The organism is Streptomyces sp. NPDC050997 (genome assembly GCF_040660135.1).
Lineage (GTDB): Bacteria > Actinomycetota > Actinomycetes > Streptomycetales > Streptomycetaceae > Streptomyces.
This window is the reverse complement of the sequence record NZ_JBFAGK010000028.1, coordinates 1-55,801: the sequence shown is the minus strand read 5'-3', so window position 1 is coordinate 55,801 and position 55,801 is coordinate 1. Positions and strand designations below refer to the sequence as shown.

52 protein-coding genes and 2 pseudogenes (1 of these 54 cut by a window edge) are annotated in these 55,801 nt (G+C 69.9%); 30 read left to right on the top strand and 24 right to left on the bottom strand.

The window, feature by feature from the left end; translation table 11 throughout:
• Both AB0H86_RS39315 and AB0H86_RS39310 read right to left on the bottom strand, forming a co-directional pair.
• On the bottom strand, positions 1-1,679 hold the 5' portion of the coding sequence (locus tag AB0H86_RS39315; protein WP_362450215.1) for a biotin carboxylase N-terminal domain-containing protein. It extends 391 nt beyond the left edge of the window; 1,679 of the gene's 2,070 nt are visible here — the first part of the coding sequence; it begins with the start codon at positions 1,677-1,679; the stop codon falls past the left edge of the window.
• A gap of 29 nt (positions 1,680-1,708) precedes the next feature.
• Positions 1,709-3,325 carry a carboxyl transferase domain-containing protein gene (locus tag AB0H86_RS39310; protein WP_362450100.1) on the bottom strand — a complete coding sequence of 539 codons (1,617 nt, stop codon included), beginning with the start codon at positions 3,323-3,325 and terminating at the stop codon, positions 1,709-1,711.
• Between the two features lie 85 nt (positions 3,326-3,410).
• Here AB0H86_RS39310 and AB0H86_RS39305 point away from each other — a divergent pair, with 85 nt between their 5' ends.
• From AB0H86_RS39305 to AB0H86_RS39295, 3 genes are all read left to right on the top strand, one after another.
• Positions 3,411-4,010, top strand: a complete 600-nt coding sequence (locus tag AB0H86_RS39305) for a TetR/AcrR family transcriptional regulator (protein WP_362450097.1) — start codon at positions 3,411-3,413, stop codon at positions 4,008-4,010.
• 206 nt (positions 4,011-4,216) lie between these two features.
• On the top strand, positions 4,217-5,374 hold the full coding sequence (locus tag AB0H86_RS39300; RefSeq protein ID WP_362450095.1) for an acyl-CoA dehydrogenase family protein: 1,158 nt from the start codon (positions 4,217-4,219) through the stop codon (positions 5,372-5,374).
• Between the two features lie 35 nt (positions 5,375-5,409).
• Positions 5,410-6,282 carry an acyl-CoA thioesterase II gene (locus tag AB0H86_RS39295; protein WP_362450093.1) on the top strand — a complete coding sequence of 291 codons (873 nt, stop codon included), beginning with the start codon at positions 5,410-5,412 and terminating at the stop codon, positions 6,280-6,282.
• 49 nt (positions 6,283-6,331) lie between these two features.
• Here AB0H86_RS39295 and AB0H86_RS39290 read toward each other — a convergent pair whose 3' ends face one another.
• On the bottom strand, positions 6,332-7,120 hold the full coding sequence (locus tag AB0H86_RS39290; RefSeq protein ID WP_362450091.1) for a phosphatase: 789 nt from the start codon (positions 7,118-7,120) through the stop codon (positions 6,332-6,334).
• 117 nt (positions 7,121-7,237) lie between these two features.
• Entirely contained in the window at positions 7,238-8,692 is a 1,455-nt protein-coding gene (locus AB0H86_RS39285; protein WP_362450089.1) for a helix-turn-helix domain-containing protein, read from the bottom strand.
• A gap of 120 nt (positions 8,693-8,812) precedes the next feature.
• Here AB0H86_RS39285 and AB0H86_RS39280 point away from each other — a divergent pair, with 120 nt between their 5' ends.
• The 3 genes from AB0H86_RS39280 (at position 8,813) to AB0H86_RS39270 (ending at position 13,014) form a co-directional block, all read left to right on the top strand.
• The gene (locus tag AB0H86_RS39280) at positions 8,813-10,273 is read left to right on the top strand and encodes a sodium:solute symporter (protein ID WP_362450087.1); all 1,461 of its coding nucleotides are present in this window, start codon (positions 8,813-8,815) and stop codon (positions 10,271-10,273) included.
• A gap of 87 nt (positions 10,274-10,360) precedes the next feature.
• The gene (gene speB / locus AB0H86_RS39275; protein WP_362450085.1) at positions 10,361-11,329 is read left to right on the top strand and encodes an agmatinase; all 969 of its coding nucleotides are present in this window, start codon (positions 10,361-10,363) and stop codon (positions 11,327-11,329) included.
• Positions 11,326-13,014: a thiamine pyrophosphate-binding protein gene (locus AB0H86_RS39270; RefSeq protein ID WP_362450083.1), complete on the top strand. Its 1,689-nt coding sequence runs from the start codon at positions 11,326-11,328 to the stop codon at positions 13,012-13,014. Before speB ends, AB0H86_RS39270 begins: the two co-directional genes overlap by 4 nt.
• A 191-nt stretch (positions 13,015-13,205) precedes the next feature.
• Here the strand turns inward: AB0H86_RS39270 and AB0H86_RS39265 are convergent, their stop codons facing one another.
• Positions 13,206-13,505, bottom strand: a complete 300-nt coding sequence (locus tag AB0H86_RS39265; RefSeq protein ID WP_362450081.1) for a hypothetical protein — start codon at positions 13,503-13,505, stop codon at positions 13,206-13,208.
• A gap of 109 nt (positions 13,506-13,614) precedes the next feature.
• Between AB0H86_RS39265 and AB0H86_RS39260 the strand changes: the two genes are divergently transcribed.
• Positions 13,615-14,214, top strand: coding sequence for an N-6 DNA methylase (locus AB0H86_RS39260; protein ID WP_362450079.1), 600 nt, complete (start codon positions 13,615-13,617; stop codon positions 14,212-14,214).
• A 1-nt stretch (position 14,215) separates the two neighbouring features.
• On the opposite strand, the pseudogene AB0H86_RS39255 reads toward AB0H86_RS39260, so the two are convergent.
• The 5 genes and pseudogenes from AB0H86_RS39255 to AB0H86_RS39235 form a co-directional block, all read right to left on the bottom strand.
• Positions 14,216-14,760 (bottom strand): annotated as a pseudogene (locus tag AB0H86_RS39255) (GNAT family N-acetyltransferase).
• Positions 14,745-15,362, bottom strand: coding sequence for a hypothetical protein (locus tag AB0H86_RS39250; RefSeq protein ID WP_362450077.1), 618 nt, complete (start codon positions 15,360-15,362; stop codon positions 14,745-14,747). The pseudogene AB0H86_RS39255 and the gene AB0H86_RS39250 overlap by 16 nt, the downstream one beginning before the upstream one ends.
• Before the next feature lie 29 nt (positions 15,363-15,391).
• A complete protein-coding gene (locus AB0H86_RS39245) occupies positions 15,392-16,009 on the bottom strand; it encodes a hypothetical protein (RefSeq protein WP_362450074.1) in 618 nt (205 codons plus the stop codon).
• 690 nt (positions 16,010-16,699) lie between these two features.
• Positions 16,700-16,921 carry a DUF397 domain-containing protein gene (locus AB0H86_RS39240; protein WP_362450072.1) on the bottom strand — a complete coding sequence of 74 codons (222 nt, stop codon included), beginning with the start codon at positions 16,919-16,921 and terminating at the stop codon, positions 16,700-16,702.
• Complete coding sequence (locus AB0H86_RS39235; protein ID WP_362450070.1) at positions 16,914-17,708, bottom strand: helix-turn-helix transcriptional regulator; 795 nt, start codon at positions 17,706-17,708, stop codon at positions 16,914-16,916. Before AB0H86_RS39235 ends, AB0H86_RS39240 begins: the two co-directional genes overlap by 8 nt.
• A gap of 194 nt (positions 17,709-17,902) precedes the next feature.
• Between AB0H86_RS39235 and AB0H86_RS39230 the strand changes: the two genes are divergently transcribed.
• The 4 genes from AB0H86_RS39230 to AB0H86_RS39215 all read left to right on the top strand — a co-directional run bounded on the left by AB0H86_RS39230 (position 17,903) and on the right by AB0H86_RS39215 (position 19,395).
• Entirely contained in the window at positions 17,903-18,241 is a 339-nt protein-coding gene (locus AB0H86_RS39230) for a hypothetical protein (protein ID WP_362450068.1), read from the top strand.
• Complete coding sequence (locus AB0H86_RS39225) at positions 18,238-18,597, top strand: hypothetical protein (protein WP_362450066.1); 360 nt, start codon at positions 18,238-18,240, stop codon at positions 18,595-18,597. The genes AB0H86_RS39230 and AB0H86_RS39225 overlap by 4 nt, the downstream gene beginning before the upstream one ends.
• Before the next feature lie 250 nt (positions 18,598-18,847).
• Positions 18,848-19,195, top strand: coding sequence for a YgjP-like metallopeptidase domain-containing protein (locus AB0H86_RS39220; protein ID WP_362450064.1), 348 nt, complete (start codon positions 18,848-18,850; stop codon positions 19,193-19,195).
• Positions 19,196-19,227: 32 nt separating this feature from the next.
• Complete coding sequence (locus tag AB0H86_RS39215; RefSeq protein WP_362450061.1) at positions 19,228-19,395, top strand: M48 family metallopeptidase; 168 nt, start codon at positions 19,228-19,230, stop codon at positions 19,393-19,395.
• A 50-nt stretch (positions 19,396-19,445) separates the two neighbouring features.
• On the opposite strand, the gene AB0H86_RS39210 is transcribed toward AB0H86_RS39215, so the two are convergent.
• Both AB0H86_RS39210 and AB0H86_RS39205 read right to left on the bottom strand, forming a co-directional pair.
• Positions 19,446-20,255, bottom strand: coding sequence for an endonuclease (locus tag AB0H86_RS39210; RefSeq protein WP_362450059.1), 810 nt, complete (start codon positions 20,253-20,255; stop codon positions 19,446-19,448).
• 189 nt (positions 20,256-20,444) lie between these two features.
• Complete coding sequence (locus tag AB0H86_RS39205) at positions 20,445-22,757, bottom strand: glycosyltransferase family 39 protein (protein WP_362450056.1); 2,313 nt, start codon at positions 22,755-22,757, stop codon at positions 20,445-20,447.
• A 155-nt stretch (positions 22,758-22,912) separates the two neighbouring features.
• On the opposite strand from AB0H86_RS39205, the gene AB0H86_RS39200 reads away from it, so the two are divergent.
• The 5 genes from AB0H86_RS39200 to AB0H86_RS39180 all read left to right on the top strand — a co-directional run bounded on the left by AB0H86_RS39200 (position 22,913) and on the right by AB0H86_RS39180 (position 30,814).
• Positions 22,913-23,764: a serine hydrolase gene (locus AB0H86_RS39200; RefSeq protein ID WP_362450053.1), complete on the top strand. Its 852-nt coding sequence runs from the start codon at positions 22,913-22,915 to the stop codon at positions 23,762-23,764.
• 48 nt (positions 23,765-23,812) lie between these two features.
• Positions 23,813-24,829, top strand: coding sequence for an esterase-like activity of phytase family protein (locus tag AB0H86_RS39195; protein WP_362450050.1), 1,017 nt, complete (start codon positions 23,813-23,815; stop codon positions 24,827-24,829).
• Positions 24,830-24,945: 116 nt separating this feature from the next.
• Positions 24,946-28,725, top strand: coding sequence for an ABC transporter ATP-binding protein (locus tag AB0H86_RS39190; RefSeq protein ID WP_362450047.1), 3,780 nt, complete (start codon positions 24,946-24,948; stop codon positions 28,723-28,725).
• 137 nt (positions 28,726-28,862) lie between these two features.
• Positions 28,863-29,252 (top strand): hypothetical protein, encoded by a 390-nt coding sequence (locus AB0H86_RS39185; RefSeq protein ID WP_362450044.1) that lies wholly within the window; start codon positions 28,863-28,865, stop codon positions 29,250-29,252.
• Between the two features lie 110 nt (positions 29,253-29,362).
• Positions 29,363-30,814 (top strand): S28 family serine protease, encoded by a 1,452-nt coding sequence (locus AB0H86_RS39180; protein ID WP_362450041.1) that lies wholly within the window; start codon positions 29,363-29,365, stop codon positions 30,812-30,814.
• A 98-nt stretch (positions 30,815-30,912) separates the two neighbouring features.
• Here the strand turns inward: AB0H86_RS39180 and AB0H86_RS39175 are convergent, their stop codons facing one another.
• The 4 genes from AB0H86_RS39175 to AB0H86_RS39160 all read right to left on the bottom strand — a co-directional run bounded on the left by AB0H86_RS39175 (position 30,913) and on the right by AB0H86_RS39160 (position 35,305).
• Entirely contained in the window at positions 30,913-31,332 is a 420-nt protein-coding gene (locus AB0H86_RS39175) for a hypothetical protein (protein ID WP_362450038.1), read from the bottom strand.
• A gap of 148 nt (positions 31,333-31,480) precedes the next feature.
• Entirely contained in the window at positions 31,481-32,491 is a 1,011-nt protein-coding gene (locus AB0H86_RS39170; protein ID WP_362450036.1) for a helix-turn-helix domain-containing protein, read from the bottom strand.
• 150 nt (positions 32,492-32,641) lie between these two features.
• On the bottom strand, positions 32,642-33,280 hold the full coding sequence (locus AB0H86_RS39165) for a hypothetical protein (protein ID WP_362450034.1): 639 nt from the start codon (positions 33,278-33,280) through the stop codon (positions 32,642-32,644).
• Positions 33,281-33,454: 174 nt separating this feature from the next.
• Positions 33,455-35,305: a glycoside hydrolase family 3 protein gene (locus AB0H86_RS39160; protein WP_362450031.1), complete on the bottom strand. Its 1,851-nt coding sequence runs from the start codon at positions 35,303-35,305 to the stop codon at positions 33,455-33,457.
• Positions 35,306-35,756: 451 nt separating this feature from the next.
• Between AB0H86_RS39160 and AB0H86_RS39155 the strand changes: the two genes are divergently transcribed.
• Positions 35,757-36,386 carry a GNAT family protein gene (locus AB0H86_RS39155; RefSeq protein ID WP_362450029.1) on the top strand — a complete coding sequence of 210 codons (630 nt, stop codon included), beginning with the start codon at positions 35,757-35,759 and terminating at the stop codon, positions 36,384-36,386.
• A 17-nt stretch (positions 36,387-36,403) separates the two neighbouring features.
• Here AB0H86_RS39155 and AB0H86_RS39150 read toward each other — a convergent pair whose 3' ends face one another.
• Entirely contained in the window at positions 36,404-37,204 is an 801-nt protein-coding gene (locus tag AB0H86_RS39150; protein ID WP_362450027.1) for a sugar phosphate isomerase/epimerase family protein, read from the bottom strand.
• A 250-nt stretch (positions 37,205-37,454) separates the two neighbouring features.
• Here AB0H86_RS39150 and AB0H86_RS39145 point away from each other — a divergent pair, with 250 nt between their 5' ends.
• Both AB0H86_RS39145 and AB0H86_RS39140 read left to right on the top strand, forming a co-directional pair.
• Positions 37,455-37,883, top strand: a complete 429-nt coding sequence (locus AB0H86_RS39145; protein ID WP_362450026.1) for a hypothetical protein — start codon at positions 37,455-37,457, stop codon at positions 37,881-37,883.
• The gene (locus AB0H86_RS39140) at positions 37,880-39,979 is read left to right on the top strand and encodes a penicillin-binding protein activator (protein WP_362450024.1); all 2,100 of its coding nucleotides are present in this window, start codon (positions 37,880-37,882) and stop codon (positions 39,977-39,979) included. The genes AB0H86_RS39145 and AB0H86_RS39140 overlap by 4 nt, the downstream gene beginning before the upstream one ends.
• A gap of 21 nt (positions 39,980-40,000) precedes the next feature.
• Here AB0H86_RS39140 and AB0H86_RS39135 read toward each other — a convergent pair whose 3' ends face one another.
• A complete protein-coding gene (locus AB0H86_RS39135) occupies positions 40,001-40,933 on the bottom strand; it encodes a bifunctional helix-turn-helix transcriptional regulator/GNAT family N-acetyltransferase (protein WP_362450022.1) in 933 nt (310 codons plus the stop codon).
• Between the two features lie 229 nt (positions 40,934-41,162).
• On the bottom strand, positions 41,163-42,209 hold the full coding sequence (locus AB0H86_RS39130; protein ID WP_362450020.1) for a LacI family DNA-binding transcriptional regulator: 1,047 nt from the start codon (positions 42,207-42,209) through the stop codon (positions 41,163-41,165).
• Positions 42,210-42,556: 347 nt separating this feature from the next.
• Here AB0H86_RS39130 and AB0H86_RS39125 point away from each other — a divergent pair, with 347 nt between their 5' ends.
• The 3 genes from AB0H86_RS39125 to AB0H86_RS39115 are packed head-to-tail and all read left to right on the top strand — an operon-like array spanning position 42,557 to position 45,689.
• Positions 42,557-43,708 carry a Gfo/Idh/MocA family oxidoreductase gene (locus tag AB0H86_RS39125; RefSeq protein ID WP_362450018.1) on the top strand — a complete coding sequence of 384 codons (1,152 nt, stop codon included), beginning with the start codon at positions 42,557-42,559 and terminating at the stop codon, positions 43,706-43,708.
• The gene (locus tag AB0H86_RS39120; protein WP_362450016.1) at positions 43,705-44,859 is read left to right on the top strand and encodes a dihydrodipicolinate synthase family protein; all 1,155 of its coding nucleotides are present in this window, start codon (positions 43,705-43,707) and stop codon (positions 44,857-44,859) included. Before AB0H86_RS39125 ends, AB0H86_RS39120 begins: the two co-directional genes overlap by 4 nt.
• The gene (locus AB0H86_RS39115; protein WP_362450013.1) at positions 44,856-45,689 is read left to right on the top strand and encodes a sugar phosphate isomerase/epimerase family protein; all 834 of its coding nucleotides are present in this window, start codon (positions 44,856-44,858) and stop codon (positions 45,687-45,689) included. The genes AB0H86_RS39120 and AB0H86_RS39115 overlap by 4 nt, the downstream gene beginning before the upstream one ends.
• Before the next feature lie 124 nt (positions 45,690-45,813).
• On the opposite strand, the gene AB0H86_RS39110 is transcribed toward AB0H86_RS39115, so the two are convergent.
• Positions 45,814-46,398, bottom strand: a complete 585-nt coding sequence (locus tag AB0H86_RS39110) for a GNAT family N-acetyltransferase (RefSeq protein WP_362450011.1) — start codon at positions 46,396-46,398, stop codon at positions 45,814-45,816.
• A 139-nt stretch (positions 46,399-46,537) separates the two neighbouring features.
• On the opposite strand from AB0H86_RS39110, the gene AB0H86_RS39105 reads away from it, so the two are divergent.
• Complete coding sequence (locus AB0H86_RS39105) at positions 46,538-47,176, top strand: phosphotransferase (protein WP_362450009.1); 639 nt, start codon at positions 46,538-46,540, stop codon at positions 47,174-47,176.
• Positions 47,177-47,546: 370 nt separating this feature from the next.
• On the opposite strand, the gene AB0H86_RS39100 is transcribed toward AB0H86_RS39105, so the two are convergent.
• Both AB0H86_RS39100 and AB0H86_RS39095 read right to left on the bottom strand, forming a co-directional pair.
• Entirely contained in the window at positions 47,547-47,771 is a 225-nt protein-coding gene (locus tag AB0H86_RS39100; protein WP_362450006.1) for a DUF397 domain-containing protein, read from the bottom strand.
• Entirely contained in the window at positions 47,758-48,582 is an 825-nt protein-coding gene (locus AB0H86_RS39095; protein WP_362450003.1) for a helix-turn-helix transcriptional regulator, read from the bottom strand. Before AB0H86_RS39095 ends, AB0H86_RS39100 begins: the two co-directional genes overlap by 14 nt.
• A 125-nt stretch (positions 48,583-48,707) precedes the next feature.
• On the opposite strand from AB0H86_RS39095, the gene AB0H86_RS39090 reads away from it, so the two are divergent.
• From AB0H86_RS39090 to AB0H86_RS39075, 4 genes are all read left to right on the top strand, one after another.
• Positions 48,708-48,869 carry a hypothetical protein gene (locus AB0H86_RS39090; protein WP_362450001.1) on the top strand — a complete coding sequence of 54 codons (162 nt, stop codon included), beginning with the start codon at positions 48,708-48,710 and terminating at the stop codon, positions 48,867-48,869.
• A gap of 94 nt (positions 48,870-48,963) precedes the next feature.
• On the top strand, positions 48,964-49,158 hold the full coding sequence (locus AB0H86_RS39085; protein ID WP_362449999.1) for a hypothetical protein: 195 nt from the start codon (positions 48,964-48,966) through the stop codon (positions 49,156-49,158).
• Between the two features lie 57 nt (positions 49,159-49,215).
• The gene (locus AB0H86_RS39080; RefSeq protein ID WP_362449996.1) at positions 49,216-49,497 is read left to right on the top strand and encodes an Arc family DNA-binding protein; all 282 of its coding nucleotides are present in this window, start codon (positions 49,216-49,218) and stop codon (positions 49,495-49,497) included.
• Positions 49,494-49,886 (top strand): hypothetical protein, encoded by a 393-nt coding sequence (locus AB0H86_RS39075; RefSeq protein WP_362449994.1) that lies wholly within the window; start codon positions 49,494-49,496, stop codon positions 49,884-49,886. The genes AB0H86_RS39080 and AB0H86_RS39075 overlap by 4 nt, the downstream gene beginning before the upstream one ends.
• A gap of 34 nt (positions 49,887-49,920) precedes the next feature.
• Here the strand turns inward: AB0H86_RS39075 and AB0H86_RS39070 are convergent, their stop codons facing one another.
• Positions 49,921-50,925: a YafY family protein gene (locus AB0H86_RS39070; protein ID WP_362449992.1), complete on the bottom strand. Its 1,005-nt coding sequence runs from the start codon at positions 50,923-50,925 to the stop codon at positions 49,921-49,923.
• Between the two features lie 106 nt (positions 50,926-51,031).
• Between AB0H86_RS39070 and AB0H86_RS39065 the strand changes: the two genes are divergently transcribed.
• The 3 genes from AB0H86_RS39065 (at position 51,032) to AB0H86_RS39055 (ending at position 53,777) form a co-directional block, all read left to right on the top strand.
• Complete coding sequence (locus tag AB0H86_RS39065; RefSeq protein ID WP_362449990.1) at positions 51,032-51,430, top strand: VOC family protein; 399 nt, start codon at positions 51,032-51,034, stop codon at positions 51,428-51,430.
• A 707-nt stretch (positions 51,431-52,137) separates the two neighbouring features.
• Entirely contained in the window at positions 52,138-52,557 is a 420-nt protein-coding gene (locus AB0H86_RS39060; RefSeq protein ID WP_362449987.1) for an ankyrin repeat domain-containing protein, read from the top strand.
• A 617-nt stretch (positions 52,558-53,174) separates the two neighbouring features.
• A complete protein-coding gene (locus tag AB0H86_RS39055) occupies positions 53,175-53,777 on the top strand; it encodes an SMI1/KNR4 family protein (protein ID WP_362449985.1) in 603 nt (200 codons plus the stop codon).
• Between the two features lie 75 nt (positions 53,778-53,852).
• On the opposite strand, the pseudogene AB0H86_RS39050 reads toward AB0H86_RS39055, so the two are convergent.
• A pseudogene (locus tag AB0H86_RS39050) lies at positions 53,853-55,801 on the bottom strand (Tat pathway signal protein); the annotation flags it as partial.

Sequence of the window (55,801 nt, the reverse complement as noted above, 5' to 3'; positions counted from 1 at the left end):
CCCGGGGGCCTGCTTCCGGCCGCCCGAAGGGGGGTCTCCGCGCCGTCGGGCAGTACCTCGACGCCGCCGTCCGGCGCGTTGCGTACCCGGACGGTGACCGGGTCGTGGCCCGCGATCCGCAGGTGGTGCTCCGTCCACGCCCGGGCGCCGCCCAGCCGCCAGCCGTCCGGCACCGAGAACGGGTCGACCCAGCCGGAACCTGAGCCGGACGCGCCGGACCGAGAGCCGGTGCCGGCGAACGGCGCGGGGGCGAGGGCGGCCTGGCGCAGCAGCGCCGCCGCCGCGTAGACCTCCTGCGGCACATCGGTCGGTACGAGCCCGTCCACCTCCCGCTCCACCAGCCCCGTGTCCAACTCGCCCGCCACGACCGCCGGATGCGCCAGCAGTCGCCGCAGAAACCCGGCGTTCGTCTGCACGCCCAGCGTGACCGTCCCCGCGAGGGCCGCCCGGAGCTTCCTGAGCGCGGTCGCCCGGTCCGGCCCGTACGCGATCACCTTGGACAGCATCGGGTCGTACAGGCTGCCGACCTCGGTGCCCTCGCTGAGCCCGGAGTCGGTGCGTACGCCGTCGCCCTGGGGTTCGTGGAGCCTGAGCACCGTGCCGCCGGAGGGGAGGAACCCGCGCGCTCCCTCTTTGACGGACACCGTCTCGGCGCACAGGCGGGCCTCGATCGCGTGCCCGGTGAGGCTGATGTCCTCCTGCCGGTAGGGCAGCCGCTCGCCCGCCGCGACCCGCAGTTGCCACTCCACCAGGTCGAGGCCGGTGACCAGTTCCGTGACCGGGTGTTCCACCTGGAGGCGGGTGTTCATCTCCATGAAGTAGTACGACGTCGGGTCGCTGCCGGGCACGATGAACTCGACCGTGCCCGCGCCCGCGTACCCGCACGAACGGGCCGCCTGGACCGCCGCCTCGCCCATCGCCGCCCGGGTCTCCTCGTCCAGGAGGACGGACGGCGCCTCCTCGATGAGCTTCTGGTGGCGGCGCTGGAGGGAGCACTCGCGCTCGCCGAGGTGGATCACGTGGCCGTGGCCGTCGGCCAGGACCTGGATCTCGATGTGCCGGGGCCGGTCGACCCACCGTTCCACGAGCAGCGTGTCGTCCCCGAAGGAGGCGCGGGCCTCGCGGCGGGCGGCGGCGATCTCGTCGGCGAGGAGGGCGGGGTCGCGCACCAGCCGCATGCCCTTGCCGCCCCCGCCGGCGGAGGGCTTGAGCAGGACGGGCGGGCCGATCTCCCGGGCCGCGTCGGCGAGTTCGGCGTCGGTCAGCCGGCTGCCGCGCGACCCGGGCACCACCGGTACTCCGGCCGCCCGCACCGTCTCCTTGGCGCGGATCTTGTCGCCCATGAGGGCGATCGCCTCGGCCGGCGGCCCGATGAACACGAGCCCGGCGTCGGCGCACGCGCGCGCGAAGCCGGCGTTCTCCGCGAGGAAGCCGTATCCCGGGTGGACGGCCTGGGCGCCGGTGCGCTCGGCCGCCGCCAGGAGCCGCTCGACCGAGAGATAGCTCTCGGCGGCGGGCGCCGGACCGAGCCGGACGGCTGTGTCGGCCTCCCGGACGTGCCGTGCGTCGGCGTCCGCGTCGGAGAAGACGGCCACCGAGCGGACCCCCATCGACCGCAGGGTGCGGATGACGCGGACGGCGATCTCGCCCCGGTTGGCCACGAGGACCGTGTCGAACATCGTCTGGCCGAACATCGTCTGCACGTCCCTCACATCCGGAAGACGCCGAACTGGGGGTCGCCCAGTGGCGCGTTGGCACAGGCGGTCAGGGCCAGACCCAGCACCTGCCGGGTGTCGAGCGGGTCCACCACCCCGTCGTCCCACAGCCGGGCGGTGGCGTAGTAGGCGTTCCCCTGGCGCTCGTACTGCGCGCGGATCGGCGCCTTGAAGGCCTCTTCCTCCTCGGCGGGCCAGGTCTCCCCGCGGGCCTGGGACTGGTCCCGTTTGACGGTCGCTAGGACGGAGGCGGCCTGCTCGCCGCCCATGACCGAGATCTTGGCGCCCGGCCACATCCACAGGAAGCGCGGGGAGTAGGCCCGGCCGCACATGGAGTAGTTCCCCGCGCCGTACGACCCGCCGACGACGACGGTCAGCTTGGGCACGCGTGTGCACGCGACGGCCGTGACCATCTTGGCGCCGTGCTTGGCGATGCCGCCGGCCTCGTAGTCCTTGCCGACCATGAAGCCCGAGATGTTCTGCAGGAACACCAGCGGGATGCCGCGCTGGTCGCACAACTCGATGAAGTGGGCGCCCTTCTGGGCGGACTCGGAGAACAGGATGCCGTTGTTCGCGACGATCCCGACCGGGTGGCCGTGGATCCGGGCGAAGCCGGTGACGAGGGTCTGCCCGAACTCGGCCTTGAACTCGGCGAAACGGGAGCCGTCGACCACGCGCGCGATGATCTCGCGTACGTCGTAGGGGGTGCGGGAGTCGACCGGCACGGCGCCGTACAGCCCGTACGGGTCCACCTTCGGCTCGACGGCGGGCCGGACCTCCCAGGGGAGGGGTCCGCGCGCGGGGAGGGTGGCGGCGATGTTCCGCACGATCCGCAGGGCGTGCGCGTCGTCCTCGGCGAGGTGGTCGGTGACGCCGGACACGCGCGCGTGGACCTCGCCGCCGCCGAGCTCCTCGGCGGTGACGACCTCGCCGGTGGCGGCCTTCACCAGCGGGGGGCCGCCGAGGAAGATGGTCCCCTGATTCCGGACGATGACGGCTTCGTCGCTCATCGCCGGGACATACGCCCCGCCCGCCGTGCAGGATCCGAGCACCGCGGCGATCTGCGGGATCCCCGCCCCCGACATCCGGGCCTGGTTGTAGAAGATCCGCCCGAAGTGCTCACGGTCCGGGAAGACCTCGTCCTGCATGGGCAGGAAGGCCCCGCCGGAGTCGACGAGGTAGACGCAGGGGAGGCGGTTCTCCAGGGCCACCTCCTGGGCCCGCAGATGCTTCTTCACCGTCATCGGGTAGTACGTGCCGCCCTTGACGGTGGCGTCATTGGCGACGATCACGCACTCGCGTCCGCTGACCCGCCCGATCCCGGCGATGACACCGGCGGCCGGGGCCTGCCCCTCGTACATCCCCTCGGCGGCGAGGGGCGCCAGCTCCAGGAAGGGCGAGCCGGGGTCGAGGAGGGTGTCGACGCGGTCGCGGGGGAGCAGTTTCCCGCGCGCGGTGTGGCGGGCGCGGGCCTTCTCGCCGCCGCCGAGGCGGGCCGCGGCCAGCTTGCCGCGCAGCTCCTCGACGAGTGCGTGGTGGGCTTTTTCGTTGGCCCGCCAGGCGTCCGACGCGGGATCTGCCGCGCTCTGAAGCTCCGGTGCCTGGTGCATCCTGCGGTCCCCTCAATTGTTAATGAGCGTTAACGCATTTCCTTCAGGTTAACGACCGCTAACCTCCCTGTCTAGAATTGTCTTCATGAGCACCCGGACCGACGCCCCCACCCGCCGTGAGCAGATCCTCAAGGAGGCCGCCCGGCTCTTCGCCGAGCGCGGCTTCCACGGCGTCGGGGTCGACGAGATAGGCGCCGCGGTCGGCATCAGCGGCCCCGGCCTGTACCGCCACTTCCCCGGCAAGGACGCGATGCTCGCCGAGCTGCTCGTCGGCATCAGTGGCCAGCTGCTGACCGGGGCGAAGCAACGGTTGAAGGAGGCCGACGGGGTGACTCCCGGGGTGGTCCTCGACTCGCTTGTCGAGGGGCACATCGACTTCGCGCTCGACGACCGTCCGCTCATCACCCTGCACGACCGCGAGCTGGACCGCCTCCGCGACAGCGACCGCAAGCTCGTCAGGCAGCTCCAGCGGCAGTACGTCGAGCTGTGGGTCGGCGCCGTCCGCGAGGTCTACCCTGACCTGGGCGAACCGGCGGCCCGCTCGGCGGTGCACTCCGTGTTCGGGCTGCTCAACTCCACCCCCCACCTCGGCCGCGCCGGCACCCTCCCCGGACGGGGAACCACAGCCGATCTGCTGCACCGCATGGCACGCGGTGCGCTGGCGGCGGCGGCCGGGCAGGAGTGAGCCCCCGGGCCCGCCGGGCCTGGAGCGGGCCCGGAGCGGGCCCGGGCGTGATGAGCGTTACGTGGACGCGGTCGCTTACTCGCCGGTACGGTTCATGAGCAAGCGCTTAGCCATGGGTCGCAGCCATCAATTGAGGCACCCGGACGGCGAGCAGCCAGGTACGCGAGAGCGGCGCCGGTTCAGGCGCGAAGAAGGGCGGTGGCGCGGTGCGCCGTACGGTGTTCAACGAGGATCACGAGGCGTTCCGGGAGACCCTCCGGGCCTTCATCGAGGCCGAGGTCGTCCCCGTCTACGACGAGTGGTTCGCCGCCGGCCAGGCGCCGCGCGACTTCTACTACAAGCTCGCCGAGCTCGGCGTCTTCGGCATCCGCGTCGACGAGGAGTTCGGCGGCGCCGGCATCGACTCGTACAAGTTCGAAGCCGTGATGTACGAGGAGACCGCCCGCGCGGGCGTCCAGTTCGGCGGCTCCGGCGTGCATGTGCTGCTCGGTCTGCCGTACATCAAGATGCTCGCCACCGACGAGCAGAAGAAGCGCTTCCTGCCGAAGTTCGTCTCCGGCGAGGAGATGTGGGCCCTCGCGATGACCGAGCCGGGCACCGGCTCCGACCTCGCGGGCATGAAGACCACCGCCAAGCTCTCCGAGGACGGCACGCACTACGTCCTCAACGGCTCCAAGACCTTCATCACCGGCGGCGTCCACGCCGACCGCGTGATCGTCTGCGCCCGCACCTCGCCGTCCACCGCCGAGGACCGCCGCTTCGGCATCTCCCTCTTCGCCGTGGACACCAAGTCCGAGGGCTACTCCATCGGCCGCAAGCTGGACAAGCTCGGTCTGAAGACCTCCGACACCGCCGAGCTGGCCTTCGTCGACGTCAAGGTCCCCGTCGAGGACCTCCTCGGTGATGAGAACAAGGGCTTCTACTACCTCGGCCACAACCTGGCCTCCGAGCGCTGGGGCATAGCCTTCGGCGCCTACGCCCAGGCCAAGGCCGCCGTCCGGTTCGCCAAGGAGTACGTGCAGGACCGCACGGTCTTCGGCAAGCCCGTCGCCTCCTTCCAGAACACCAAGTTCGAACTGGCCGCCTGCCAGGCCGAGGTGGACGCCGCCGAGGCCGTCGTCGACCGCGCGCTCGAAGCCCTCGACGCGGACGAGCTCACCCCCGCCGAGGCCGCCAGCGCCAAGCTGTTCTGCACCGAGGTCGCCCACCGCGTGATCGACCGCTGCCTCCAGCTGCACGGCGGCTACGGCTTCATGAACGAGTACCCGATCGCCCGTCTGTACGCGGACAACCGCGTCAACCGCATCTACGGCGGGACCAGCGAGATCATGAAGTCGATCATCGCTAAGGACATGGGGCTGTAAGGAACGCGAAATTACCTGCCGGTAGAACTGACCCCATGAGTCAGGCACTACACGATCTCCTCGATCTGCTCGACCTCGAACAGATCGAGGAGAACATCTTCCGCGGCCAGTCCCGCTCCGCCGTGATCCCCCGGGTCTTCGGCGGGCAGGTCGCGGCCCAGGCGCTCGTCGCCGCCGGGCGGACGGTCCCCGAGGACCGCCTCGCCCACTCCCTCCACGCGTACTTCCTGCGACCGGGGGACCCCGGTGCGCCCATCGTCTACACGGTCGAGCGGATGAACGACGGCCGTTCCTTCACCGCGCGCCGCGTCCTCGCGGTGCAGCACGGCCAGCCGATCTTCGCCCTGTCCGCCTCCTTCCAGCGGTACGAGGAGGGCTTCGAGCACCAGACTCCGAAGCCGGACTCCCCGGACCCCGCCACGCTGCCCACCTCCGAGGAGCGCCTGCGCGGCTACGACCACATCGCCCCCGAGGTCGTCGAGAGGTTCCTGGAGGCACGCGAGGCGATCGACCTGCGCTACGTCGACGAGCCGCCGTACGGAAGGTTCGGCGAGCCGCGAGAGCCGCACTCCCAGGTCTGGTTCCGCACCAACGGCAAGCTGGCCGACGACCCCCTCCTGCACGTCGTCCTCGCCACCTACGTCTCCGACATGACGCTGCTCGACTCGGTCCTGCTCGCGCACGGGCGCGGGGGCTGGGCGGTCGGCGACGTCGTCGGAGCGTCGCTGGACCACGCGATGTGGTTCCACCGCCCGTTCCGCGCCGACGAATGGCTCCTCTACGACCAGGAGTCGCCGTCCGCGCACGGCGGCCGGGGTCTCGGCCAGGCCCGCATCTACACGCAGGACGGCCGGCTCGCCATCTCCGTGATCCAGGAGGGCGTGGTCCGCGCCCCACGGGAACGCTGAGGGGCGGCCCGGGCGGCGCGCCCCCGGGTCCCCCTTCTCGGCTCGACGACTACGCCAGGCCCGCCTCCGCCAGCAGATACGCCGTCATCGGGTCGTAGTGCCGCGGGCTGACCACGTGGTCGTCGAGCGGGACCGTCACCTGCACGGTGCCCTCCGCCTCGGCGAGGAAGAGCGCCGGGTCGTTGCAGTCGGCGTAGCCGACGGAGTCCACGCCGTGCTGGCCCGCGTAGCCCGCCCAGCCGTGGTCGGCGACGACCAGGTCGGGCAGCGGGCGGCCCTCTTTCTCCAGCGCGGTGAGGATGGCCCGCATCGGCTCGCCGGAGTGCGTGTGCCACAGCGTGGCGCCGTGCTCCAGCACCGCCACGTCCGCGAACTGCATGACGTACCCCTCGTCCGTGGTCAGCCCGTCCGGGATGACGACGATCTCGCAGCCGGCGGTGCGCAGCGCGGCGGCGGTGGCGTGGTGCACGTCGAGCAGGCCGCCCGGGTGGCCGGTGGCGAAGAGGACCCGCTGCTGCCCGTCGGCGGCCTTGCGCAGCCGGGCCGCCATCCGCTCCAGGGCGGCCACCGTCAGGCCGGGATCGATGGTGTCCTGGCCGTACCGGTGCCCGGGATCGTCGTTCACCCCGACCCGTTCCGCCATCACCGCGAGCACGTCCTGCTCGTCGGTCCACCGGTCGCCGAGCTCCAGGCCGAGCCAGAAGTTGCGGACGCCGTTCGCCAGCTGGCGGTAATGGGAGAGGTTGTTCTCGCGAGGGGTGGCGACCTCGCCCGCGATACGGGTCCTCACAAGGTGGTCGACGAGCTCGGCGCGGCTGGGTGTCCCGGGTATCGGCATGTCTCCCATTGTGAGGCAGACAACTGGGGGATCACCCGCCATCCCCCCACCCTGGGACGCGGGTCACGCGGCTCACGCGGTACTCGCACCGGTACCCGTGTCGGTGCCCCTCTGGGCTCAGAGCCGTCGCAGCGCGAACCACAGCTCCATCCGTACGTCAGGGTCGTCCAGGTCCGCCCCCAGCAGTGCCGCGCACCGGGCGATCCGCTGCCGCACGGTGTTGCGGTGCACGGCCAGCGCCACCGCCGTACGGTCCCAACTGCCGTGCAGGGACAGCCAGGCCCGCAGGGTCTCCGGGAGCGCCGGGACGGCGGTGACCGGCGCGAGCAGCGTACGGGCGTACGCCTCGGCCTCGTCGTCGGGGACCAGGTCGGCGAGGGCCGGGCGGGCCCCGTGGCGGGCCAGCGGGACGCGGGTGGCGCGGGCCCGGGCCAGCGCACGGCCCGCCTGGGCGTCGGCGTCGGCCCACTCCGCCGGACCGACGGCGGCGCTGACACCGAGCGTCCAGCCGGACTGTGCGGCGGCTTCCCGGCCGGCCGGCACGAGGATCCGTACGACGTCCCGGTCCAGGTCGACCAGCGAGGAGCCCAGCGCGGCACCGAGCGCGGAGGCGGCGACCGCGTCGGGAACCTGGGCGCCCTGCCGGGCGTGCACGACGACCCACCGCTCCTCGCCCAGCAGGGGAGCCACCTTCTCGGGCGCGGACCCCAGCAGCAGCCGTACCAGCGCCGAGGAGCGCGCCGCCCCCGTGCCGCTCTGGTGCTCGCCGGTGAGCAAGGAGAGCAGCACCGCGGCGACGGAGGCGATGGTGTGGTCGCCGGGGTCGCGACGCGGCGCCGCGACCCCGAGCACGAAACCCTGGTCGGCGCCGAGGGCGTACGCGGCGAGATGGGTGCCGGCGACGGTGTCGGTGGCGGTCGTGGAGGAGCGGCTGGTGACGATGCCCGCCAGGCCGGCCAGCGCCTCGCTCACCGTGTCCCCGGGCCTCTTCCCCGCCGCCGCGATCTCCGCCCCCTCCGGCCCGTACAGCACCGCCCGGCCTGCCGTCCGCCGGGCCAGCTGCCGCAGGACCGAGGGGACCGGGTCGGGGCGGGAGGCCGCGGCGGCGAGACTCTGCTGGGCCTCCGTGACGCGGCGCAGTTCGGTGTGCCGGGCCTGGGCCATCAGCTGCCAGACCGCGCGGGCCACGCCCGAGAAGGTGGTCCGCGGCGGGACCTCGACCAGGGGCAGCTCGTACGCCTCGCAGGCCGCGACCAGCGCCCGCGGCACCGTGTCGTGCACCGGCGCCACCCCGAAGCCGAGGGCCGCGCCGCCCGCCGCGACGATCCGGGAGACGTAGTCGTCGAAGTAGGTGCCTGACCCCGCCGCCTCCGGAATGTGCACGCCGGCCGTCAGCAGCAGCTCGCCGCCCAGCAGATACGGATACGGGTCCGCCATCTCGGAGGTGTGCGCCCAGTGGATGACGATGTCCGGATCGGACGGCCCCGCGATCTGCCGCAGGGCCAGGTCCTCGCGGGCCAGCAGTGCCGTGAGGGGCACGGGTGGCGTGGGCGGAACGGCGGGGTCCGACATGGTGGACGTTTCCTCCATCCAGCGTGGCTCGAATGGAGAAAACGTACACTTCGCAGTCGCTTTCCGGCCACCTAGTGTCAGACCTCGTCACGCCACCGAGAGTGCGCGAAGGAGGCCCCCATGGCCGTCGACTACACCGTGATCGTCGTCTATCTGGCCGGCATGCTGGGCATGGGCTGGTGGGGCATGCGCCGTGCCAGGTCGAAGAGTGAGTTCCTGGTGGCGGGCCGCCGTCTGGGGCCCGCCATGTATTCCGGCACCATGGCGGCGATCGTCCTGGGCGGCGCGTCCACCATCGGCGGCGTGGGGCTGGGCTACCAGTACGGGCTGTCCGGCGCCTGGATGGTCTTCACCATCGGCCTCGGCCTGCTCGCCCTGTCTGTGTTCTTCTCCGCCCGTATCGCCCGCCTCAAGGTCTACACCGTCTCCGAGATGCTCGACCTGCGCTACGGCGGCCGGGCCGGTGTGATCTCCGGCGTGGTCATGTGGGCGTACACCCTGATGCTCGCGGTGACGTCGACCATCGCGTACGCCACGATCTTCGACGTCCTCTTCGACATGGACCGGGCCCTCGCGATCGTCCTCGGCGGCTCGATCGTCGTCGCGTACTCCACGCTCGGCGGCATGTGGTCCATCACGCTGACGGACATGGTGCAGTTCGTGGTGAAGACCGTCGGTGTCCTGCTGCTGCTTCTGCCCATCGCCGTGGTGAAGGCGGGTGGTTTCGGCGAGATGAGGGCGAAGCTTCCCACCGGGTACTTCGATCCGCTCGGCATCGGCGGCGAGACGATCTTCACCTATGTGCTGATCTACACGTTCGGCATGCTCATCGGGCAGGACATCTGGCAGCGCGTCTTCACCGCCCGCAGTGACACGACGGCGAAGTGGGGCGGCACGGTCGCCGGTACCTACTGTCTCGCGTACGCCCTCGCCGGCGCCGTCATCGGTACGGCGGCCAAGGTCCTCTATCCGAACCTGGCCAACGCGGACGACGCCTTCGCGACCATCGTGAAGGACGAACTCCCGGTCGGGGTCCGGGGGTTGGTGCTGGCCGCCGCGCTCGCCGCCGTGATGTCGACATCCTCCGGCGCGCTGATCGCCTGTGCGACCGTCGCCAACAACGACATCTGGTCGCGGCTGCGGGGGCCGGCCGGGCCCGATGGCGAGGAGCGCGACGAGGTCAGGGGCAACCGCGTCTTCATCCTCGTCATGGGGGTGGCGGTGATCGGTACCGCCATCGCGCTGAACAACGTCGTCGAGGCGCTCACCGTCGCCTACAACCTCCTCGTCGGCGGTCTCCTCGTGCCGATCCTCGGCGGCCTGCTGTGGAAGCGCGGCACGGCCCAGGGCGCACTGGCCTCCGTGATCGTCGGCGGTGTCGCGGTCATCGGCCTGATGGTGTCCTACGGCATCCTCGCCAACCAGCCGGTCTACTACGGCCTGTTGTCCTCCCTGGCCGCGTACCTCGTCGTCTCCCTGGCGACTCCGGCGACCGACGAGGCCGTACTGACCGCCTGGCGTGAGCGTCTCGCCGGGCGCGCCCCCGAACCCGCGTCCGAGCCGGTACCGGCGACCCAGTAGAGGCGGCCCAGTAGAGGCGCCGCCCCCGTAGAGTCGTAGGGAAATCAGTACATACGCGATGAAGCGTAGGAAAGAAGGCAGTACCTCATGAGCAGCAACGAGACGCCCCGCGGCCCCGTCGACTCCTCCCGCATCCCGCGGTACGCCGGACCCGCGACCTTCGCCCGGCTGCCGCGCCTCGACGAGGTCGGCCGCGCCGATGTCGCCGTGGTCGGGGTGCCGTTCGACTCGGGCGTCTCCTACCGGCCGGGCGCCCGCTTCGGCGGCAACGCGATCCGCGAGGCGTCCCGGCTGCTGCGGCCGTACAACCCGGCGCAGGACGCGTCCCCCTTCGCCCTCGCCCAGGTCGCGGACGGCGGTGACATCGCCGTGAACCCGTTCGACATCCACGAGGCCGTGGACACGATCGAGGCGGCGGCGGACGAGTTGCTCGGCACGGGCGCGCGTCTCATGACCCTGGGCGGCGACCACACCATCGCGCTGCCGCTGCTGCGGTCGGTCGCGAGGAAGCACGGCCCGGTCGCCCTGCTGCACTTCGACGCCCACCTCGACACCTGGGACACGTACTTCGGCGCGGAGTACACGCACGGGACGCCGTTCCGGCGCGCGGTCGAGGAGGGCATCCTCGACACCGAGGCCCTCTCCCACGTCGGTACGCGCGGCCCGCTGTACGGCAAGCAGGACCTGGACGACGACGCCAAGCTGGGCTTCGGCATCGTCACGTCGGCGGATGTGATGAGGCGCGGTGTCGACGAGGTGGCCGACCAGCTCCGTCAGCGCATCGGCGACCGTCCGCTCTACATCTCCATCGACATCGACTGTCTCGACCCGGCGCACGCCCCCGGCACCGGCACCCCGGAAGCGGGCGGCATGACCTCCCGTGAGCTGCTGGAGATCCTGCGGGGCCTGGCGTCCTGCAACCTGGTCTCGGCGGACGTCGTCGAGGTGGCCCCCGCGTACGATCACGCGGAGATCACGTCGGTGGCGGCATCCCACACGGCGTACGAACTGACCACGATCATGACCCGCCAGATTGCAGAGGCCCGCGCGAAGTGACTCACGACCACGACCTGGTGCTCCGCCCGACGGCCGCCCAGACATCAGCCGCCCTGAATCCGCCCGCCGGGCGCAACGGCGGAGACCTGGTCGTGGAGACGCTGGCCGGGCTCGGCGCGACGACGGTCTTCGGCCTGCCCGGCCAGCACGCGTTGGGGATGTTCGACGCGCTGCGCCGCTCGGATCTGCGCTACATCGGTCTGCGGGTGGAGAACAACGCCGGGTTCGCGGCGGACGCGTACGGCCGGATCACGGGTGAGGCGGCCCCGCTGCTGCTGTCGACGGGGCCGGGCGCGCTGACCTCCCTCGCGGCCCTCCAGGAGGCGGCGGCCGCTTCGGCGCCCGTGCTGGCGATCAGCAGTCAGATCCCGACGGCGGGGCTGGGCGGCGGCAGGCATGGCTATCTGCATGAACTGCCGGACCAGTCGGCCTCGTTCCGGGGCGTGGTGAAGTCGGTCCACACGGTCCGCGCCCAGTCGCAGATCCCGTCCGCGATCGCACAGGCCTGGACGTCGGCGCTGACGGCCCCACACGGCCCCGTCTGGGTGGAGATCCCGCAGGACGTACTGCTGGCTCAGACGCTGATCCCGGTGGTGACGGGAGGCGACGCCTTTCCCGAAGAACTTCCCCCGCGCCCCGAACTGACGGCGGTGGCAGCCGACTTGCTGTCCCGCGCCGCGCGCCCGGCGATCATCGCGGGCGGGGGAGTCGTACGGGCGGACGCGTCGGGCAAGCTGAGGCAGCTGGCGGAGAAGATCCAGGCCCCGGTGGTGACGACGTTCGGGGGCAAGGGCGCGTTCCCCTGGAACCACCCGCTGTCCCTCCAGTCCTGGCTGGAGGACCGCCACACCACGGACTTCCTGGAGGACGCGGACGTCCTCCTCGTCATCGGCTCCGGCCTCGGCGAACTCTCCTCCAACTACCACACGTTCAAGCCCCGCGGGCGGGTCATCCAGATCGAGGCGGACCTCGGCAAACTGGAGTCCAACCACCCCGCGCTGGGCATCCACGCGGACGCGCGCCTCGCGTTGCAGGCGCTCCTCGAGACGGTGTCGGAGCGGGCGGACGAGTCGGCCCCGGAGCGGGTGAGCGCGGTCCTGTCCCGGGTCTCGGAACGTATCGCCGCCCAGGAACTCACCCTGGAACAGGACGTGTTGGCGTCGGTACGCCGAGCGCTCCCCGCCACCGCCCCCTCCTTCTGGGACATGACGATCCTGTCGTACTGGGCCTGGTCGGCCTTCGACCCGAAGTCCCCCAACACCATGCACTCGGCCCAGGGCGCCGGCGGCCTCGGCTATGCCTTCCCGGCGGCCCTCGGCGCGGCCGCCGCCGACCCCACCCGCCCCGTGCTCGCGGTCTCCGGCGACGGCGGAGCCCTGTACTCCATCGCCGAACTGGCCACCGCCCGCCAGTACGACCTCAACGTCACCTGGCTGATCGTCGACGACGGCGGCTACGGCATCCTCCGCGAGTACATGACGGACGCCTTCGGCGAGGCGACGGCCACCGAGCTGACCCGCCCCGACTATGTGGCCCTGGCCGAGTCCTTCGGCGTCCCCGGCGTCCGTACGACCCCGACGACCCTCTCGGACGACCTGTCGAAGGCCCTCGGGTCACCGGGCCCGGCGGTGGTCGTACTCCCGGCGGTATTGCGGATGTTCGCACCGACGCATGTGGACGGCTGACGCTACTTCGAGCTCGGCAACACTTGCAGCGGGCGCTCGGCTGTGGATCTCGGCGCGATGATGTCCCAGTAGTGGCGGTCGAGGGCCAGGACGACAGGCTGTGGCAACGCCCACGCGAGAACCGCGTTGACTGCGTCGGTCATGCCGATGGCGTCGTGATCCGGTGTCCGCCACGGCAAAGGGATACCGGTTCACCGGCTCCCTTCCTCGAACAGATTCCGGCCTGAGTACTCGGCCAGATCGGCCGGGCCGTCGAACATCGCGCGTGTCAGCGCCGCCATCGCCTCCGAGTCATTCCCAACGGAGGAGGAGGAGCTCAGCGGAATGCCGCGTGCGATGTGGTCCAAGGCCACTTCCTCTGGAGTACGCCCCTCCAGAAACGCCAGCGTACGCAGGGTCTCAGCCTCGCTTCCGGTGTAGGTGAGCGTGACGGTGACGGCATCCTTCGGCGGGGCGGTGTGATCCGGCGGTGGGGTCGGGGCGTCAGCCACGGCGGTCTCCTCGTGCTTGCCGATTGGCGTGGTGTGTGGCGATTCCGACAGTACCGTCGACGCGCCGGCTCAGTGGGACACCAACAACTCCGCCCAGGTTGCCTTTACCGTGAGCGCCGCTCTTCGTGCGTTCGGCGAGCGAGCAGGTCGTCGCTTCTCTGCGCGACCTGCCGGATCTGTCCGCGGTCTCCCGACTCACGGAAGCACTCGCGCGGCCGAGCTGATCCGGCAGGCGCTGCTGGCCATTCGTACGGAGCTGCTGAAGAAGGACGGGCGCGAGGCGGTCATCGGCCTCGCGCCGTACCTCTTCTACGGGACGGGCATCCCGGCCTGCGTTCTGGTGCTGCGCCCGCCGGACCGGAAGGACTCGGCTCGGGAGGGGAACGTGCTGTTCATCAACGCCGACCGGGAGTTCCACGCGGAGCCGGCACAGAACGTGCTGCTGCCCGAGCACGCGGAGAAGATCGTCTCGACGTTCCACGCGTACGCGGAGGTACCCGGCCTCTCGAGGATCGTGACCCGCGAGGAACTCGCCGCCAACGACGACAACCTCAACATCCGTCGGTACGTGGACAACATGCCGCCGCCCGAGCCGCAGGATGTACGAGCGCATCTGGTGGGCCGCCGCGGGCTGGCAACGCGACGGGACTCCGGGCAGGTTCCGCCAGGCCCCGGTACGCCGAGGCCTGCGCTTGTCCGCGGGGGGTGACTCAGGAGGCCGTGGGGGCCCGGTCCCGGAGCATGACCGCGAAATTGGGGCTGTCCGGGAACGGCTGACGGTTGCCGACTATGCGGTACCCCCACACCTCGTAGAGGGCCCGCACCTTCGGGTGGTCGGGATCGACCAGGAGCACGGCCAGGGCCTCGGGCCGGTCCTCGATCAACGCGGCGTGGAGCCGCTCGGCTGTCCCGGTCTTCCGCCACTGCGGCGCACCATCAGTTCGGACACCGAGAACGTCGACGTGTCCGCCGGCGGCTCGCTGACGTGCTCGCGCCACCACTCGCGGCCAGGAGTGGCCGGGGCCCCGTACGCGAAGCCGACCGGTTCGCCGCCGTCGTAGCCGATGACGCACGAGAACCCGGGGTGTTTGCCCCAGTGGTTGACGAACCACGGGAACCGCTGGTTGAACTCGTCTTCCATCTCGTCCGCGTACGCATCCGCGTGCACGTCCAGGAGGGTCTGTCGGATGGCCTGCAGGTCCTTGTGGCCGAAGCGGCGGAGTTCGACGGCTGTGGTGGTCAAGAGGTGCTCCATTCAGTCCGGTAGCGGTCGGTCCACTCGTGCGCGATGTGTGCGGAGGGCGCACGGGCGATCAGGTCGCGCTGGAAGTCGCCGAGGAGCTGCCGCGTCCGCCCGGGAAGCGGGGCGCCGGTCATGATGGCGAAGACGTCGCCGCTGGTGCTGCACGCCTGCTCGACGTCGTCCTGGTGCAGCTGCGCGAGGGCGAGCCAGGCCGTGGTGTGTGCACGGTTGCGCCGGTAGGACTTGGGCAGCGCGGCGAGCGCCCGGTGGCAGGCGGCTTCGGCTTGCGCCGGGTCTCCCGCGACATCGCGCACGATCGCGGTGAGGGAGTGCAGTTCGGCCGGTCCGTAGAAGGCGATCCATGTCGACCTGGGCTGTGCCAGGTCGGCCTTCGACAGGGCCTCCTCGGCGCGGCCCAGGCAGCGCAGTGCCGTGCGCTTGTCGCCGGTGTGGGCGAGACCGACAGCGGTCCGGGCGTGGGCGAGGGAGGCGTGGAGCGGACTGCGCCGGACGATGGTCGTCGCCTGCGCGGCCTGCGCGGCCGCCACTGCTTCGGCGTACTGCTTGCGCTGGCGGGCGAGCATGGCTCGCAGGTTCCACACCTGCATGGTCATTTCGGGGTCCTGCGCGAGGCCCGCGAGGGTCAGGGCACGGTCGAGGTGCCTGCCGGCACCGCCGAGCTGCCCGGCGTCGATGAGGGACCAGGCGGCCGTCGCGGTGAAGTCCGAGGCGAGGCGAACAGGCGCTGCCGCACGCGCTGGGTGGTGGATTTCTTCTGCAGGCCGAGCGCTTCGTCGGCGCCGGCGAGAGCAGCCCGTTCGAGGTTGAGGTGCCCGCCGCGGTAGGCGTCGAGCGCCACCAGTCTCTCGACGTCGTCACGGAGCCTGATCACGTCGGAGGTGCCAACACGGGAGGGGCGGGGCGCGGGGGTGCCGAGGGGGATCACGGCTGAGGCTGCGGTGCTGGTGGCCGCGTTGCAGAACTGACGACGGCGCACGTCGGGGTCCTTTGATAGTGCTGGTGGGATGGTCTTTCGTTTCCCCCGAGGCAGGAACCCCAAGGCTGTGGCGGCGAGACCGGTGACCGTCTCCAAGGCCCGTCGCTGGCGTTCCTGGGGCCACCGGTTCTCGCCGGACAGCCACCGGAAAACGGTGCGCTCCGACGTCGTGCCGGCCTTGCCGGTGAAGTCGCGGATGGCGTCGTTGACCGCGTCGGCGAGCTCCGTGGCCGACATCTGATGTTTCGTCATCCAGGCGCCCAAGCCTGGAGTTCTGGTCTCCCCCACGACAGCACGGTAGGGCGTGCGCGCGGCCCCCGGCAGGTAAAGGGGAGTTCAATTCGTCAGCCGGAGTGCGAGGGGCCCGGGCAACTTCGTCATGACTACCGGGTGGTGACGGACGGTTAGGTGTCGTGTACGGCCCCGCCGTGCCTCGTTCCCCCGTGGGACGCGGCGGGGCGCCGACCCCACCCACCTGCTGAGGCAGCGATGACCAGTGCAGGAACCACCCAGGAGAAGACCGCCATGCAAGCCGTCGCGGACCCTGCCGCAGCCGTGCTGCACGTGTGCGCCGAGCGTGGGAAGCAGACGCCCGGCCTGGCGGCGGAACGCGCCGAGGAAGAAGGCCGGTCCTTCGCGCAGGAGCGCCAACTCACGATCATCGACACAGTCAAAGACGCGTACGGCGAATCGGACCCCTGCCGCCAAGGTGGAGTCGGCCCGGGACTTCGAGATCACCGCCGGGTCCCTCGCTGCCCCCGGCTACACGGCCACCAGCCCCTCCCGCGGGCCGGGTCGGCGTACCGCCACCCGCTCGACGGCCTTCCAACTCGAGCGCGGCTTGGTGGACGATCTGTTGTCCGGGCGGGTTGCGGTATCTGCTGTGGCGGCGTGAGCAAACGGGGCCCGACCGCGCCCTGGGGCGAGGGCCGGACGAATCGTGGTGGGGAGCGGTCAGGCGAGGAGGCTTCCGTTCTTGACCGCTGCAACGAACGACGTCCAGCCAGCCGACGGGAAGACCAACGCGGGCCCCTCGGGGGACTTGGAGTCGCGGACGGGGACGCCGGCGGGGTGTTTGTCCAGGACCTCCAGGCAACTGCCGCCCTCACTGCCGCTGTAGGAAGACTTCCGCCAGCCGTTCAGCGCGGCAGCGTTCGAGATGATCGGTTCAGTCATGACGTCCGTAATCCTTTGCTGTCGCCCTCAGCAGGGCCAGTGACTCCTTGAGTGGCAGAGCGTCGCTCAGTGCGAGATCGTAACGGCCTTGCAGCTCCTGAACCATGGCCGGGGAGTCGTGCACCTTCCCCATGCGAAGTCCCTCGCTGTATGCCACCGGCGGCTGATCGTCGAACCACATCAGCGTCAGCATGCTCTCCAGCAAGGGGTGGAACCCCAAGGATCGCGGCAGTACGTGCACGCGGACCCGTCTTGACTCCGCCAGCCTGACGATGTGCGCGATCTGCTCGGCCATGATCTCTGGTCCGCCAATTGGCCGGTCCAGGACGCTCTGGTCCAGAAGTGCCCACACTACTGGTGACACGGGATCCTCGAGGATCTTCGCCCGCTCCAGCCGTGTGACAACGAGCCTGTCACATTCCTCCTCACCCATGGGAGGGTAAGAGGGGCCCAGGACCGCACGTGCGTACCTTTCCGTCTGGAAGATGCCGGGAACGAAGGAGAGAGCGAACTCCCGGATCTCGACAGCCTGTTGTTCGAGTGCGTGGGCCGCTTCGAAGTGCTTCGCCACCACGCTGTCGTCGTCCGGCAGGAAGCTGCTCAGTACATCGCCCGTGTTCAGCGCCCTGTCGAGGCGTCTCGCGTCCTCTTTGGACGGGGTGCGCCGCCCTGCCTCGATGTGCGAGATGTGCGAACGCGTCATGACGGCGGCCGTGGCCAGCTCCTGCTGTGTCATCCCGGCCGCCTCGCGCTGCGCCTTCAACCACTCCCCGTAGATGTTGCTCATCGTCAACTCCCATGTGACAGATGCGTTGTCACCTCTGACCCCCTGGCGAGCCTAGCCCGGCCGGTCTCACTCTGTGAGTGGATCGCTACACAGCGATGTCCATGCACGTCGACCTGCCCTCGGGCAGGGAAGACCCCCACGACCGCTACCGACGGCCTGGGGGCATGGCCCTCAACCACACTGGAGTTGAAGACGTGTTGCACCTTATCGCCCGCCTCGTCGAGCCGCTGCTGCGGCTGCTGTGGCCCGCCGCCGGACGTCACCGGCACCGCGCGGTCGCCCCCGTACCGACTGCCCACGTCGTGCCCAACAGTCGCCCCTCCCCGCACGAAACCCCCCTCCGTGGCGAGGACTCCCGACTCGTTCGTCCCTACCTCCTCGCCCACGAACAACGCGTGCAGACCAGACAACAGCGCGCCCGGCGCCGGGTGCTCTGGCTCGCTGTGCACGGCGTCGACGTAGGGCCACGGCGTCTCCACGGTGTCGACGTCGGCTCCCTCCGAACCCACGGCGCCGAGGTGACAGCCGCATGATCTACGAAAGCCACGACACCGCCGTCCCCACAGTCACCCGGCCCCGTCTCCTTCCCTGGTCCAACCTTGACGGCAACCCCTGCAACCTCATCACCGACGACATCGGCACCAGCCGTCTTTCCCGCATGGCCGACGACGTCGAAGCCGTCCAGCTCGACATGGCTGGTGACCTCCTCGACCACGCCGCCGATCTCCTAGGTGACAGCAAGGCCACTGCGCCCCAGCTCCGTTTCCTCGCCGCCCGGCTGACCGAATCGCTCCACGACGTGCACCGCGTCGCCCGCAGCAGGGGCGACCGCCTGCCCGCGCTCGATCTCGATGGTGACGAGGCCCTTGAGGAGGGCCCCGGCGTCTGAGTCGCCCGACCGACTTCCGCCGCGCGCGGGCGTACCGTCACAAAGCCTCGTACGTCCGTGCGTTCCGCCATGTCCTCCGTTCGGATCCCTTTCCCTCCCCCCGCCGGCTGAGCGCCTGGCGACCTTCGCGCAGGACAACCTTCGGCAGTTCCGGGGCAGGGCGAGGGGAGAATAAGCCGGTGATTGCGTCAGCCGATCCTTCGACGTACTCCGCCCCCGAAGCCCTGCTCACCGTGGACGGGCTGGCTCAGTGGGTGCGCGCCAGCGCCCGCAGGAAACGGTTTGCGCTGACTGTCGAGACCGACGCGACCCTCACCCTGCACACCCCTGCCGGGCGTCGGCCGAGGCGGAGCAGTTCGTACGAGCTCACCGGGACTGGTTGCTGACCAAGCGGCGAGAGCGGGAGCGCACTCGCCCGCTCAGTCCCGTCAGACAACTCGCCGACGGAGAGGTCTTCCGCTATTTGGGGCGGACGTATCGGCTGGCCGTGTCCGGTGAGGAGGGGGCGGCCGCAGGGGTCCGGCTGGTTGCGGGGCACCTTGTCATGGGCTCGGATCTGGCTGCGGAGCCGCAGGCGGGGCGGGCGCCAAGGGGCTGACGAGTCTCGGGTGGCCGCTCTTCCAGCTGCCCATGCATCTGATCGACTACGTCATCGCACATGAACTGGCCCACGTGAAAGTGTCCGGGCACCGAGAGGACTTCTGGCGGCTGCTGCGGATTGCGCTACCCGAGTACGAAGAGCGGCGGGCGGACCTCGACGAGCTGGGGCGGCGACTCTGGATGGGCGATTTTCGCTAAGTTGGGCTGAACTCCCCTTATGAATAGGGGAGTTCAGCCACAGCAATGGCCTACCAGATCGCCTCGACCCACTCCGGGTGGTCGATGAACGGGTTGCGGTTGTGCTGGTACGTGTCGTAGATGACCTGGTTGCGCTTCTCCTCGAAGGCGCTCGGCGGGTCCGCCTCGTTCCACGCCTTGAGGACGGAGAGCTTGCCCATGTACGGGTTGCTGCCGTTGCCCACCTTCTCGTTGGGCTCCAGGTCGGCCCAGCCGTCGTCGCCCTCGTAGCGCACGGCCATGTAGAGGATCATGCGGGCCACGTCGCCCCTGTCCGCGGCGCGCGGCGCGAAGGAGTCGGAGTCGACGGTGCTGCCGCCGCCGTTGGTGACCGCGCTGCCGCCGTTGTCGAAGTCCAGGTTGCCGCGGATGCTGTTGACCTGGACGTCCGAGGGGCGCAGGTGGTGCAGGTCGGTGCCGGGGCCGGTGGCCTCACCGAAGTCGCCGTGCGACTTGGCCCAGGTGTGTTCGCGGTTCCAGTCGCCGACGTCGCCGCCGTTGAGGGACTTGCTGCGCGAGACACCGCTGTACAGCAGGATCACGTTGCTGCTGTTGTTCGGGTCCTGGTCGGTCGCCTTGAGGGCGTCCCAGACCGCGGAGTACGAGATCTTCGTCTGGCTGCTGATGATCGTGTGCAGGGAGGACTTGAGGCTCGTCCCCGTCTTGCCGATCGCGTTCTTGTAGTACGTCGTGTCGTACGCGGTCGTCGTGGCCGCGGCGGGGGTCGCGGTCAGCGCGGGGGCAGCGAGGCCGATCATGACGGTGGAGACGGCCAGCGCCAACGGCTTCCAGCGGCGCGTGCGTATGGGGGTCACGGGCATCGGGAGCGTCCGTTCTACGCGGGTTGAATGAGCGGGCAATCGGGAGCGTGACATGGACATGCGTGCTTGTCCATGAAGCGGACGTGTCCAACAGATGACACGGTCCGACAATCCGCCCCTTGTCTACGCGAGTTGACGTACCAAAACGCCCCCTGACCGTTGGGCCAGGGGGCGTTGGGGGCTGTGCGGTCAGCTGACGTCCGACGCGTCCAGACGGTAGACCGTGGACTGGTTCGACTCGTTCGACTGGTCCGACTGGGAAGGGGAGTTGGAGTCCGACTCCGACTTCGACTCCGACGTCGATGTCGAGCTGTCGCTGTACTCGCTCTCCTTCACCGCCGTCCCGTTCTTCTGCACCCAGGCCGTGACCTCGGAGCTGATGGTGGAGCCGCCGCCGGGGCCGCCGCCCATGCCGCCGCCACCGACCTGGAGGTAGTGCAGTTCGCCGTTCTTCACCAGCTCCTTGAGCTTGGCGAGGGTCATCGCGTTGTCGCTGCCGGACCAGCCCCACATGGAGATGACGGGCTCGCCGCTGCTGAGGATGAGCTGCGCGGCACTCTGCGAACTCGACACCGCCAGCAGCCACTTGGCGCCGTCCTGATGCTTCTTCAGGTACGAGACGAGCTCGTCGCTCGCGCCGCCGCCCATGCCGCCGCCGCCCATACCGCCGCCACCCGTGCCTCCGCCGGGCTGACCGCCGGTGCCGCCCTCGGCCGCCGTACCGCCGTTCTCGCCTGTGGCGCCCGGCGGCGTACCGCCCATCTCACCGGCACCACCGGGAGCTTGACCGTTCTGGCCGTTCTGGTCACTCTGACCGTTCGGACCGCCCTGCCCGCCGGGCAGTTCGCCATTGCCGCCGCCGGGCGCGCCGCCCTCCTGGCCGTTCTGTCCAGCGGCCTGACCGCCCTGCTGTGTACCGCCCGGCATCTCGCCGCCGCCGAAACCGCCCCGGCCGCCGCCTCCGCCGCCCCCGCCGCCGAAGCCGCTCCCCGTGGAGGGCCCGGCCGTCGGGTTCGTACCCCCGCCCATGCCGCCCCCGCCGCCGGAACCGGACGGTACCGACCAGGCGTACGCGGCCGGGCCCGCCACCGCGGCGACGATCGCCGCGACCACCGAGGCCGCCAGCAGCCGTACCCGCTCGCCGGAGCGGAAGACCAGCAGACCCGCGATCGCCAGCGCCATGACGACCGCGATGGTCGGCCACAGCCAGGTGTTCCAGCCGGAGGCCCGGCGCAGGAGCACCGCGGCCCAGATCGCCGTGACGGCCAGGGCGGCCGGCAGCACCCACGCCCAGCGCCTGTCGGTACGGAAGGCGCGCAGCAGCAGCGCGCCTCCGCCGCCGCACAGCGCCGCGATACCGGGCGCCAGCGCGGTCGTGTAGTACGGGTGCATGGTGCCCTCGGCCATCGCGAACGTCAGGTAGTGCAGCGCGGTCCAGCCGCCCCACATGACCAGCGCGGCCCGGGTCGGGTCGGTGCGCGGAGAGCGGCCGCACAGGACCAGACCGCCGACGCAGGCGATCGTCGCGAAGGGGATCAGCCAGGAGATCTGGCCGCCGAGGGTGTCGTTGAAGAGACGTCCGAGGCCCGCCGTACCGGAGAAGCCGCCGCCTCCGCCGCCACCGCCCCCGCCGTTGCCCTCGCCGCCGAAGATCCGGCCCAGCCCGTTGTAGCCCATGATCAGGTTCCAGGCGGTGCCGTCCGTCGAGCCACCGATGTACGGCCGCGAGGACGCGGGCACCAGGGACACGGCCGCCGCCCACCAGAAGCTGGAGACGGCCAGGGCCACGGCGGCCAGCACCAGATTCAGCGCCTTCTTCCGCCAGCCGAGCCGCGACGCGAACACGTACACGGCGAAGACGGCGGGCAGCGCGATGTAGCCCTGGAGCATCTTGGTGTTGAAGGCGAGTCCGAAGCACACCGCGGAACCGATCAGCGGCAGCAACCTGTCGGTACGGACGGCCCGCAGCGCGAGCGCCGCGCCGCCGACCATCAGCAGCACGAGCAGCGTGTCGGGGTTGTTGTCACGGTTGATGGCGACCGTGATCGGGGTCAGCGCGAGGACCAGCGCGGCGACGGTCGCCGCCACATGCCCGAACACCCGCCTCACGGACGAGTGCAGGATCCAGATCGTGCCGAGCGCGGCCGCGACCATCGGCGCCATCATCTGCCAGGTGCCGTACCCGAGGATGCGGCACGACAGGCCCATGACCATCAGCGCGAAGGGTGGCTTGTCGACGGTGAGGAAGTTGCCGGAGTCCAGCGAGCCGAAGAACCAGGCCTTCCAGCTCTGCGTGCCGCTCAGCACGGCGGCGCTGTAGAAGCTGTTCAGGCTCGAACCGGACAGGTTCCAGGAGTAGAGCGCCGCGGCCACGATCATGATCGCGATCAGGGCGGGGAGCGACCAGCGGGGCGCCTTCTCCGGGGGCGCCGCGGGCGGGGCCGGTGGCGGCAGGTCGGGGGTCACGGTCGTGTCGGGGTGGGGATCGGTGGCTGAGGTCACCCGGGCATGATCTGAAGCGGGGGTGGGTGCGCGCTGTGCCGAACCTGGTCCCCGCCTGTGAATTCGCAAAGGACGCGGTAACGCCTTGTGCAGCATTTGCCCAACGGTTCGCTCATGCGTACAACCATTCGTTCGAACCTGTGCGTCAACAGGGCATGACTCAAGGGATATCCAGACGCGCGAGAGTGCTGGCGGCCGGTGTCGGCGCCGGTGTCCTCATACCCCTCGTGGCCGCCGCCGCGCCCGCCGCCGCGGCCACACCGGCCGTCAGCTGTACGTCCGCCAAGGCGGGCCTCGCCGACACGTTGAAGAAGGACATCACCGCGGCCCTTGCGAACCGCAAGGGAACCGTCGCGGTCGGCGTCTACGACCGCACCACCAAGACGACCTGCACCCTGCGCCCCTCCACGGCCTTCGACTCGGCCAGTGTCGTGAAGGTCACCGTGCTCGCCACCCTGCTGTGGGACGCGAAGAAGCACAACCGGTACCTCACCGACCGCGAGACCAGCCTCGCCAAGGCCATGATCACCAAGTCGGACAACACCGCGACCAGCACGCTCTGGAAGCAGTTGGGTCTGACGAAGATCAAGGGCTTCCTCACCGCGGCCGGGATGACCCAGACCAAGCCGGGCGCGAACGGCTACTGGGGCCTGACCCAGATCACCGTCACCGACGAGCAGAAGCTGCTGAAGCTCGTCACCGCGAAGAACACGGTCCTGAGCGACAACTCCCGCGCCTACATCCTCAAGCTGATGGGCCAGGTCATCTCGTCGCAGCGCTGGGGGACACCGTACGGAGTGCCGTCCGGGGTCACGGTCGCCGTCAAGAACGGCTGGCTGCAGCGGGCCACCAACGGCTGGCGGGTGCACAGCGTCGGCGCCTTCAAGGGCGGCGGCCACGACTACATGATCACGGTGCTCAGCCACGGCAACAGCACCATGAACTACGGCATCACGACCATCCAGGGCGTCGCCAAGGTCGTCCACAAGGACCTGGCGTCGTCCTGACGCCTGCCGGTCTCCCGTCCGTCACCGACCCGCTCTACGGTGACCTCCATGCGCCTGAGAACCGTACTCGCCACCACCTCCGCGGCCCTGGCGGCGGCCACCTGCCTGACCGCCGCCGGTCCCGCGAACGCCCAGGACAACCACGCCTGTTCGTCCACCGTCTCCATCGACCGCTTCTCCGACGCGCTCGACAAGACGACGTACGACGGCACCTTCGTCGGCAACCTCTCCGCGCTGGCCGTGGACAAGGACGGCTCGCTCGCCGCCCTCTCCGACCGCTCCGCCCTCTTCGGCCTCGACGCGAAGACCCTCCAGCCCCGTGCGACGGCCCCGCTCGCCGACGAGAACGGCACCGCCCTCGACTCCGAGGGCCTGGTGATCGACGGTGACGGCACCCGGCTGGTCACCTCGGAGACCGAGCCGTCCGTGCGCCGCTACTCCCGCGCCGGCAAGATCCTCGACCGCCTCCCGGTCCCGGCCTCCCTCCAGGTCGCCCCGGCCGGCCGGGCCGTCTCCAACGGCACCTTCGAGGGGCTGACGCTGCTCCCCGGCGGCCGCACCCTGCTGGCGTCCATGGAGTACGCCCTGTCCGGCGACAGCTCCGGCATCGTCCGCTTCCAGACCTGGCAGCGGCACCGCGAGGGCTTCGAGCTCGCCGCCCAGTACGCCTACCCGGTCGACGCCGGCCTCGGCGTCCCCGAGGCCCAGGCCACCCCCGACGGCCGCCTCCTCGTCCTGGAACGCGGCTTCACCTCCGGCGTCGGCAACACGGTCCGCCTCTACCTGGCCGACCCCCGCCGCGCCACCGACACGAGCGGCGTCGAGAACCTGACGGGCCAGGCGGGCGTACGCCTGATCAAGAAGACCCTACTCGCGGACATCGCCGCCTGCCCGCCCCTGGGCGCCACGGCGAAGCAGCCCCAGCCGAACCCACTGCTGGACAACATCGAGGGCATGGTGGTCACGGGCGGCCACAAGGACGCCCTGAAGGTGCTGCTCGTGAGCGACGACAACCAGAACGCGGTGCAGACGACCCGGTTCTATTACTTGCGGGTACGCATCTGAGCTTCGCTCCGCTTTTCGCTTCCCTCTTCGCTCCCGTTTTGTTGCGGAGGGATGAAATCCGCTTCATTTCGCGTTGGTGCCTTCCGGTAGATCAGATCGAATCGGAGGGCACCGGCGTGGCAGCGCAACAGGGGGAGACGCAGGGCTGGACCCGCAGGCTGGCCGGATACGCCTGGCGGCACCCCAAGGACGTCGTCCTCGCCCTCGGCTCCTCGCTCGTCGGCATGGCCGTCATGGCTCTGATCCCGCTGGCCACCAAGGTGATCATCGACGACGTGATCGGCGACCACACCCGGGACATGGCTCCCTGGGCGGGCGCCCTGATCGCCGCGGCCGTCCTCGTGTACGTCCTCACCTACATCCGCCGCTACTACGGCGGCCGTCTCGCCCTCGACGTCCAGCACGACCTGCGCACGGCGATGTTCGGGACGATCACCCGGCTCGACGGACGCCGGCAGGACGAGCTGTCCACCGGCCAGGTCGTCGGCCGGGCCACCAGCGACCTCCAGCTGATCCAGGGCCTGCTCTTCATGCTCCCGATGACCATCGGGAACCTGGTGCTCTTCGTGATCTCCCTGGTGATCATGGCCTGGCTGTCGCTGCCGCTCACCCTCGTCGCCCTGGCCGTGGCACCCGCCGTGTGGTGGATCGCCCGGCGCAGCCGCAGCAGGCTGCACCCCGCCACCTGGTACGCCCAGGCCCAGGCCGCCGCGGTGGCGGGCGTGGTCGACGGCGCCGTGAGCGGCGTACGGGTGGTGAAGGGCTTCGGGCAGGAGGACCAGGAGACCGGGAAGCTCCGCGAGGTCGGCCGACGGCTCTTCGCGGGCCGGCTGCGCACCATCCGCTTCAACTCCAGGTACACCCCGGCCCTCCAGGCCGTTCCCGCCCTCGGTCAGGTCGCGATGCTCGCGCTCGGCGGCTGGCTGGCGGTCCGCGGGCACATCACGCTCGGCACGTTCGTCGCCTTCTCCACCTACCTCGCCCAGCTCGTCGGCCCGGTCCGCATGCTCGCCGTGGTGCTCACGGTCGGCCAGCAGGCCCGGGCGGGCACCGAGCGCGTCCTGGAGCTGATCGACACCGAGCCCTCGATGACGGACGGCACCAAGAAACTCCCCGCCGACGCGCCCGCGACCGTCGAGTTCGACGACGTCACCTTCGGCTACGCCGACGCCCCCGACACAGCCGCCCCGGTCCTGCGAGGACTCTCCTTCGAGATCCGCGCCGGCGAGACCCTCGCCGTCGTCGGCTCCTCGGGCTCCGGCAAGTCCACGGTCTCCCTGCTGCTGCCGCGCTTCTACGACGTGACGCGCGGCGCCGTCCTCATCGGCGGCCACGACGTCCGCGAGCTCACCCTGGACTCGCTGCGGGCCGCGATAGGCCTGGTCCCCGAGGACTCGTTCCTCTTCTCGGAGACGGTCCGCGACAACATCGCGTACGGCCGCCCGGAGGCGACCCAGGAGGAGATCGAGAAGGCCGCCCGCGCGGCCCAGGCCCACCGCTTCATCACCGAGCTCCCCCTCGGCTACGACACCAAGGTCGGCGAGCACGGCCTCACCCTCTCCGGCGGCCAGCGACAGCGCGTCGCACTCGCCCGCGCCATCCTCACCGACCCGCGCCTGCTCGTCCTCGACGACGCCACCTCCGCCGTGGACGCCCGCGTCGAGCACGAGATCCACGAGGCCCTCCAGCAGGTCATGCGGGGCCGGACGACCTTGCTGATCGCGCACCGCCGCTCCACCCTCAACCTCGCCGACCGCATCGCCGTCCTCGACGGCGGCCGGCTCGCCGACCTCGGCACCCACGAGGAGCTCCAGCAGCGGTCCGCCCTCTACCGCCGTCTCCTCACCGACCCGGACGAACTCGGCGGCGTCTCACCCGGCCACGCCCTGCCCTCCCCCACTCTCGACTTCGCTCGAGCGGGGGGACCCCCATCGCCGGCCGAGGACACCTCCGTACGGGACGAACTGGACGCCGAGTTCGACGCCGAGCGCGGGATCACGCCTCGGCTCTGGGCGGGAGAGCGCGAGCCCAGGGACGCGGCGATGGCCGGCACCCCGGCCACCCCCGAACTGCTCGCCCAGGTCGAGGCGTTGCCCCCGGCGACCGACGCCCCGGGCATCGACGAGGGACGGGCGGTCGCCGCCGAGGAGTCGTACGGCCTGCGCAGGCTGCTGCGCGGCTTCGGCAAACCCCTCCTGATCAGCCTGGCCCTGGTCGCCGTGGACGCCGGCATGGGCCTCCTGCTGCCGGTGATGATCCGCAACGGTATCGACGACGGCGTCACACAGCTGGCGCTGGGCGCGATCTGGGCCGCCTCCCTCTTCGCCCTGCTCGCCGTGTCCGTCCAGTGGGCGGCGCAGATCGGCGAGACCCGGATGACCGGACGCACCGGCGAACGTGTCCTGTACTCCCTGCGGCTGAAGATCTTCGCCCAGCTCCAGCGGCTCGGACTCGACTACTACGAGCGGGAGTTGACCGGCCGGATCATGACCCGGATGACGACGGACGTCGACGCGCTCTCGACGTTCCTGCAGACCGGCCTGGTCACCGCGTTCGTCTCGGTCGTCACCTTCTTCGGCATCATGATCGCCCTGCTGGTGCTCGACGTCGAGCTCGCCCTCGTCGTGTTCGCGACCCTGCCCCCGCTGATCGTCGCCACGTTCTTCTTCCGCCGGGCCAGCGTGAAGGCGTACGAACTGGCCCGGGAACGGGTGTCGGTGGTCAACGCCGACCTCCAGGAGTCGGTGTCGGGGCTGAGGATCGTGCAGGCCTACCGCCGCGAGCACGACGGCGGCCGGCGGTTCGCGGAGCGCAGCGACAGCTATCGCCGGGCGCGGATCCGGGGCCAGTGGCTGATCTCCATCTACTTCCCGTTCGTGCAGCTGCTGTCGTCGGTCGCGGCGGCGGCCGTACTGATCGCGGGTGCGGGACGGGTCGACGCGGCGACGCTCACGACGGGCGCGCTGGTCGCCTACCTCCTCTACATCGACCTGTTCTTCGCCCCAGTCCAGCAGCTCTCCCAGGTCTTCGACGGCTACCAGCAGGCGACGGTGTCGCTGGGCCGTATCCAGGAGCTGCTCCAGGAACCGACCTCCACCAAGAACGCCGAGGAGCCGCTCGACGTCCTGTCCCTGCGGGGCGAGATCGCCTTCGAGGACGTGCGCTTCGCCTACGGCGAGGAGGAAGAGGCCATCGGCGGCGTCGACCTGCGTATCCCGGCCGGCCAGACGGTCGCGTTCGTCGGCGAGACGGGCGCCGGCAAGTCGACCCTGGTCAAGCTGGTCGCCCGCTTCTACGACCCGACCGGCGGCCGGGTGACCGTCGACGGCACGGACCTGCGTTCGCTGGACCTCACCTCCTACCGGCACCGCCTCGGCGTCGTCCCGCAGGAGGCGTACCTCTTCCAGGGCACCGTCAGCGACGCCATCGCCTACGGCCGCCCGGACGCCACCGACGCCGAGGTGGAGGCGGCGGCCCGCGCGGTCGGCGCCCACGAGATGATCGCCCAGCTCACGGGCGGCTACCTCCACGAGGTCGCCGAACGCGGCCGCAACCTCTCCGCCGGCCAACGCCAGCTGATCGCGCTGGCCCGCGCCGAACTCGTCGACCCGGACATCCTCCTCCTCGACGAGGCCACGGCCGCCCTGGACCTGGCCACGGAAGCCCAGGTCAACCAGGCCACCGACCGCATCGCGGGCCGCCGTACGACACTCGTCGTCGCCCACCGTCTGACCACCGCCGCCCGCGCGGACCGGGTGGTCGTCATGGACCACGGGCAGGTCACCGAGGACGGCACGCACGACGAACTGCTGGCCCGGGGCGGGCGGTACGCCGAGCTGTGGCGGATCTTCGTGGGAGCGGCCGAGCCGGAGGAGCCGGTCGGCGCCTCGCAGTGACGGCCGGATCGCGGTGACGGCCGGATCGCGGTGATGGCCGGATCGCGCGAGGGCCGGTGACAGTCGCGCAACCATTCGACACACGTCCGGCGTCCGTACACCAGTACGCACATCGTCGCGGTACGGGAGGGACGCCAGTGGACTGGGCTGCGATACGAGGCCGTCTGGCACTCGGCACGGCCGTACTGACCACGTCCGCGGTGCTCGCGCTCGCGGCGCCCGGGCCCGCCCAGGCCGCCGAGTCGTCCTGCGCCGGACGCAAGGTCAGGACGCTCACGTTCGCCACCGGATCGGTGCGGGTCTACGAGCGGCGCGGCTGGGTCTGCGTGATCACCGTGGCCAAGAACCCCGGCAGGAAGCGGTACATGATGGTCAGCGTGCAGGCGCGCGGCCTCCGCCCGGTCGTGGACGAGGGGCAGTACACACGCCACGCCGGCCCGAGGAAGACACACGCCGGCCAACGCTGCGTACGCGTGAAGGGCGCGGTGGGCCAGAGCTCGGTCAGTTCCGGCTGGATTCTCTGCTGAACCACGGGTTTCCTAAAGGGTTTTCCCCATCGCCATGCCATCTCCCCTGGTGCGGAAGGCACTTGCTCCGCTAGCTTCCGGCGGACAGCTGTACTCACAGGGGAGACTGCATGCGCAAGGCGCTCAGATGGCTGCTGGCGCTCGCCGTGCTCATAGGCACGTTGAGCACGGCGGGTGCGGCCACCGCCGCCGAGCCGGAGGCCACCGGCACCACCGGCACCACCGCGGTCACGGACATCAAGGACCGGCTGCTCTCCATACCGGGCATGAGCCTGATCGAGGAGAAGCCGTACACCGGGTACCGCTTCTTCGTCCTCAACTACACCCAGCCGGTGGACCACCGGCACCCGTCCAAGGGCACGTTCCAGCAGCGGATCACCGTGCTGCACAAGGACGTCTCCCGCCCGACGGTGTTCTACACCGGCGGCTACAACGTCTCCACGACCCCGAGCCGCCGCGAGCCGACCCAGATCGTGGACGGCAACCAGGTCTCCATGGAGTACCGCTTCTTCACGCCGTCCCGGCCGGCCCCGGCCGACTGGAGCAAGCTGGACATCTGGCAGGCCGCGAGTGACCAGCACCGCGTCTTCAAGGCGCTGAAGTCCGTCTACACCAAGAAGTGGGTCTCCACGGGCGGCTCCAAGGGCGGCATGACCGCCACCTACTACGAGCGCTTCTACCCCCATGACATGGACGGCGTCGTCGCCTACGTCGCCCCCAACGACGTCGTCAACGACGAGGACTCGGCGTACGACCGCTTCTTCACCACCGTCGGCACCAAGCAGTGCCGCGACCGGCTGAACGCGGTCCAGCGCGAGGCCCTCGTACGCCGCGAGCCCCTGGAGAAGAAGTACCAGGCGTACGCGGCCGAGAGCGGCCTCACCTTCACCACCGTCGGCAGCCTGGACCGGGCGTACGAGGCGGTCGTCCTCGACTACGTCTGGGGCTTCTGGCAGTACAGCCTGCTCGCCGACTGCGACTCGATCCCGGCCGACGCGGCGACCGCGACCGACGACGAGATCTGGAACTCGGTCGACACGATCTCCGGGTTCTCCGCCTACGCCGACCAGGGCCTGGAGACGTACACGCCGTACTACTACCAGGCGGGCACCCAACTGGGCGCGCCGACGATCAACTTCCCGTACATCGAGAAGAAGTACATCCGCTACGGCTACCAGCCGCCCCGGAACTTCGTCCCGCGCTCGATCCCGATGAGCTTCCAGCCACGCGCGATGCGTGACGTGGACACCTGGGTACGGCACAACGCCCGCCATATGCTCTTCGTCTACGGGCAGAACGACCCGTGGGGAGCGGAGCCGTTCCGGCTCGGCAAGGGCGCGAAGGACGCGTACGTCTTCACCGCCCCCGGCCTCAACCACGGTGCGAACGTGGCCGGTCTGGTCCCCGACCAGAAGGCACTGGCCACGGCCCGGATCCTGGAGTGGGCCGGCGTGGCCTCCGCCTCCGTCCAGGCGGACCCGTCGGCGGCGAAGCCGCTGGCGAAGTTCGACGCGAAGCTCGACAAGCGGGACGTGGAGCGCGAGCCGACGCTGCGTCCGTAGCCTCGCAGCCTGCCGTTCGCCACGACCGCGACGGCCGACCAGCCCCCCGTGCCGGTCGGCCGTCGCGGCCGTGTGCGGGTCCTCGTCCGAGGAGAGCGCTAGCTGGTCCAAATGTCGGTGACACCGTTGACGGTGAGCGTCCCCTGGATCCACCAGCCGTCGCTGGAGTAGGGAACGGTCTGCCCGTAACATCCGCGAGTGAAGCCGGGGTTGAGAGTGGACGTGTAGCACGTTCCCGAGCTGCCGTAGCTGCTCCTGACGGAGCCCCCGATGCTGATCGCCACGCTTGCCGCGTTCTGGACGACCACGACGACCTGGGCGTCGTTGTTCGCGTTGGTGACTTCGCACACCTTCCAATTGACGTTGTCGGACACCGAGTGGTGCTTGTACCCGGTGCAGAACCAGTTCGAGGTGCCCGTGTTCACGGTCTGCCAGTACGGTGCCGCATCGGCCGGTGCCGCACCGAAAGCAAGGGCGCCGGCGACTGCGGCAGCCACGGTCAGGGCCTTCAAACGCATGGGGTGTCCTTCCCTCTCACATCCCGCCCCGCGATGACGGAGCGGCTCGACCGCGCGACCGACACCTCTGGGCCGCGCTTGATCGAGAATGCCCCGGGCGTGGACCGGCTGTCGTTGGCAGACGGTCCACACTTCGTTGGCTTTGCGTCTACACCGTCTGAACCGGCTGCACCGCGTGCACCTTCTGCACCGTCTGCAGCCGGAACTCCCTGGGCGAGAGCCCGTGCGCGGCGCGGAAGGCGCGGGTGAAGTCGGAGGCGCGGGGGAAACCCCAGCGGGTGGCGATGGTGTGGATGGGCGTACCGCGCAGCGAGGGGTCCGCCAGGTCGCGGCGGGCGCCCTCCAGCCGCCGGTTGCGGATCCAGGCCGCCACCGTCTCTCCCCGCGACCGCTGCTGGAAGATCCGGTGGAGGTAGCTGAGGGAGATGTGGTGCGCGGCGGCGATCACGGGTGGCGTCAGTTCCGGATCGTGCAGGTTCTGCCGGATGAACGCCAGGACGCGTTCCAGCGTGACCTTCTGGCGGGTCTCCGGCGACAAGACCCCCTCCGCGTCCAGCAGTTGGGCGAACCAGGCCGACAGCAGGTCGAGCACGACGGTGCCCAGGCGCGTCGCGTCGGCGGGCTGGAGGGTCTCCGCCTGCCGGGCCAGGCCGATGAGGAACTCCGTCAGCAGTGCCCCGACGCCCTCCCGTCCCGGCAGCGCCAGGCCCAGTAACTCGCGGACCCGGTGCGGTGGCAGGGGCAGCAGCGCCTTGGGGAAGTCCACGCCCACACCCTTGACGGCATGGCGTTCACCGTCGTTCGCCGGCCCGAGGTCGTAGGGCCGCGAGCTTTCGGCCAGGTGCAGGTCATGTGGGCTGAACCTGCTGGTCCGCCCGGCGTGTTCGAGACCCAGCTCGCCGTCGAGCAGCAGTGTCAGGTGATACAGCTCGGGGTCGGACCGGCGCACCATTTCAGGGCTCCGCCGGAAACGCGCCGGCAGGAACGACACCTGCATCACGGTCACCGGCTCCAGCTCCAGCAGCCGTAAGTCCCCCCGGAAGTCCGCGGCGTGGGCACTGATGCTCTCGCAAGAGCGGGTCCGGCAAAGCAGTTCCTGCCATCGGTCGAACCGCTCCTCCGCAGGCCAGTCCTCGCTGCGGAACATGGACCCGATCATTCCGTCCCCACTTCGATGTCCCCGCCGGGCGCTCCCGGCACCCGTGGGTGCGGAGATCGTCTCGGTTGCCTCGCCAGCATTCTGACCCGCGAGGCGGGTTCGGAGAAGTACGACGTCGTCACACAGGGTCCCGGCCCGGCACACCGCCGCTCAGACCGGCCGCGCACACCCCACCGGGTCACTCCCGCCGAGTTGGACGTACAGGGCGGTCGACAGCGGGCACTTCGACCGGGTGTCGACGGCCTTCGTCACCTGGTACTGGGGTTTCCTGGCGCCCTCCCCGTCGCACGCCGTCTCGCGGACCTGTCCGTCGCCCAGGCCGTAGACGCAGTCGCCGACGATGGTGCGGGGGCCGCCCCCGCCGCCCGGGTCGCCGGGGTGTGGCGGCTCCAGGTTGCGCATGCAGGCGTAGCCCCGGGCCACGACCCCGTCACCGTCCTCGTCCGAGGCCGGGCGCTGCTCGCTGATGTGCAGGACGAAGTCCGTGGTCGCCGGGCACGCCGGACCGTTGCCCACCGTGCCGTCGTGCCGCGCCACCACCCGGGCAGCCGCCCGCTCGCTGGTGCAGGGGACCTCGCTGAAGCTGGTCGTGCCGAAGGAGCTGCACTCGTCGACCGCGAGGAACACCGCGCCGTACCCGGAAGCCCGGGTCGGTGTCGCCGACGCCCCGCCCACCAGCAGGCCGTCCTCGCCGCCGCCTCCCGAACCGGGTCCCTGGCATCCCGTCAACAGGCCGGTGAGCAGCGCCAGCAGCGCGAACACCGCCCGCACGGAAGATTTTTCGCGCATCGCCATCCCCCCGACATCCCCGCCCAGCGTGACCCGCCGCGGCGGGGCCACGCCAGATGCGCGGGGTGCTTTGCGCCTTTTGGGGGGCGTGCGGCGGTTGCGCGACGTATGCGGACTACGTCTGGTACGACACCCCGTACCGGACTAGGTCTGGTACGACACCCTGTACCGGGACTACGTCGGGTACGACAACCCGTACCCGACCGGATACAGCACCCGCGCCGGATCGTCGGCCCGCTGCACCGGCACCGGCAGCTTGCCGCGCGGACGGACCCGTCCCGCGATCACCCGGGCCGCCGCCCGCAGTTCGACGTCGGTCCAGGAGTACGCGGCCAGGAAGGCCGGTACGGACGGCAGTTGGGCCACGTCGTAGGGGTTGCGGATCGCGACCGCCACCACCGGCTTCCCGGTCGCCACCAGCTGCTCGACCAGCGCCTTCTGGGTGCTGGTCGCTGTGACGTTGTACGTCCCGACCACCACGGCGTCCACGTCCTGGGCCGCCGCGACGGCCCTCGCGATGGTGGCGGAGGAGGGGGCCGTGCCCGTCGAGAGGGCGGTGGCCGTGAAGCCCAGCTCGGTGAGCGCGGCGGCCAGTACGCCGGTGGGCGGCCCCGTCGTCCCCGACGGCGAGGCGGGATCCGCGCCGACGACGAGGAGCCCCCGGTGACGGCGCCGGGAGAGCGGCAGCAGGCCCCCCGCGTTGACCAGCAGAGTGGTCGTCCGCTCGGCGATCCGGTCGGCCGCCGCGAGGTGCGGCCCGGTGCCGACCGCGCGCGTGACCCCGGCCTGGCTGACGTACGGCTCCTCGAAGAGCCGCAGCCTCGCCTTGAGCCGCAGCACGCGCAGGATCGACACGTCCAGCCGCTCCTCGGTGAGCTCTCCGTCCCGTACGGCGTTCAGGACGGCGTTCCACGCGACGTCCAGGGAGGGCGGGTTGAGGAGCTGGTCCACGCCGGCCTTGAGCGCGAGCACCGGCACCCGGTCGTCGCCGTACTTGGTCCGCACGCCCTCCATGCCGAGCGAGTCGGTCACCACGACCCCGTCGTAGCCGAGTTCACCGCGCAGGATGCCGGTGAGGATCGGGTGCGAGAGGGTGGCCGGGTCGCCGGAGTCGTCGAGGGCCGGGAACTGGATGTGCGCGGTCATGATCGAGTCGATGCCCGCGCGGACGGCGGCCCGGAAGGGGACGGCGTCCAGCTCCTCCCACAGCTCCCGGCTGTGGGTGATGACCGGGAAGCCGTAGTGGCTGTCGACGGCGGTGTCGCCGTGCCCGGGGAAGTGCTTGGCGGTCGCGGCGACCTTCGCGCCCTGGTAGCCGGCGACCTCGGCGGCCACCAGAGCGGCCACCGCGTCCGGTTCGGCACCGAAGGACCGCACGCCGATGACCGGGTTGGCCGGGTTGACGTTCACGTCGGCCACGGGGGAGTAGTTCTGCCGGATGCCGAGCGCGCGCAGCTCCTGTCCGGCGATCCGGCCGAGGGCGCGGGCGTCGGACCTCGACCCGCCGGCGCCGAGGGCCATGGCGCCGGGGAAGAGGGTGGCGGGCTCGCCGACCCGGCAGACGATGCCGTGTTCCTGGTCGGTGGAGATGAGCACGGGCAGCCCGCGCGGCTGATCGAGGGAGACCTGCTGGATCCCGTTGGACAGATCTGCGATCTGGTGCGGATCCCGGGTGTTGTGCGCCCAGGTGAAGTAGATGACTCCGCCGACCCGGTACTTCGCGATCAGCTCGGCGGCCGTGCGGACGCCGAGTTCCTTGAGGTTGGCGTCGATGTCGGCCTGGTCGGGGGCGGTGGCCGAGTGACCGTAGACCCGGGTCACGAAGAGCTGCCCGACCTTCTCCTCCAGCGTCATACGGGAGAGGAGGGCGCGGAGCTTCTTGTCGTCGGGGGTGGCCGCGTGGGCGGCGGTGGTGCCGGCGGCCAACGCGGTGGTGGCGGCCGCGGTGGCGGTGAGGAGGGTGCGTCTGGACGGCTGTGCGGTGCTTCCCGTGCTTCCTGAGCTTCCTGTTCCGGAGTCGCGCACGTGCACTCCTTCCCTCGTGAAGGAAACTTCCGAGGAGTCACGAATATCCGGGAAGTTTCTGCCAGTCAAGGGAACGCACGGTACTCAGCGAAGGGCCGCCATCGGCGCTGTTGGAGGGGGGCGCGCCGATGGCGGTGTGCTGTCGGCCGCGGTACGGCGGAGAGGGTAAGTCAGCGTTCGCAGCCAGCAGCGAGGCCGACACCGCACCACGGTGACTCTCCGACAGCTTGCCGGTTGGACGAGCGGGGGCGGGGCCGGGTTCCCGGCGCGGGCCCGATTTCCCGAAGTCGGTGCGCGAGGGGGCGATGAGCTCAACGGGGCGCGTGAGCAGACACGTTGGGTCAATCACTGTGGAATCTCGTTCGACGATCCCGGATGCGTACGCGAGACTTTCCGGGTTTTCACGAGGAGTTCGGGGCGCTGTGCGCGTGGTGGTGAGAGGCGGCGAGGAGTGACCTTCAAGTTGGAGGGGCCGGTCCTGGAGGGCACGTCGGTGCGTCTGGAGCCGCTGGAGCGGCGGCACACGGCCGAGTTGGCCGTGGCGGCCGAGGAGGACCGGGGCAGCTACGCGTACACCTGGGTGCCGAGGGCCGACGAGGTCGGGGAGTACATCGACGCACAGCTCGCCCGCGCGGCGACGGGACGGCTGGCCCCGTACGCGCAGATCTCGACGGCCACGGGCCGGGCGGTCGGCGCCACCTCCTACTGGGAGCCGCGCTGCTGGCTGTCCGACGATCACCTCGACGCCGTGGAGGTCGGCTTCACCTGGCTCGCCGGGTCCGCCCAGGGCACCGGCCTGAACGCCGAGGCCAAGCTTCTCCTCTTCCGGCACGCCTTCGAGCGGTGGGGCGTGTCCCGGGTGGACCTGAAGACCGACGCCCGCAACGCTCGCTCCCGCGCGGCGATCCAGAGCGTGGGGGCACGCTTCGAGGGCGTGCTGCGGAACTGGTCGCGCTCCTGGGCACCGGGGGAGCACGGCCGACTGCGTGACTCCGCGATCTTCTCGATCACGGCGGAGGAGTGGCCGCACTGCCGGACCCGGCTGGAGGAGCGCGTGGCGGGGTATGCGGCGCGGGCGTAGCGGAGCCGGGGCGGAGATCAGGCCGAGTCGTTGAGCAGGCGGGCCAGGTGCTCCCGGCCGGCGCCCAGCAGGTCGGGCAGTGGTGCGGCGGCCTCGTACCACCGCTTCTCGTACTCCCAGCACAGCCAGCCGTCCCAGCCGTGCCGGGAGAGCACCTCCACGCATTCGGCGAGCGGGAGCACGCCCGTGCCGAGCTGCAGCGGGGTCGTGTCGTCGGCCGAGGCGATGTCCTTGACCTGGACGTATCCGAGGTGCGGGGCGAGGGCCGCGTACGACTCCGAGGGCTGTTCGCCACCCAGCCAGGTGTGCATGACGTCCCACAGCGCGCCGACCTGGCGGTGGCCGACCGGGCCGAGGACGCGGATCGCGTCGGCGCCGGTGCGGTGCGAGTCATGGGTTTCGAGAAGGATGCGTACGCCGAGGTCGGCGGCGTACTCCGCGGCCGTGCCGAGCCGCCGGGCGGCGGTCGCGTCGGCCTCCTCCCGGCTCTGCTCGGTGCCGCCGCCGGGGAAGACCCGGATGAAGGGCGCGCCGAGGTCGCGGGCGAGGTCGAGGAGCCGGTGGACCTCCTCGATCACGGGCTCGTCGTCGCCCGGCGCGGCCACCCGCGCATACCCGGCGAGGCCCAGCACCGCCACCCCCGCCGCCTTGAACTCGGCCGCCGCGGCGACACGTTGGGTGAAATCGAGGCCGGGGTGCACCGGCTCCTCCGGATGGGCGCGCAGTTCTACGCCGTGATAGCCGTACGTGGTCGCGAGGCGCAGCACGTCCGGGAGGGGGAGGCCGGGTACGCCGAGGGTGGAGAACGCCAGTTTCATGTAAACGGACCCTACTCGTCCGAACTGGGACCAGGGACAACCGGTGCAGACCGGTTCCGTACCGAGTGCGGTGAATTTGGTACCGGACTTGCTTGCGCATGCGCAACTCGCGTCACGTTGATGCTCGTTTTCGGTCGAAAGGGAATGGGCCGTGGAGGCGTCGATCGTTCCTTTTCCACTGCTGCCGCGGAGTGCCCGAGGCGTCGCTATGATGCCGAAATCACCGACATGTGAGCGTGCAGGGGGAAGCGTGCGGCTCGGTATCGAAGTGCTCGACGATGACGGGGGACAGCTTCGTTCCTTGCACCGCTGGCTGCTGCGCGACCCGGACACAGCGGGCGCGACCTTGGCCCTGCGCGGTCGGCACGAGCAACCCGGTGCCATGGGTGTCGGCCTGGACCTGATCGACGTCGTGCTCGGTAACACGGTGGGCCTGGGCGGACTCCTCCTCGCCGTGGCGACCTGGCGCAGGTCGCGGGGGAACGCGCCCCTGGTCCGAGTGGAACACGAAGGCATCACCGTGACCGTGACCGGAGCCGACCAGGAGCAGATCGAGCGGCTGGTGCGCCAGCTGGCCGGGCCGGGCTCCAGTCGTCAGGGCGGCCCGCGAGACGGCCCGCGAGACGGCCCGCGAGACGGCCCGCAGGTGCCCGCGACACTCGATCGACCGCAGGCATGACCGAGCTCTCGAATCCCGCCCGCAGTCGGGCCCTGCTGATCGGCGCCCATTCCTTCGCCCATCCCGACCTGGAACCCCTGCCCGCCGTGGCCCGGAACCTCAGACGGCTCGCGGCCCTGCTGCGTGACCCGACGGTGTGGGGACTGGCGGCCGACCATGTGTCCGTGCTCGCCGAACCCGGCCGGGACCAGGCGTTGGAGGAGGTCACCCGCCTCGCCGACGAGGCCGAGGACACCCTGCTGGTCTACTACGCCGGGCACGGCTTCGTGCACGATCTGTCGAACGAGCTGTATCTGGCACTCCCCGGGACCAACCCGGACCGCCTGTACAGCGCCCTGCGTTACCAGGACATCCGTGAACTGCTGTTGAGTCCGCAGGCCAGAGCCCGCCGAAAGGTGGTGATTCTCGACTGCTGCTGGAGCGGCCTGGCTCTGCACGGCGCGATGTCGGCCTCGGGGCTCGGTGGAATGTCGGACATCGGCGGCACGTTCGTGCTGACCGCGACGTCGGAGACCCGGACGGCGCTGGCGCCACCGGGCGAGACCTACACGGCGTTCACCGGCGAGCTGATCGACGCGCTCGAACACGGAGTGCCGCAGGGACCGCCCGTACTGACGATGATGACGCTGTACCACCATCTGTACGGCTCGTTGGTGGCCAAGGGGCGGCCGACACCCCAGCAGCGCAACGGCAACACGGCGGGGTCGATCGCCCTTGCCCGCAACCGCTACCAGCCACCCGACCCGGCCCTGGTCGAGGCGGCGCGGACGGGGGAAGGTGCGACCGGACAACAGGTGACCGTTCCCTCACCGTCGGAAAGACCGAGGCCCCGTCCGAAGCGCCGCATGGTCATGGTGGCTGTGTCCACCGCGCTGGTCGCTGCATTGGGGACGCTCCCCCTGACCTTGGGCCCCCTCTTCGACGGGTCGTCGGACAGCGGCTCCTCGCGCGGAGCGGGAACCGGGGGCGACAAGGGGACCGAGGACGGCGTCACCGTCAGGATCGGCGTGAGCGTGCCGCTGACCGGCGCCTACGCCTTACTGGGCAAAGGCATCAGGAACTCGGCGGAGTTGGCGGTCGAGCAGGCCAACGACAAGGGCTTGGTCCCCGGCGTCACCTTCGAGGTCAAAGCACTGGACGACAAGGGCGAGGCTGCCGTGGGAAAGAAGAACGCCACCGCACTCGTCGCCGACCCGAGCGTGGTCGGAGTCGTGGGGCCGCTCAATTCAAGCGTGGCGGCGGATACCCAAAAGATTCTCGACGAGGCGCTCTTGACTCGGATATCACCGGCGAATACCGCCCCCCAGCTCACTTTGGGCGACGACTGGCTCGAGGGGAAGTACGCCAGGCCGTACAGCACCTACTTCCGTACGGTGGCCAACGACCTGGCGCAGGGGCCGGCCGCGGCTCGTTATCTGTACGGAAAGGAAGAGCACCGCAACGCTTTCGTCATCGACGACAAGAAGCCCTACGGCACCGCACTGGCGCAGACGTTCGCCAAGGCGTTCCAGGCCGAGGGCGGCACCGTCGTGGGAAGAGCCCAGATCGACAACTCCCAGTCCGACATCACCACCCAAGTCGCGAAGGCCCGGCAAGCCGGAGCCGACCTGGTGTACTTAGGCGGCGAGTACGACACCGCGGCCGCCCTCAGCGGACAGTTCCACTCCACGGACCCTGGCATCCGCGTGGCCGGCGGTGACGCCATCTCCGTCGATACGTACGCGGAACTGGCGGGCGACGGTGCCGAAGGGGACATCTGCACCATCGGAGGGGCTGTGACCGAGAAGCTGGACTCGGCCAAGCCGTTCCTCGCCGCGTATGACAAGGCGGGCTACACGAACCCGGGCGACCCGGGCCCCTACGGCGGTTACGCATACGACGCCACATGGGCGTTGCTCCGTGCCTTCAAGCAGGGTGTCCACCTGACCGCCGCCCACGGCCTGCCCACGGCCGCCCGCCACGACGTGCGCGAGGCGGTCCAGAAGGTCCGCTTCGACGGCGCGATGGGGAAGGTCGGCTTCGACGACTACGGCGACCCCATCACCCAGGCGGTCACCGTCTATCGACTGCACGCCGGTAAATGGACGCAGGTGTAGCCGTAGCCGTACGCGTACCCGTCACTCCGAAGCGCCCCGCAGGTCCAGTCGCCAGTCCTGCCCGTTGAGGTCCTGGCCGAAGGAGCGGTGCGGTTTCTCGGCGGTGAGGACGAAGCCGTGGCGCTGGTAGATGCGGCGGGCCGCGCCGAGGATGTCGTTGGTCCACAGGACGATGTCGCGGTAGCCGACGCCTCGGGCGAAGTCCACCAGAGCCCCGACGAGCCGGTCGCCGATGCCGAGGCCGCGCGCGTCCGGCTCGACCAGCAGCAGCCGCAGCCGGGCGGTGCCGGGCGCGTCGTCCCGTACGCACATCACGCATCCCACCGGCCGCCCGTCCAGCTCGGCGATCCACACCCGCTCCAGATGCGGGTCGTGATCCTCCGCGAAGTCGGCGACGATCCTCGCCACCAGCCCCTCGTAGTCGGCGTTGAACCCGTACTCGGCCGCGTACAGCGCCGCGTTGCGCTGCACGACCCAGCCGAGGTCGCCGGGCCCGGGTTCGCGCAGTACGACGTCCTCCCGGCGTGGCGGACGACCGTCGGAGAGGATCTCCCGGACGGTCCGCATCGCCTCCGACAGGCGGGACCGGTCCGGGGACGGCACGGTGGCGAGCAGCGCGCCCACGGATTCGTTCGCGCGCTCGGCGAGCAGCGTGGCGGTCTCCCGGCCGCGCTCCGTGAGCGTGACGTGCCGTCGGCGTGGGTCAAGGTCCGAGGCCGTGCGCTCGATCAGCCCGTCCTGCTCGAATTTGTTCAGGATCCTGCTCAAGTAGCCCGCGTCCAGCGAGAGTTCAGTGCGCAGATCGATCGCGTCCGTACGCGGGGAGTGCGCGAGCTCGTACAGGACGCGGGACTCGGTGAGGGTGTAGGGGGCGTACAGGTGGCGGCTGTAGTCGAGCGCCCCGATGACGTTCGTGTAGAAGCGGTTGAAGGCGCGGATGTCCTGGACGGTCATGATCGTTTGACCCCGTGTGATCCAAGTGAATGATGTCGATAGTTGACTCAGTCAGAGATCTCTTGGGGTCGAGGGTAGGACGAACGGGCGGCGCGCGTCCATGCCCGTGCGGTACCCACCTTCTTTGGTTCACCGGGGTCGGGATCCACAGGGCGTCGGGATTCGCCGTATGTCCGCATTCGCTGTACGTGTGGACTCGCTGTACGTCCGGGATCGCCGTGCGCCCCGCTCAGCCCCGGGGCACCCCGGAGGACCCCCGCACCATCAACTCCCCCCGGATCACCGTGATCCCCCCGGGCGGCGGTTCCTCCCGCCCCATCGCGATCCGCCCGGCCCGGGCCCCCGCCTCGGCCAGCGGCAACCGCACCGTCGTCAGAGAGGGCACCGCGTCGATGCTGAACGGCAGATCGTCGAACCCCGCCACCGAGACGTGATCCGGAATCCGTCGCCCCGAGTCGCGCAGCGCCGCGCACGCCCCGATCGCGACGGAGTCGTTCGCCGCCACGATCGCCGTCAGGGAAGGGTCCCGGCGCAGCAGCTCCAGCGTCGCCTCGTACCCGGACCGTCGGTCGTAGCGCCCCCACACCGTCCACCGCGGATCCTCCGAGATCCCGTGCGAGGCCAGCGCCTCCCGGTGTCCCTCCAGCCGGTGCCGGGTCGTCGTGCGTTCCTCGGGGCCCGCGATGTAGCCGAGCCGCCGGTGTCCGAGCCCGATCAGGTGCTCGGTGAGTTCCCGGCCGCCCCCGCGGTTGTCGAAGGTCAGCGCGATCGCCCCGGTCTCCGGCGCGGGCGGGCGCCCGCACAGCACCACCCGCGTCCCCGTCTCCGCCAGTCTCCGCAGCTTCGCGCCCATGGCCGCCGCGTGCGGTACGTCCTCCACGGCCCCGCCGGTCAGCACCACGGCCGCCGCCCGCTGCCGCTGCAACAGCGTGAGGTAGGTCAACTCGCGTTCCGGAGAGCCCCCGGTGTTGCAGACCACCGCGAGCCGTTCCCCGCCGGCCCGCCCGCCCGGCCCCCCGATCTCGGACTGGATGGCGCTCGCCATGATCCCGAAGAACGGGTCGGCGATGTCGTTCACCAGGATCCCGACCAGGTCGGACGTGGCCGCGGCCAGTGCGCTCGCGGGACCGTTGAGTACGTAGTCCAGCTCGTCCACCGCTCGCAGCACCCGCTCCCGGGTGGTGGCCGCCACGGGATAGTTCCCGTTCAGCACGCGCGACACCGTCGCGGGCGAGACCTGCGCGCGGGCCGCCACGTCCGCCAGGGTCACCGTCATCTCGTCGTCCTCCGGTCGCGCATCTCGTCGTACGTCCTCGTGGCCGGGCCGTCGCATGGCCGGGCCGTCTGGATGGGTAGACAGGCCCCCCACGGGCACGGTTCCGATCGTTCGGAACGTCGAGTCGTGTCGTGTCGAGCAGACCATAAAGCCCTGACCCCCAGTTGTTCGCCCCCTCGAACAACTCAACCCCGTCACGGTCTTGTCTGGACCGCTGCACAGAGGCTAGCTTCTCCGTAGATAGAAAGCGCTTGCTGTGCCGCTCATCAGTAGAGGCGTACGCGGCGCGCAGAACCGCGTACGAAACGCGTACGAACGCTGCGTACGAGACCTACGAAGGGGACGACGTGACACGCAAGACGGTGCGTATCGCCATGAACGGTGTGACCGGGCGTATGGGCTACCGACAGCACCTGGTCCGCTCCATCCTGGCCCTCCGCGAACAGGGCGGCCTCGACCTCGGCGACGGCACCGTGCTGTGGCCGGAGCCGATCCTGGTCGGCCGCCGTGAGCACGCCCTGAGGGCGATGGCCGAGCAGCACGGCCTGGAGCACGTCTCGACGGACGTGGACGCCGTTCTCGCCGACCCGACCGTCGAGATCTACTTCGACGCCCAGGTCACCTCCGCCCGCGAGGAGGCGCTCAAGAAGGCGATCGCCGCGGGCAAGCACATCTACACCGAGAAGCCGACCGCCACGGGACTCGAAGGCGCCCTGGAGCTCGCGCGGCTCGCCGACAACGCCGGCATCAAGCACGGCGTCGTCCAGGACAAGCTGTTCCTCCCGGGTCTGCTCAAGCTCAAGCGCCTCATCGACGGCGGCTTCTTCGGCCGCATCCTCTCCATCCGCGGCGAGTTCGGCTACTGGGTCTTCGAGGGCGACTGGCAGACCGCCCAGCGCCCGTCCTGGAACTACCGCGCCGAGGACGGCGGTGGCATCGTTGTCGACATGTTCCCGCACTGGGAGTACGTCCTGCACGAGCTGTTCGGCCGGGTGAAGTCCGTCCAGGCCCTCACCGCCACCCACATCCCGCAGCGCTGGGACGAGAACGACAAGCCCTACGACGCCACCGCCGACGACGCCGCCTACGGCGTCTTCGAGCTCGAGGGCGGCGCGATCGCCCAGATCAACTCCTCCTGGGCGGTCCGCGTCAACCGCGACGAACTGGTCGAGTTCCAGGTCGACGGCACGGAGGGCTCGGCCGTCGCCGGTCTGCGCAACTGCCGCGTCCAGCACCGCTCCGCCACCCCCAAGCCGGTCTGGAACCCCGACATCCCCGCCACCGAGGTCTTCCGCGACCAGTGGCAGGAGGTCCCGGACAACGCCGAGTTCGACAACGGCTTCAAGGCCCAGTGGGAGCTGTTCCTCAGGCACGTCTACGCCGACGCCGACTACCACTGGGACCTGCTGGCCGGCGCCCGCGGCGTACAGCTCGCCGAGCTGGGCCTGAGGTCGTCGGCCGAGGGCCGCCGTCTCGACGTACCGGAGATCTCGCTGTGACCATCCAACTGCCCGACTCCAGCGGCCGGTTGAGGACGTACGAGCCCCGCCCGGAGCCCCTCGTCGTCACTACCGGCGCCCCCTTCTCCTCTCGTACGGTCTTCTCGGCGGCGCACGTCGTCGCCGACCCGTACGCGGACGTGTCGCCCGACTCGCCCGCCACCGTCGACTGGGACGCCACCCTCGCCTTCCGCCGCCACCTGTGGTCGCACGGGCTCGGGGTCGCCGAGGCGATGGACACCGCCCAGCGCGGCATGGGCCTGGACTGGGCGGGCGCCGCCGAGCTGATCCGCCGCAGCGCGGCCGAGGCCAAGGCGGTCGGCGGTCTCATCGCCTGCGGTGTCGGCACCGACCAGCTCACCGGCCCGGCGACCCTCGCCGAGGTCCGCGCGGCCTACGAGGAGCAGCTCGCCCTCGTCGAGGAGTCCGGCGCGCAGGCCATCCTGATGGCGTCGCGCGCGCTCGTGGCGGCCGCGAAAAGCCCCGCGGACTACCTCGACGTCTACGGCCACCTGCTGCGCCAGGCCACCGAGCCGGTGATCCTGCACTGGCTCGGCCCGATGTTCGACCCGGCGCTTGAGGGCTACTGGGGTTCGTCCGACCTGGACGCGGCCACCGACACCTTCCTGGAGGTCATCGCCGCGCACCCGGACAAGGTGGACGGCATCAAGGTCTCCCTGCTGGACGCGCAGCGCGAGATCGACCTCCGCCGCCGCCTCCCGCAGGGCGTCCGCTGCTACACCGGCGACGACTTCAACTACCCCGAGCTGATCGCGGGCGACGAGCAGGGCTTCAGCCACGCCCTGCTCGGCATCTTCGACCCGCTGGGCCCGCTGGCGGCTCAGGCGGTCCACGCCCTCGACACCGGGAACACGGCCGGCTTCCGTGAACTCCTCGACCCGACAGTCGAGTTGTCCCGCCACCTCTTCCAGACGCCGACCCGTTTCTACAAGACGGGCGTGGTGTTCCTGGCCTGGCTGGCCGGCCATCAGAGCCACTTCACCATGGTCGGCGGCCTCCAGTCGGCCCGCTCCCTGCCGCACTTCGCCCGCGCCTACGAACTCGCCGACGGCCTCGGCCTGTTCCCGGAGCCGAAGTCGGCCGAGGAACGGATGAAGACCCTGCTGTCCGTGTACGGAGTGGACCAGTGACCGACCTCGCTCGCTTCAGCATCAACCAGATGACCGTCAAGCAGCTGTCGATGCCGGAACTGGTCGCCTGCTGCCTGGAGTTGGGCGTGCCGGGCGTCGGCCTGTGGCGCGAACCCGTCCAGACGTACGGCGTGGAGGCCACGGCCAAGCTGGTCCGCGACGCGGGCCTGGCCGTCACCACCCTGTGCCGGGGCGGCTTCTTCACGGCCATCGACCCGGACGAGCGCGCCCGGGCCCTGGACGACAACCGCCGCGCCGTCGACGAGGCGGCCACGCTGGGCACGGACGTCCTGGTGCTGGTCTCCGGCGGCCTTCCCGCCGGCTCCAAGGACCTGCGCGGGGCGCGGGAGCGGATCGCCGACGCGCTGGCCGAGCTGGGCCCGTACGCCGAGGACCACGGGGTGAAGCTGGCCATCGAGCCGCTGCACCCCATGTACGCCTCGGACCGCTGCGTGGTCTCCACCCTCGCCCAGGCCCTGGACCTCGCGGAACGCTTCCCGGCCCAACAGGTCGGCGTCACCGTGGACACGTACCACATCTGGTGGGACGACACGGCACCCGAGCAGATCGCCCGGGCCGGCGCGGGCGGCCGCATCCACACCTTCCAGCTCGCCGACTGGACCACCCCGCTGCCCGAGGGCGTGCTCAACGGCCGCGGCCAGATCGGCGACGGCGCGATCGACATGCGGGAGTGGCTGGGATACGTGACGGCGGCCGGGTACACCGGGCCGATCGAGGTCGAGCTGTTCAACGACGGGTTGTGGGCGCGGGACGGCCGCGAGGTCCTCGCGGAGACGGCGACGCGGTTCGTGGAGCACGTGATCTCGTGAGCGAGGGCCTCTGACCGATCGAACGGGTCGACGGCCGCTGGGTGTGGGGGACACCCGGCGGCCGGGCGGGGGGTGTGCGAGGCGCGCGTGGGCGGAGTTCCTCCCGGACGGCCCGCGGCGAGGGTCAGAGACCGGAGGCCGGGGCCGTGAACGAGTGCAGGTCGGCTACAGCCAGGGTTTGCTCCGCGTTATACGCCTCGAAGGTGCCCATGCGCTGGAAGCCGAGGCGGGTGGCGAGCTTGAGCGAGCGCTCGTTGGCTGTCTGGGTCACCACCAGGACCGGCTGGTCAGGCAGTTCGCCGGCGGCGGCGCGCAATATAGCGGTCGCAGCCTCGAATGCCAGCCCCGCACCCCAACTGCCGCGCCGGAGCAGGTACGTCAGCTCCAGTTCCGCGCCTTCGTCGGTGACATGTCCGGGAAGGTCGGGGGAACGGCGGTCGAGCACCAGTGTCCCGATGAGTCGGTCGGATTCCTTGTTGGCGATGACGTAGACACCGGGCTTGCCGGCAATTCCGCTGACGCCGTTCGCAGCGAAGTACTGCTCGACGACGCTACGAGGTCGCGGGCCACCGAGGTGACCGCGGACCTGTGGATCGGTCTGGAGCTCGATGAGACCGTCGATGTCGGCATCGTGCGCTTTTCGCAGCAGGAGACGATCCGTGGTGATCGCCGCGGCGGAGAGCGTGGGTAATGCGTTCATGGGATCCATTGTCCGGCGCCCTCGTCCGTGCCTTCGCCCGCGACCGGGTCTTCCAGCCCTGAGCGGGTCGTATGGCCGAGCCGGTCCATCGTGCTGCGGCAGAAACGCGCCTGGGAACGTGGGGCAGTCACGACAGTAGAGTCACGGTGTGACCGAGCTCGTCTTGTTAGCGACTGGCTGGGATGCTGACGTCTTCGCTCTCGACACGCAGCGCGTCCTGCGCCGGTATCGGGGCGAAGGTGACGTGGCCGCTGAGGCCTCTGTGATGGCCCACGTGGGCGGATTGGGATTCCCCTTGCCATGGGTCTACTCGGCCAGTGGTGGTGATCTGGTCCTCGAACGGCTCACCGGCCCGACCATGCTGCAGGCGCTGCGGGCAGGGGAGATCACCGCCGTGGCGGCGGCGGAACTGTTGGCTGGTCTGCTTGCTCAGCTTCACGCGTTGCCGCCACAGATGCCGGAGAAGCCCGGGGAGCGCCCGGTGCATCTGGATCTGCACCCGGCGAATGTCATGCTCGAAGCGCGAGGACCGGTTGTGATCGACTGGCGTAACTCCGGACAGGGCCAGCCTGAGTTCGATGTCGCTGTGTCCGCACTGATCGTGGCGCAGGCCGCGGTCGACTCCGCGCGGGAGGAGGCCGCGCTCGCCGCTACGTTCCTCACCGCGTTCTTGGCCAGCGTCGACGCTGTGTCTTCCGAGGCGTTGGAGCAAGCAGTATGGTTCCGCCGGGCCGACCCCAACCTGGCTACGCGCGAGATCGCTCTACTGGCGATGCGGTTTCGTTGATCGGTTAGCGTCGCGGCCACAGCTGTGTTGCGTGCCGATAAGACGGTTGCCCACCTGCGGTGCGTGACTGTTCGTACGGGATGATCAGGGCATACGCGACGGTGACGGGCTGTTCGCCATGGAGCCGGTCCAACCGCCCGAGCGGGGGAAGCCGACGGCGTGGGCGGCAGTGGACAAGCGGTTCAGGGCGTTCGACCCGCACCAGGGCCACCTCGCCGGGGTCACGGGGGTCGTCGCGGCTGCTGACTGCTGACTGCTGACTGCTGACTGCTGACAGCGGCGCGACCGCGACCGATCCCACGATCACGGCCCTGGCCGCATGCTCGTTACTGGCCCACGCTCCTAGCGGCACTGCCGTCGGTTGGCGACATCAGGTGCCGATGTGGCCGTCCTTGACGGCCGTCACGAACGACGCCCACCGTTGCGCCGAGAACACCAGCGCCGGACCACTGACGGCCTTGCTGTCGCGCACGGGCACGTCGGCGTGGCCGCGGGCGACTTCGAGGCACTCGCCCTGATCGCCGCCGCTGTAACTGGACTTGTACCACCCGGTGAGGGCGGACGAGTCGGAGACGGTGTGCTCACTGCTGACCATGGTCATGTTCCTTCGCTGCCGCCCTGACGAGGGCCAGTGACTCCTGTTGCGACAACGCGTCGCTCAGCGCTAGAGCGTAGGCGGTCCGGCTGGCGGCCACCAGCGTCGGATCATCCATCAAGTTGCCGGTGAGGAAGCCCTCGACGTAGGCCACCGGAGCGGAGTCCTCGAAGCTCATGAGCGTGAGCAGGCTCTGTAGGAGTGAGTGCGCCCCGACGCCGAACGGCAGGACGTGCAGTCGCAGCCGTCCCGCCTCGGCCACGTCCGCGATCTTGTGCAGTTGTTCGGCCATGACCTGCGAGCCGCCGACGCGGCGTCGCAGCACAGACTCGTCGAGCAGTGTCCAGACGACCGGCTTCAACGGACCGTCGAGAATCCGGGCACGCTTTGTTCGAATGACAACGTCTCTGTCAAGTTCCTCCGCCGTGTGGTTCGGTCGATACGCGCGGAACAGGGCGCGTGCGTAGTCATCGGTCTGGAACACGCCGGGAACCAGTGAGAGCGCGAACTGCTGGATCAACGTGGCCTGTTGCTCCAGTTCGGCCACGACCGCGAAGTGGTCGGTGTACTTCGACTCCAGGTCCTCCAGCCAGCGGACGAAGAACCCGTCGGTGCCGAGCGCCCGGTCGATTCGCTGCGCGTCATCGGGCTTCGGCAGCCGCCTGCCCGCCTCGAAGTGACTGATCAGCGTCGGTGAACACACGACCTGGTTGCCCAGTTCCTCCTGGGTGAGGTCGGCGGCTGCCCGCCGCAGCCTCAGTTCCTCTCCGTACTTCTCCCGTTGCGTCCGCGGTGTACGAGGCTTCGCCATCCTGCCAACTCCCCACTTGACGTGCGTTTCGTCAACTCCCAGGTACTGGCAGCGTAGCCACGGATGACCCCACTCTGTGACTGGTTCACCACACAACGCAGTCAGTCGAGAGAAAGCAGGTCGACGTGGCCACCGTCATCACCCGGCACTTCAAGCAGTTGCTGAGGTCCCTCCCCTCGGCACGTGGGCTCCGCCGCGCGAAGTCCGCGCCGGTTGCCGCGAAGCCCCAGGTTCTCGGAGTGGGCCTCGGTTCGGCGTTCTTCCCTCGCGCGGGGAGCGACGGGTGAGCGGCCGGGGTGTGAAGGGTCGGCTGTACGTCTGCTGCCCTGGTCGGGTTCGGAGGGCAAGCCCTGCTATGTCGTCGGTGACGGCACGGGGTTGGTGTCGCGCCTTGCCGACGAGACCGAACGCGTCCAACTCGGCATGGCCGGTGACCTCCTCGGTCATGCCGCGGAGCTCCTGGTCGAGCCGGGGGTCTCCCAAGGTGAGCTGCACTATCTCGCCCGTTGCCTTGCCGAGTCCCTGCGGGACGTCAGTCGGATCGCGGAGAGCCGGGGAGCGCGTCTCGCCGGGTGAGGCACGTGCCGACCCTGTTCTGCGGCCGCCGCTGTATACGCTACGTATACTCGACGCATGTCCGACGTCATGATCCGCGTGCCCGCCGAAGTCCGTGACCAGCTGGCCGCCGTGGCCGAGGCGCGCGGCATCAGCCTCCGTGCCCTCATGCAGGACATAGCCGCTCAGACGTTGACTCCCGCGCAGGTCAGGGAACGGGCCGACCGCACGCGTGCGGTGCTCGCCGAGCGCTTCGGGCACTACATCTCGGACGAGGAGTCCGCCGAGATGCGGCGCAAGATGCGTGAGGCCGCCGCCGCTCACCGTGCCGCCCCGGCCGAGACGGAGCCGTCCCCTTGAGCTGGACCGAGCACTGCATCCTCGACACCCCCACCCTCCTGGCGTTGGGAGGCGACAAGCAGGTCTCCGGCCTCATCCACGCCGCTGCCGCCAGCGACGACGTGCGTCTGTGGGTCCCCGTCCTGTGTCTCCTGGAGGCCGAGCGCCGACGCGCCGGGATCGTCGACCACGTGGGCGTGCTGGTGGACGTACTCCATCTCGTCGACGACGACTACGCCATGGCGGTGACCATCGCCGAACTGGCCCGCTCGGGCGTCGACTTCGGCGTATCGGCAGCCGTCCACACGGCCCGCCCGAACGAGACGCTCCCCATGGGCGGCCTGATCGCCACCGTGGCACCGGAGCCGTACGCAGGGCTCGGAGTCGGGATCATGGACCTGAACCGCTGAGGGGCACCCCGCGACCGTGAGGGGTTCCTCGCTGTCAGGCCGGCGGGCCGACGGACTGGCGGGCGTAGGACGCGAGGCGTTCCGCGAGCGCGGTGACGAGGTCGCGCAGTTCATCGGGGCGCTCGATGACGAACGGCCGGTCGAGTGAGGCGAGTACCGGAGGCAACCAGTCGAGCCGCTCCGCCCGCAGCTCGACGCGCATCCAGCGCTCGGTCGCCCCGTCCTCGGCTGCGACGGGCTCGTACTCCTCCAGGCGCGCGACGCTTGCGGGAAGGTGGGCGCGGATCTGCTCGACTGTCCCGTGGATCCGCAAGGTCACCTCATGCCGGTACTCGGCCGTGGCGAACCCTGACAACACCCTGTGCGCCGGATCGGGATCCACGGGTGCCTCGAATGAACCGGGCAGGGTCCTCGCGTCTGCGATGCGATCGAGTCGGAAGGTTCGGTCCTCGCCGATCTCGGGGTCCGTGCCCGTGACGTACCACCGGCCCGAATGGGCGACGATCCCGTACGCGTTCAGGGTGCGTTCGCTGCGTCGGCCGTCGCGGTCGGTGTACCGGATCGAGACCGGTCGGCTGTGGCGTACCGCGTCGGCGATGGTGAGCAGGACCCCGGTGTCCGGGGTGGGGAACTCGCCGGGCTGATCCGTGAAGGCGAGAGACTCCAGGAGTGTGTCGAGCCGGCGTGCGAGGTGCTTGGGCAGCACCCGTCGGATCTTGGCCGTTGCCGTCTCGCTCGCGGTGTGACCCGCCGCCATCAACCCTGTTCGGCGGCCGGCGACCAGGCCGAGCAGCACGGCCAGCGCCTCGTCGTCGCTGAGCATGAGCGGAGGCAGGCGGTACCCGGGGGCGAGCCGGTACCCGCCGTAGCGGCCGCGCACCGACTCCACGGGCACGTCAAGGTCGATCAGCTGGTCCACATACCGCCGCACTGTGCGCTCTTCGACGCTTAGCCGGTCGGCGAGTTCGGCCGCTGTCCGAGTGCCGCCGGACTGCAGCAACTCCAGGAGTGTCAGTACGCGGCCGGTGGGTCGAGGCATGCGCACAGCCTAAGGCGAATACCGGACCGATTCTGTCCACTATTTCTCCTAGCCTGCGACATGCACGCCTTCAGCACAGTCCTCCAGCACAGCCAAGGAGATCCCCATGGACTTCGTCTCGATCCGCATCATCACCAGCGACGTAGCGCGCCTCGTCGAGTTCTACGAGCGAGTCACAGGGGTGCAGGCGATGTGGGCCACCGAGGACTTCGCCGAACTCAGGACCGCGGGCGCCACCCTCGCGATCGCCGGCACCCGCACCGTCCCGCTGTTCGCCCCGGGTTCTGCCCGCCCGGCGGACAACCACAGCGTGATCACCGAGTTCCTTGTCGACGACGTGGACCGCGTTCACCAGAACCTGACCGGCTTCGTCACCGACTTCGTCACCGAGCCCACCACGATGCCCTGGGGCAACCGGTCGCTGCTGTTTCGCGACCCCGACGGCAACCTCGTCAACTTCTTCACCCCGGTCACCCCGGCGGCCATCGAGAAGTTCGCACGTTGACGCCTGTCGCGGTCAAGTATCGGAGTCGGCGTGGTCCACAGCTTCAGCGAAGTAGGGCCAGCCGTCCACTTCGAGATTCTGCGCCGATGGCGGGATCTCCAGAACAGGCGCCGCAGCGTCGAGCAGGCGCCGGACCGTTCCCGGCTCGTAGAGGTTGAGCCAGGTGCGGTCAGGGAGCGCATGACCGTACCCGCCTCGAAGTACGAGTTCGAAACGATCCTGCCTGGGCCCGGGGCAAAGACCAAGGACAACCGGCGTCGAATGCCCTGCGCTGACGCCTCTGGGAAAAGGGACAGTGTCACCTGACAGTCAGCGTAGTCAGGTCTCATCCTCTGCCGGACCGTCCAGTACCAGACAGTCCCGTTCACCACGAGGCGGCGGATACGTCGATCGTTCCCCATTGAGCCACAGTAGAACGTTGACCTGGTACGAACGGCAGCGTTTTCTTTCGACGCCCCGGTCACCCCGTCGTGATCATTTGTCAGGCGGGCCCTGAGGGCCGTTCCTTCGATTGGCTCGACGACGGGCCATAAGCTCAACGTCCTTGTCTCGGACCACGTCGATTGTGTTCTGGCGGAGGCGGGTCGGACGTGGGCGTAGACGGTTGCGCTGACTCCGATGTCGGCGTGGCCGAGGAGGTCCGGCGAGGAGTCCAACGCCCTGTTCCAGAAGCAGGGGTACGGTCAAGTGCCGGAGGCCGGGTGCGGATGGTCGGCATGACGGATCGGGATCGGTTGGGGCGGCCGGCGGTGCACTATGCGGCTGCCGATGGTGACGCGGAGGGCCGGAGGGGGCTGTTGGCCGGGGGAGCCGACTCAGAGGCAGTCGACACTGCGGGCTGGACGCCGCTGCAGTTTGCGGCGCAAGCGCAGTCGCCATCGGCCATCGAGGTCCTCCTAGCCGCAGGTGCGACGGTCGATGCCGCGGATGGTCGTGGCAGCACGCCGTTGTGGAGGGCGGTGTTCTGTTCGCAGGATGAGAGGGCCACGATCCGGCTGCTGCTGGAAGCCGGTGCCGACCCCGACCGGGGCAACGCTCATGGTGTGAGCCCGCGGGCGCTGGCGGGACGGATTGCAAACTACGACGTGGCTGCCCACCTTCCGGGCGGAGCCGGGACTTTCTCCTAGGCTCCGCCGCGGAGGGCTCGCCGCTGCGGGACTCGGGATCGAAGCGGGTGTAGAGGCGCGGGCCGCTTGTGTCTGGGCTGTCTTCCGCCTGCGGACCACCACCCGGAGCTCGAAACTCACCGACATTCCAGACGCCGACCACACCCAGTCGTTGCTGGAACTCACCGACAGGCGTTGCTGCCCGTCATCGACATACCACCTGCATACGACGACCTGCGCCGCATGCACTTGGAGGCCGGGCAACAGACTCCCTTTCACATCACGGTCTCCGGTGGCTGGCGTAACTCGACCAATGCACGTGGGCACTCCAGCGTGGACGTCGGTGCGATCGTGGGTGTACGGCTCCGCTGTCATGGCGATGCCGTCTACCGCTCGGATTCATCGTTGCGGCAGCCGGTCCTGGCGAAGGAGGATCGTGCCCAGTGGATCTGGTGGATCACGCCGGGCACCGCCGGACCCCACCTATTTTCCGGTGCCGGAGGTCCGAGGGGGACGTCGCTGCGGTTGTCGCGTCGACGTATGTGCACAGGTCGGGAAGGTATCGCGTCCAGCAAGAAGCACGCGCCCGTCCCGCAGTGCATGCTTGTGCTGTCTTTGGTCGCGAGAGGAGGGAGTTGGTGTTGTCTCAGGATGTACGGATTCAGCAGGCGTGGAGGCGAATCACCGAGTGGCTTGGCGAGAATGCGTCGCGTCATGCCGAAGCAATGAATCCTGGAGCCGACGAGAGTCTGATCGATGCGGCTGAAGAGGAGATGGGGACGGCGGTCCCCAGCGAGCTTCGGGCGTGGCTGCAGCTGAACAACGGCAGTACCGGCAAGGATGTGGTGGAGGGGCACCTCTATGAACCGCATCCGGATTCGGTTTTCCTGCCCGGCAACAATGTCTTCCTCGACCTTCGCCGGGCCGCAGGCGTGTATCAGGATCTTCGCGCCTCAGGGGCGGACTGGCAGCCCGAGTGGATTCCCTTCGCCCAGAAGTCCGACGCCCCCTACGGATATTTCCTCGACACCGGCGCGGGCTCTGCGCAGGCTCCGGTGATGTACTTCGCGGAGGCGGCGCTTCCGAAGCTCGCCTTCTCCTCTCTGGCGGACTTCCTCGAAGCCATGGCCGACGCCCTGGAGGACAGGGGCGGGATCCGGGCGCTGGGGAACCGGGTTCCGTACGGACCGGTCACGGACTCGGGGGTGCTGCGCTGGAAGCGTGCGGAGAACGCCCCCTAGAGTCGCGACGACAAGGCAACGGAGGAAGGGCCCGGAAGCCCACTCGGCGCTTCCGGGCCCTTCCCTACGCGTTTGTCACCTGACGTCGCAGACGGCGGCGGTCATCGCGCAATTGTCGAACCCTGGCAGGCCGACCCAGTAGTCGTCCCCGTCCCGCAGCCGGTTTCGATTGATGAAGCCGCCGAAGGGCGACATGGACTGGCTGTTCTGGTTGAGGGAGATGCTGGAACGGCCGCACACCTCCCCGCCGACCGGCAGGTCGTAGTTGTCGTCGCTGTAGAGCGTCCAGTGGCCACTCCCCACCTTGACCCCGTACGTCGACAAACACGTCGTCGGATCCGTCACCTGATTGGTGCCACCCTTGCCCGAGGGCATGCCAGCGCTCTGGTAGCTGTTGGCGAAGGCGAACTCGTCGCAGCTCGAACTGTCCTTGTTGGACGAGCTCAGCTCCGGGGACAGGCCGATGTCCGTACGCCGAATATAGGCGGGCGAATCCGGGCACACCACATTCCGGCTATCGTCGGATGTCCAGTCGTCGCGGTTCATGTACGTGAGGGGTGTGCCCCCGCCCCTACGGCCGAAATGCTTGCCGTTGCGCGTCTGGACAAGCCAGGCGTGCGCCGCGGCGGCCGGGAACTTCTTGGCATTGAGGACGTAGGTCGGCTTGTAGTACTCGAACACGCAGCCGGGGTTCGCTGTGACCACCCGGTCACAGCGCAGCTGCGAGTACCGGTCCGTGCTGACAGCGACGGCGTTCTGCGATGGGGTCCCGGCCACGGTGGCCCCGAGCTTCCAGCTCACACCGACCAGGTCCGAGGTGCGGGTCTGCCCCCAGAACAAGCTCACCTGCACATCGCCGACATGCCGGTCGCCGACGCCCCACTCCCAGACGGACGGGGTCTTCCAGATGGCGTTGCTGGTGGTGCAGTCGAACTCGCAGGTCTCGCCGAAGGTGATGGTGACCGGTGCCGTCGTTGCCACCCCGGTGGCGGAGGTTGGGACGAGCTTCAGCTTCGTGTTCATGCCGTTCTCGTCGCTGTACGACTTGATCTCCGCCTGGACGTCGAAGTCCATCGTGCCGATGATCTTCCCGTCCTGGTTGGTGATGACGATCGGTATGTGATCCTTCAGGCATGCCTGCGTGCGATTGATCCATTGCACATGGTTGTTGAACGGCTTTTCGTCGCACCATTCGACGAAGCTCCCGGTGCCGGCCGCCCGGACGGCCGCCACCGAGGTGGCCGACGTGGCGGAGGGACCCGCAGGTCCGGTGCCGTTGATCTCACTCAGGCTGACGTCGGTGGGCGTGGTGTCGTCGCCGGGCTGGTCGACGCTCGTGTCCGGGTCGCCGAAGAGTACCTCCGGTAGCTTCGACTGGTCGCCGGGCACGAAGGCGACCGCGTCCCAGGCGATGTCCTTGTCACCGGTGCCGCCGCTGTTGAAGTTGGACAGCCGTACCTCGGGGCGCCTGTCCTTGAACCGATAGCCGCCTAGTGAAACCCACTTGTTGGACTGGTTGGCGTCCTGGGAGATCGTCTTCTTCTTCGTGCCGAACGCGGTAACGATCTCGTAGACCGCCTCGGCGGTCTGCGCCCCGTGGTCGGGGATGTGCACGAGGACCTCTGCGTCGCCGCCGCGGCCGGGGATTGTGGAGTTCAGCTTCCAGACACCGGTGGCCTCCATGCGATTGGCCGTCCCGGCCGTGGACTCCGGCTGCCGCGTGTGCGCGAAGTAGAAGTGGTTGCCGTATCCCGCCCCGATCTGGTGGGTGTCTATCTTCCCCGGATAAGTGCCGTTCCACGCGCTGTAGTTGAGCGTGAACGTGCCGTCGGACTTGGCTGCTCCGCAACTGCGCGAGGCCGAACCGGCCGGGACTACACCGTTGGGCACGTCATCGACGATGAGCGCGCCGCTGGGCAGACCGCTGCTGCAGCGCGGCGGGTAGGAGTTGGCGTCCGCCTGCTCCGGGTAGCTCGTGTTGAAGCGGTGGACCTGGTTGCCGCACTGGGCGTAGGTCGTGCAGT

What these genes read in the sequence shown, in the direction of transcription:
- AB0H86_RS39310 (WP_362450100.1), bottom strand. Translation starts at nt 3,325, where the DNA reads ATGCACCAGGCACCGGAGCTTCAGAGCGCGGCAGATCCCGCGTCGGAC.
- AB0H86_RS39305 (WP_362450097.1), top strand. Translation starts at nt 3,411, where the DNA reads ATGAGCACCCGGACCGACGCCCCCACCCGCCGTGAGCAGATCCTCAAG.
- AB0H86_RS39295 (WP_362450093.1), top strand. Translation starts at nt 5,410, where the DNA reads ATGAGTCAGGCACTACACGATCTCCTCGATCTGCTCGACCTCGAACAG.
- AB0H86_RS39290 (WP_362450091.1), bottom strand. Translation starts at nt 7,120, where the DNA reads ATGCCGATACCCGGGACACCCAGCCGCGCCGAGCTCGTCGACCACCTT.
- AB0H86_RS39285 (WP_362450089.1), bottom strand. Translation starts at nt 8,692, where the DNA reads ATGTCGGACCCCGCCGTTCCGCCCACGCCACCCGTGCCCCTCACGGCA.
- AB0H86_RS39280 (WP_362450087.1), top strand. Translation starts at nt 8,813, where the DNA reads ATGGCCGTCGACTACACCGTGATCGTCGTCTATCTGGCCGGCATGCTG.
- speB (WP_362450085.1), top strand. Translation starts at nt 10,361, where the DNA reads ATGAGCAGCAACGAGACGCCCCGCGGCCCCGTCGACTCCTCCCGCATC.
- AB0H86_RS39250 (WP_362450077.1), bottom strand. Translation starts at nt 15,362, where the DNA reads ATGACCATGCAGGTGTGGAACCTGCGAGCCATGCTCGCCCGCCAGCGC.
- AB0H86_RS39240 (WP_362450072.1), bottom strand. Translation starts at nt 16,921, where the DNA reads ATGACTGAACCGATCATCTCGAACGCTGCCGCGCTGAACGGCTGGCGG.
- AB0H86_RS39235 (WP_362450070.1), bottom strand. Translation starts at nt 17,708, where the DNA reads ATGAGCAACATCTACGGGGAGTGGTTGAAGGCGCAGCGCGAGGCGGCC.
- AB0H86_RS39225 (WP_362450066.1), top strand. Translation starts at nt 18,238, where the DNA reads ATGATCTACGAAAGCCACGACACCGCCGTCCCCACAGTCACCCGGCCC.
- AB0H86_RS39215 (WP_362450061.1), top strand. Translation starts at nt 19,228, where the DNA reads ATGCATCTGATCGACTACGTCATCGCACATGAACTGGCCCACGTGAAA.
- AB0H86_RS39210 (WP_362450059.1), bottom strand. Translation starts at nt 20,255, where the DNA reads ATGCCCGTGACCCCCATACGCACGCGCCGCTGGAAGCCGTTGGCGCTG.
- AB0H86_RS39200 (WP_362450053.1), top strand. Translation starts at nt 22,913, where the DNA reads ATGACTCAAGGGATATCCAGACGCGCGAGAGTGCTGGCGGCCGGTGTC.
- AB0H86_RS39195 (WP_362450050.1), top strand. Translation starts at nt 23,813, where the DNA reads ATGCGCCTGAGAACCGTACTCGCCACCACCTCCGCGGCCCTGGCGGCG.
- AB0H86_RS39180 (WP_362450041.1), top strand. Translation starts at nt 29,363, where the DNA reads ATGCGCAAGGCGCTCAGATGGCTGCTGGCGCTCGCCGTGCTCATAGGC.
- AB0H86_RS39175 (WP_362450038.1), bottom strand. Translation starts at nt 31,332, where the DNA reads ATGCGTTTGAAGGCCCTGACCGTGGCTGCCGCAGTCGCCGGCGCCCTT.
- AB0H86_RS39170 (WP_362450036.1), bottom strand. Translation starts at nt 32,491, where the DNA reads ATGATCGGGTCCATGTTCCGCAGCGAGGACTGGCCTGCGGAGGAGCGG.
- AB0H86_RS39165 (WP_362450034.1), bottom strand. Translation starts at nt 33,280, where the DNA reads ATGCGCGAAAAATCTTCCGTGCGGGCGGTGTTCGCGCTGCTGGCGCTG.
- AB0H86_RS39150 (WP_362450027.1), bottom strand. Translation starts at nt 37,204, where the DNA reads ATGAAACTGGCGTTCTCCACCCTCGGCGTACCCGGCCTCCCCCTCCCG.
- AB0H86_RS39140 (WP_362450024.1), top strand. Translation starts at nt 37,880, where the DNA reads ATGACCGAGCTCTCGAATCCCGCCCGCAGTCGGGCCCTGCTGATCGGC.
- AB0H86_RS39135 (WP_362450022.1), bottom strand. Translation starts at nt 40,933, where the DNA reads ATGACCGTCCAGGACATCCGCGCCTTCAACCGCTTCTACACGAACGTC.
- AB0H86_RS39130 (WP_362450020.1), bottom strand. Translation starts at nt 42,209, where the DNA reads ATGACGGTGACCCTGGCGGACGTGGCGGCCCGCGCGCAGGTCTCGCCC.
- AB0H86_RS39110 (WP_362450011.1), bottom strand. Translation starts at nt 46,398, where the DNA reads ATGGATCCCATGAACGCATTACCCACGCTCTCCGCCGCGGCGATCACC.
- AB0H86_RS39100 (WP_362450006.1), bottom strand. Translation starts at nt 47,771, where the DNA reads ATGGTCAGCAGTGAGCACACCGTCTCCGACTCGTCCGCCCTCACCGGG.
- AB0H86_RS39095 (WP_362450003.1), bottom strand. Translation starts at nt 48,582, where the DNA reads ATGGCGAAGCCTCGTACACCGCGGACGCAACGGGAGAAGTACGGAGAG.
- AB0H86_RS39080 (WP_362449996.1), top strand. Translation starts at nt 49,216, where the DNA reads ATGTCCGACGTCATGATCCGCGTGCCCGCCGAAGTCCGTGACCAGCTG.
- AB0H86_RS39070 (WP_362449992.1), bottom strand. Translation starts at nt 50,925, where the DNA reads ATGCCTCGACCCACCGGCCGCGTACTGACACTCCTGGAGTTGCTGCAG.
- AB0H86_RS39065 (WP_362449990.1), top strand. Translation starts at nt 51,032, where the DNA reads ATGGACTTCGTCTCGATCCGCATCATCACCAGCGACGTAGCGCGCCTC.
- AB0H86_RS39060 (WP_362449987.1), top strand. Translation starts at nt 52,138, where the DNA reads ATGGTCGGCATGACGGATCGGGATCGGTTGGGGCGGCCGGCGGTGCAC.